The following is a 56,687-nucleotide window of genomic DNA, read 5'->3' on the forward strand; positions in this document are numbered from 1 at the left end:
GCCAGCGGTTGGCGGCCTATTTCGGGGACCAGCAGGCGCCGCAAAGGTGTGGCCATTGCTCGGTCTGTCGCGGGCAGGTTGCGCAACTTCCTGAGCCACCGGCGCTGGCACCGCTCAACGACGTCGCCCTCGACGCCCGCTGCGCCGAATTCAGTCAGCGTTTTACGCAGCTGAAGGGCGGTGCGCCCAGCGCCGAATGCCTGACGCGTTTTCTCTGCGGCATCAGCGTGCCGGTGTTCACCAAGCTCAAGGCGCGCCAGATCCCAGGCTTCGCCTCGCTGGAGGCTTATCCCTACGCCGAGGTTCGCGCGCGGCTGACGCGTTAGCCATTGGCGAAGAGCCTTAGCGCGCGGTCAGGCCGATCAGCCGGTCGGCGACGCCCTTGGTCTGGCGTGAGGTGCCGGCGGTTAGGTTGCTCGAGTTCTCCAGTGCGTCGAGCAGCCCGGTCAGCGAGCCGACACCAGCCGATTGCGTCTCGATGTGTTGCGCCACCGCGCGAATCTCGCTGGCCAGACGGTCGATGTCGGTGCCGATTTCCTCGGCGTTCTTGCCGGTGATCTCGGCCAGCTTACGTACCTCGTCGGCCACCACCGCAAAACCGCGGCCCATATCACCGGCGCGCGCCGCCTCGATCGCCGCATTGAGCGCTAACAGGTTGGTCTGCCCGGCGATCTGCTGGATTGTCTGCACCACCGACTGGATGCGCTGACTGGACTGCGCCAAGTCGCGGGCGCTGCTGACCACCTCGTCGGCCTGGTGGACCATCTGTTTGACCGAGCTGCCGGCCTGTTCAATGACGGTGCCCTGCTGATTGATGTTCAGCGTCAGGTCGTCCATCGACCCGTGCAGCTCGTTGGCGCACTGGCTCAGCTGCTCGGACATCGAGTGCCGTTCATGATCAGCCTGGGACAGCACCTGGCCAAGGTCGGCCAGGCCGCGGAACACCGGCCGGATGTGCTCATCCAGCCCGCTGACGTCCACGGCGCTGCTGTAATCCTGGCGCTTGAACTGCTCGATCTGCTTGACCACCACCTGGCTGAGGCCGGTTAGCTTCTTGATCTGTCGGCGCAGGAAGAACGCTTTGAACTCACCGTGATAAGCGATGAAGTTGTCGGTGTACTCGTCGTGAAATTCGTCCTTGCCGTTGGTGCGAAAGAAAAACACAGCGGTCAGCGTCTGATTGAGGTTGAGGCCGAGAATCTCGCCGAAGGTCGAGTAACCGGCCACCGGTACGTCATCGAACACCGGGTCCATGCCGCCCAGTGCCTGCTCGTTGTTCAGCCGGCGCAAGATGCAGTCGTTGAGGATGCCCACCAACGGCTTGCCGGGCTTGTTCTGCATGAATCGTTGATAGTCGCGGCGGGTGGTTTCGGCCAGCGGCGTGCGCTTGACCATGATCAGCTCCTCGCCGGGCGCGACGTCGCAGAAAAGGTGGACGCGTTCGTTGGTGAAGTCGATCTGCGAGATCGAGCGGACGAACACTTCCTCGCCGACGCGAATGGCGAAGGAGTAGTCCGAGAGCCGCTGCTCCAGCTCCTGCGGCGCGCATTTGAGCGCCTCGCACAGCGCCTGGACCATGGTGCGGATGTTGCCGCGAGCGTCGACCACCTGGCTGATGTAGCGGTCTTCCAGGGAAGCGCTGAGTACGCTCAGGCTGAGTGGCGTCGGTTCGAAGTTCTGGCTCTTGAACACGCCGAAGCGTACGTCCCGCGCGCACTTGAGAAAGACGATCAGCGCGTGGTTCTGGTAGCTGCGTTTGCCGTCGTGCAGCTGGGTCTTCTGAAAATCCAGCTTGCCACCGGCCGAGCCGCCGACGAACAGGCAGGGGAAGCGACCGGACTCGTACAGCGCTTCCATGAAGAAGGACTCCGAAGCGGACAGGCCGTCAAAGAAGATATTCGCCAAGGTGTCGCGGTAATCAATCTTCATCGACACCTGCACCCGCTTGATCGACGCCGTGAGGCGCGCGATGCGCTCGCCCATCGACAGCCGCTGACCCTGGCCACGGATGTCCTCGCACTCCAGCGGCACACGGACGATCTCGGCAGCGGCGATGACGCTGGCGTCGAACAGCTGCAACACCACCCGATCCCATTGCGCGCCGGTCGCACAATAAAGCCGCTGGCCTTCGCTCGACAGCTCGCCCGCGGTAGTGCACAGGCTGACCGTTGCCTGCGGAAAACGCTGCGCCACCTGCCTGGCGACCTCATCCAGATTCACATGCGGCGAGACGAAGCCGGCAATGTAGGTCGGGTTGAAGCGCAGGGCGGCGAGTTGCTGTCCGAGCTGCGGAGCCGAGCAGAGCAGGCTCGCCGTGCCCGTGGATTGCGTATGGCCTGGCTTGAATCGGGAGAGCGAAATCATGAGCGTTACTCGCGCTGAGGAAGGAGGCGGGAAACTCGGCCGCTGCCGCACTGATCGGTGTGGGCCATCGGAGGCTGTCTGTTGTTATCGGCGGCAGTGCCGCGAGCCGCATGGCCGTTCGGTGCCGATAAAGTCATCCACTTTATCGGCACCTGTATCGAAGATCGCCATGCCACTTTGGTCTTCATCCAAAAGTACTGGGTCAGGCGGCTAGTCAGGGTCTGCGGCGTACCAGCGGTGAATGTTGTGCAAAAAACGACCAGCGGCCTGCTGGGTCGCGGCCTTCGGCCGATAGCACTGACAAGCCCTTTTGGAGCGAAGCCATGTCTCGCTTTCTCACCGATCTCGGATTCCGCTGGAAAATAACCCTGCCCATTGGCGCATTGGCCCTGTTGCTGATTCTGATGGGTGTCTTTGGCATGCGCGGCATCGAACGTGTCGCCGAGTCCACCGAACGGCTGGCGGACCGACGTCTGCCTGCTATAAGCCTCTTGCTCAACGCCGACCGTGACCTGTATCAGGCATTTCTTGCCGAGCGCAGCCTGCTCGACAGCGATGCCGGAGACCATGTGCAGTCGCTGCGTGACAGCCATGCGGAAAACGTCAAGCAGGCCTACGATCGGGTCCAGAAGTACGCCGCCATGCAGCCTGGCGCCGAAGCGATGGCGCTGGTCGAACAGTTCAATCGCGGATTTCAGCAGTGGTCTGAAGTCTCCCAGCGCGTGCTCAATCAGATTGATCTGGACCCACACGCGGCGAGTGCGCTGAGTTTCGGCGACAGCGAGGCGCGCTTCGATGCGATGCGTGACGCCATCGACAAGCTGGGCGATCTTGAGGATGCCGCTGCGAACAGCGAAGGCAAGGCGGCCGTCGCAGAAGGGTCGGCGACGGCTAAACAGCAGGGTGCGGTGCTGGCCGTGGGCTTGCTCGGGTGCGTGCTACTGGTGCTCGGCCTGCCGCTGGTGGTGCTGCGGCCGATGCGTCGCCTGCTGGAGCGCGTGCAGCAGATTGCCGAAGGCGATGGCGACCTGCGGGTACGGCTCGAGGTTCGTTCGGCCGACGAACTCGGGCAGTTGGGTAATGCCTTCAACCGCTTCCTCGACAAGTTGCAGCCGCTGATTGCGGAAGTTGGACGGGTGACCGGTGAGGTCGACGCCGCCGCGCGCGACATGGCGAGAATGGCGGCCACCAATGACCAGCTGATCAGCAGCGAGCACGCTGCTGTCGATCAGGTCAGCACGGCTGCGACACAGATGAGCGCCGCCGTCCACGAGGTTGCGCAGAATGCGCAGGGTGCCTCCGACGCGGCCCTTGCAGCACAGACCCAGTCTCGCCAGGGCGCCGTCGTAGTCAGCGACACGGTTCAGTCGATCCGCCAGCTTGCCCAGGAAGTGGAAAGCACTTCGCAGACCATCGAGGCGCTGGCCGAAGAAACCAACAGCATTGGCGCGGTACTGGAAGTGATTCGTGGCATCGCCGAGCAGACCAATCTGCTGGCGCTGAACGCCGCCATCGAGGCGGCCAGGGCCGGTGAGCAAGGTCGCGGCTTCGCCGTGGTGGCCGATGAGGTGCGCGCGCTGGCCGGGCGCACTCAAGACTCGACCAAGGACATTCAGGTGCGTATCGAGCGCTTGCAGGGTGGTGTCGCGAAGGCGGTGCTGGCCATGCAAAGCGGTAGCGGCAAGGCGCGCGACAGCGTCGAGCGGGCAGCCGGGGTCGATCAGGTCCTGGCTGAGACGACTCACTCGGTGCAGCGTATCAACGACATGGCCGCGCAGATCGCTACAGCCTGCGAGGAGCAAAGCAGCGTTACCGAGGAAATTGCGCGCAACATCAGTGATATTCGCGATCTCTCCAACGACGCAGCGGCGAATTCGGCGAGCAGCATGCAAGCCAGTCAGCAGCTTTCAGCGCTGTCGCAGACACTGGCGACGCTGGTCGGCCGTTTTCAGGTTTGACGCCGGGCGCTCAACAGGCGGCGAGCGCGCCCCCTAGCAACTTGCCGACGCCCGCGTCGGCCGGCAACAGCAGCAGGCTGATCAGAAAGACCAGCAGCAGGCCAAGGGCATACAACAGGTTGAGCCAACGCCGTCGTCGCCGTCGCCGTCGATGTGTCGGTGCCTGGTGGCGGGCCGTTTGGCCGTCAGGCTGGGCGTGGTTCTGATGCATCGTTGTCTCGATGGAGCGGCGTCATGCGCCGCGGCCGTTCAGGGCGGCAGAGTAGATCGCAAATAGAGTCATAATGCCACTACTACGAGGGGCCGCTGATCGACGGCGCTACGCTGACCTGTTGCGCGGCCGTGCTGTTACAAACGGAAAAGCTCTTCTCGTTCGATCCTCCGGTGTTTGAGGGCATGTCGACCATACTCAACCGTCGATCTGCCGAATCGCCTTGCCCGGAGACCTCGCCAATGCCTACGCGCCGCCAGATGCTTCATCGATCCGCCCTGTTAGCCACGCTCGCCGCGCTCGGGCCGTTGCTGCCGTCACTGGCGAGGGCGGCAGAGCCGCTGCGGATGCGCAAGATCCCGGCATCAGGCGAGATGTTGCCGGTGATCGGGCTGGGTACGTCGATCACGCACAATGTGAGCCTGGATAGTGCAGAGATGCAGCAGCTGCTCGAAGTGCTGCGAGTATTGGTGGATGGTGGTGCCCAGCTGATCGACACCGCGCCCAGCTACGGCAACGCTGACCGCGTGGTGGGCGAGCTGGTGCAGCGGCATGGGGCGCGTGAGCAGGTCTTCCTGGCGACAAAGGTATCCTCCACCGGCCGTGACCGCGGCATGGCTCAGATCGAAGAGAGCTTCAAGGCACTGCAGACCGACACCATCGATCTGATCCAGGTGCACAACCTGCAGGACACCAGCACCCAGCTCGGCCTGCTGCGCGAGCTCAAGGAAGAGGGCCGAATTCGCTACATCGGGGTGACGCATTACGTCGAATCCGCCCATGATCGCCTGCTCGAAGTTCTCAAGCAGGAGCCCGTCGACTTCGTGCAGTTCAACTATTCGGTCAGCGAGCGCAACGCCGAAAAGCAGCTGCTGCCGTATTGCGCCGATGAGGGTATCGCCACGCTGATCAATCGACCTTTCACCCGCGGCAATCTGCTTTCACGGGTCAAGGACAAACCCCTTCCCGACTGGGCTTCCGAGATCGATGCCAGCTCGTGGGCGCAGCTGCTGCTCAAGTTCATTCTGGCTGAACCGGCGGTGACGGCGGTGATTCCTGCCACGTCCAACCCGCGGTACATGGCTGACAACATACTGGCCGGACAGGGGCGCTTGCCGGATGCGCGCCAGCGGAAATTGATCGTCGACGCCTTCCGTTGACGCGTCTGTACGCCAACTTCGCGGAGGCTGAAGGGTGATCACAGTCGCCACGCGGGCCGCCGCGCTGGTCAACGCCCGGCCCGGCGAATTGCGCGCGGCCCTCGCCGGCTTCGGGCTGTTCTTCTGCCTGTTCTCCGGCTACTTCATGCTGCGCCCGATTCGCGAGTCGATGGGCATCCAGGGCGGCGTCGAGAATCTGCAGTGGCTGTTCACTGCGACCTTCTTCGCCATGCTGCTGGCAGTCCCGCTGTTCGCCTGGCTCAACTCGCGCGTGGCGCGCATTCACTATATCGACTGGGTATACGGCTTCTTCTGCGTCAACCTGCTGCTGTTTGCCGGGTTGTTCTACTTGCTGCGTGACAGCATCTGGCTGGCGCGGGTGTTCTACGTGTGGATTTCGGTCTACAACCTGTTCGTGGTGTCAGTGGCCTGGAGCCTGATGGCCGATGTGTTCGACGCGCCGCAGGCACGGCGCCTGTTTGCCTTCATCGCCGCTGGCGCCAGTGTCGGTGGGCTGGTCGGGCCTGCCATGAGCGCCTTGCTGGTGGGCGTACTTGGCCAGTTTGGGCTGATGCTGTTGGCAGCGCTGCTGCTGGCGGCTGCGGTGGCGATCAAGCACTACCTGATGGATTGGCGCGAGGTATTGGGCGCGGGCAGGCCCGGCGCAGAGCATGCCGAAAGCCCCCGGCGACCGGTCGCCGGCAATCCGTTCAGCGGCCTCACTCGTGCGCTGGGCTCGGGATATCTGCTGGGTATCGCGGCCTTCGTACTGCTCCTGACCACCGCCAGCACCTTCCTCTATTTCGAGCAGGCCCGGCTGGTGGCCGAACTCTTCCCTGATCGGGCGGAGCAGGTGAGGGTCTTCGGCGCCATTGATTTCGTGGTGCAGGCCGGTGCGCTCCTGTCACAGCTGTTCATCACCGGGCGTATCGCTCAGCGGCTTGGCGTGAGGGTGTTGCTGACGGCGGTGCCGGTGCTCGTTTGCCTGGGCTTCGTCGGGCTGGCCCTGGCTCCGACGTTCGCGGTGTTGGCCGCGGTGATGATCGTGCGGCGCATCGGTGAGTACGCCTTCGTCCGCCCGGGACGTGAAATGCTCTTCGCCCCGCTGGATGCCGAAAGCAAGTACAAGGCGAAGAACTTCATCGATACCGTCGTCTATCGCGGCGGCGATGCCATGAGCGGCTGGGCCAAGAGCCTGCTCGACAGCCTCGGCCAGGGTGCCTGGCTGGTGGCCCTCTTAGGTGCGTTCTGCGCGGGGATATGGGGCGTGGTGGGCTGGTTCCTCGGGGCTCGCGCCGATCAGGCCAGCCGGTCTTCGGAGCGCGATTAGGCGAAGCATGTGGGACCGCGGAATTGCTGGCAAAATGCCAACAATCTCACACTGACAGAATGTCACCATGCGCGCCAAACCACTGCTCCTGCTTATCGCCTCCCTTGCCATAACTGGCTGCAGCATCAAGCAAACCGTCACCCCAGCCAGTCTGTCCGCTGAACTGGCGCCGGAAATCTGCACCATTCCTGCGCCTGGCTTGCGCGCAGGCTTCAACACCACATACCAGCAACTGCTTCGCGACAAGGGCTTCAGAACCCGGCAGCTGTCACCCGGGAGCAGCCCGGCTCGCTGCCCTCTCAGCACGACCTACACCGGTACATGGCGATGGGATCTGCTGCTGTACATGAACCACGCCGACATCCGGGTCTACGAGAAGGGCCGCCAGGTAGGGCAGGCCGAGTACGACGCACGCTGGGGAGGTGGTCGTCCCGACAAGTTCATCAGTGCAGAAAACAAGATTGCCGAACTGACGGATCAGCTCTTCCCTCAAGGGGCAAGAGGCCTGGGCACGGTCGCTCCGCAGGCCGCTGTAACCGCGCCGCTGAGCAAGGAGGTCTATCGCCAGGACCAGCTGCAGCGGCTGCAGGGCGAAGGGCTGCCCTATGAAGAATATCAGCGGCGCTACCGCCAAATGATGCAGGACTAGCGTCTGACGCCGTCGGCGCGAGGCGATGCCCAGCGCGCGCACCGCTTCACTGACCTGGGTCAGCCGAGGTCAATCAACGTCTGGCGACAATTCATACAGACGAAGCCGCTGAACCTCGGCGGTGCAGGCGCCTCGAACCTTAGTAGGTACGTCATCAATCAGGAGTAGTCGTATGCAAGTTCAAGTCAACAGCCACCACATCCCCGGCAGTGTCGAGCTGCATGAATGGGTTGGTTCGACAGTAGAGGAGCGGCTGGAGCGGTTTGACGATTTCCTCACCCGCATCGAAGTTCACCTCAGCGACGAGAACGCACAAAAGGCCGGCGCCGATGACAAGCGCTGCCAGATCGAAGCCCGTCCCAAGGGTCATCAGGCCGTATCGGTCACGCACAAGGCCGAGTCGGTTCAGCTCGCGGTCGATGGTGCGGCTGAGAAAATGCGTCATGCCCTTGAACATCTGATGGGCAAACTGGATACCAAGGTGCTCTCCGGTGGCGAGCTCAATGATCCGTTGCTCGACGAGCAACCACAGGCGGTCAAGGACGCCATGCTCGAGGAAGAGTTTCTCGAGAAACAAGACGCGCTCGATAAGTAAGATCGCAGGCCCCGGTGCTCAACCGGGGCTGTCACTAACGCTCAGGCATTGAGCGAGACATCAATCTTTTCCCGCCACTCGGAACCCGCCCCAGCCGGTGCGTTTCGAATGCGCATTCCATCTATCCGGTAATTCCCCATGCAAATCATCCTGGTGCGTCACGGGCGGCCCGATCATGGCGGTGCGTCCTGGAGCACCCCGGCCGGCATGAAGACCTGGGTCGAGCGCTACAACGCCGCAAACGTCGTCGGCCACGAGCGACCGGATACCCTGAGGCAGCTGGCCGCCTCCGCTGACATGGTGGTCTGCAGCTCGTTGCTGCGTTGTGTGGAATCTCGCGATCACCTGCATTGCGAATGCACGACAGAACCTGATCCGCTGTTCAAGGAGGCGCACCTTCCGCATCCCGAATGGACCTTTCCATTGATGCCTTCGCGTTTCTGGCGTCTCACGTTTCGAGCGGCATGGTTCCTGGGTTTCGCCAGCAATACCGAACCGGTCAGTGAGTCACGACGGCGCGCAAGCGCAGCCGCTGACAAGCTCATCGAGCTGGCGGAAACCCACGGCAACGTATTGCTGATGGGCCACAAGATCATGAATGCACTGATCGCCACCGAGTTGCGCAGGCGCGGCTGGAAAGGACCGGCGATGCCGCTGCTGTCCGGCTATTGGCACCCGAGTCGTTACCGAAAGCCCTCGTGATTGCTCTTGTACCGAGTGGATAGCGAGTTGCCTGCGCGTCCGGTCAGTACCTGACTCCATTGCAAAAAGACAGCTATTCCCCCTCCAGCGGACCGCCCTGGTTTGCAAGCTGAAACGTTTCAGCTAACGTGTCGTGAGGTGCATAACAAAAAGGAACCTTCATGACTCGTTTGCCACTCTTCTGCGGCCTGACCTTTTGCCTGGTGAATCCGGCAATCGCTTGGGAGCAGGTAATGATCGATCCAGAAACTCCCGCCAAAAACTGGCAAGTGACCAGTGAAGAGCTCGGCATCAAGGCCGAGAAGCCATTCAAGGTCAGCATGCGCACGCTTCACGGTGGTCGTCAGGAAGGCGTCAGCCTGATCGAGATCGACAACGGTGCGATGCGGATGACGGTGATTCCGACCCGCGGGATGAATGTCCTCGAAGCAGTAGCCGGCGATGTGCGCCTGGGCTGGGATTCCCCGGTGGACGAAGTGGTCAACCCGGCCTTTATAGAGCTCAATGGCCGCGAAGGGCTGGGCTGGCTGGAAGGGTTCAACGAGCTGGTAACCCGCTGCGGGTACGAGTGGGTCGGCCATCCTGGAAAAGACAATGGCGAGCTGCTCACTCTGCATGGCCGCGCCGCCAACATCCCGGCTTCGCGCGTGGTGCTGGAGATCGACGAGAAGCCGCCCTACGCCATCCGCCTGCGTGGCGAGTTGAAGGAAAAAGCATTCAAGAAGGTCGATTTCGCCATCCTGACCGAGTTGAGTACCGAGCCCGGCCGTCACGGTTTTTCGCTCCATGACACCCTGACCAATCAGGGTGACTACGCTCATGAGTACCAGGCGCTGTACCACACCAACTTCGGCACGCCTTTACTGGAGGAGGGGGCTCGCTTCGTGGCGCCGGTCAAGCAGGTGTCGCCGTTCAACGCCAAGGCCGGGAAGGAGCTGGCTGATTGGCAGGCCTACCGCGGCCCGACCGCAGACTATGACGAGACCGTCTACAATGTCGTGCCTTTCGCTGACGAGGAAGGGGAGACGCTGACCATGTTGCACAACCGGAATGCCGAACGCGGCGTGACCGTTGGATTCAATACACGTGAGCTGCCGGTTTTCTCGCTTTGGAAAAACACCGATACCGAAAAGCAGGGCTACGTGACCGGCCTTGAGCCCGGCACCAGTTATTCCTACAACCGTGCATACCAGCGACCGCTGGGGTTGGTGCCAACCATCGAGCCGGGCGAGCAGAAGCATTTCCGTGTCAGCTACGAGTTGCTGTTGGACAAGGCAGCCGTGGCGGATGCGCGCTCCCGAATCGAAGCGATCCAGGGCGACCGCAAGACCGAGGTCAGGCAAGAGCCTCTGGTTGATCTGGATAAGAAGGGCTAATGAATGTTCAGCGCTGGACGCTGTGGGAAGGCGCGGTCGCGCTCACGCACCTCCCATCCCGGAGCGTCCATGTGCAGCCATAGCGAAAGGCTTACAACAGGTCGCGTCGATCGGCGATTTTACTCCTCAACCGAATTGCTTAATCTGCACCCACTCTGAAGCGCAGGACGCGCTCAGGATCAGGAAGATCGACCATCGCCAGGACGGCACTCGAAGGGACTTCGGATAAGGTCAGAAAGAACCCGCTTCGGCGGGTTTTTGCTTTTCCGGAGATTAATATCCGGCCGATAACAGCTGCTTCAGCCAGCGCGGGTCTTAGTTTTGATCAGCCGCGCACTACACGTCTGTCCTCGACCCGCTGCGCTCAAATCACTATATAGCAGACACAAAAAAGCCCCGCCGGAGCGGGGCTTTTCTTAATCAGGCGTCTTAGGAGACTTGAACCTGATCAGCCTGCATTCCCTTCTGGCCTTTAGTAGCCATGAAAGAAACAGCTTGGCCTTCGCTCAGGCTTTTAAAACCTGCGCTTTCGATCGAACGATAATGAACGAACAGGTCTTCGCTGCCGTCGGTCGGCGTAATGAAGCCGAAACCTTTTTCATCGTTGAACCACTTAACTGTGCCATTTTGACGAGTAGACATGAGTATCTCCCAGGTGTTTTAAGGCTGCAGCGCTGAACCGTTCGGCGCCGAGACTGAGAAGCGAGAAGCAAAACGAACCGAGGAGATGAAACAGAGAAACATCATGCCGGGTGTCGAAGTGTTAATTGCGAAGCAGTGGTCACGAATATACGCAGATAAAAATATAAGTACAGCTTTTGTTTTATTTAGATTGATATTCGGCTGATTAACTGAAGCGAATTTCCAGTGTAATAGCTAATTTTCAGTTAATTTTTCTGGCCTCCTTTCAGGAGAAATAAGTCCGATATTAATCCTTAGATATTTAGGTCTTTGTGCATATATATGCGCCGGCCGCCGTCTGGCTTTCGCATTATCAAAATAATCGCAAAACTGCTTCACGAGTAATGAGCGTCGTGTCCAAAGCGCCTTTGTTGTAGATGAAGCGGTAGAGAGGTCGCGCTGTAGCCGCGATCGCCGACCCTGCCTGCGATCACGCCTTCCGAACTCGTCCCTGCGGTCTGCAAACCTTTCTTTTCGCATTAGACGATCTGCATCATTTCCTGGATCTTTTGAATCCATTCGATTCCTTCAGATGGGCAACATAGCTTCATCGGCCGGTACACACCGCCGGCCGGACAAGCGTTCTACCTATCGAGGAAATGATCATGAGCACACTGAATCGCGCACTGACTCTTGCCGCCCTAACGCTGGCCACCGCCGTCACAGCACAAGCCGCTGGAGCTGTCGACTCCCGCTCTGCTGCAACCCTAGGCAGCGAACGCTCCGAAAGCTATGTCACGACGAAGGACGGTGTCAGCCTCTACTACAAGGACTGGGGCCCGCGTGATGGCCAGGTCGTTACCTTCAGCCACGGTTGGCCACTAAATGCCGATAGCTGGGAGTCGCAGATGATGTTCCTGGCGTCGAAAGGCTATCGCGTCGTCGCTCATGACCGCCGCGGCCATGGCCGCTCCAGCCAGCCGTGGGAAGGCAACGACATGGACCATTACGCCGACGACCTTGCGGCTGTCCTCGAAGCACTGGACCTGAAGGATGCGACCCTTGTCGGCTTCTCGACCGGCGGCGGCGAGGTGGCGCGCTATATCGGTCGCCATGGCACGGAGCGTGTGAAGAAAGCAGTGCTGGTCGCTTCGGTGCCGCCGCTGATGCTTAAGACCGAGAGCAACCCCGACGGCGTGCCGCAGGAGGTGTTCGACGGCCTCCGCCAGGCTTCGCTGGACAACCGTTCGCAGCTGTATCTGGATATCGCATCCGGCCCCTTCTTTGGCTACAACCGTCCAGGTGCAACGCCGTCACAGGGGCTGATCCAGTCCTTCTGGGTGCAGGGCATGCAGGCAGGCCACAAGAACACCTACGATTCGATCGCCGCGTTTTCGGCTACCGATTTCCGCGAAGACCTGAAGAAATTCGATGTGCCCACGCTGGTGATTCATGGCGACGACGATCAGATCGTGCCGATTGATACCTCCGCCCGTGCCTCGGCGGCCATCGTCAAAGGTGCCGAGCTCATCGTGTATCCAGGCGCGCCCCACGGCCTGGCGGACACCCACAAGAACCGCCTTAACCAGGACCTGCTGGATTTCCTCAGAAAGTGATGATGTCAAGGCCAGCTCCGCGATGCGGAGCTGGTCGCTGCCGCGGGCGCCCGTGATGGGCGGTCGGGGTTGCAATACTGCTGAGCGTAGCGGGACAGCGGAACGACAGGTTTGTTTCAGCTATAGCGAAAGGCTTACAAGAATCCCAGACTTTGGCTCTTTTGTACCGGCATTCGGATGCTTAATCTATGCCCATCTCTGAAGCGCAGGACGCGCTCAGGATCAAGGAAGATCGACCATCGCCAGGAGGGCACCCGGAAGGATTCGGAATGGTCAGGAAAAACCCGCTTCGGCGGGTTTTTTGTTGCTTGAGAAAAAAGTGCCTGCCTCCAGCACTCCCGCCGTGGCTATCGCTCACCTGTGCGGTTGCTGCCCACCGCCACGATCTGTTCGATAAGCCACTGCAACGCTGCATCTCGCTCGCGCTGGGCGACACTGACGATGTCCAGCTGAAAGGTGCCGAGATCGAACGGCAAATCGAAAAGCTGCAAGGGCAGCAATCCTGCGAAATGCCGGGCGAGGCCCGTCGGAAGCACAGCGGCAAGGTCGCTGCTGGCCACGATATGGGCCGCTTGCAGGTAGTTCGGTGTCGTGTAGACGACGTCTCGCTTAAGGTCGTGATCTTCCAGCCATTGATCCACCATGCCGCGGGTCTGCCCGCCATGAACCCACAGATGGCGCAGCCGCAGGAACCCCGGCAGATCTAGTTCACCCTCGATCAATGGATGGTGTTGGCGTAGCGCCACCTGCAGCGTTTCACTGGCCCAGCGGCGGCTGTGGAAGCGGGTCGGCACATCAAGGAACCGTCCGACCGCCAGATCGATCTCCCCGTTATCCAACGCTTCGGCGGGCAGGGAGGGCGTCAGGTGCTGGATCGCCAGCTGGATGCCCGGCGCCACCTTCGCCAGATGCGCCATCAGCGCGGGCATGCAGATCAGCTCTACATAGTCGGTCACGGCGATGACGAAGCGCTGCCGGCTGGTCGCTGGATCGAAGAAATCACCGGCATTGAGCGTGTGTTCGATCTGCAGCAAGGCATCGCGAATCGGCGCTTCGAGGCTCAGCGCGCGGGGCGTCGGTTGCATGGCCCGGCCGACCCGCACCAGCAGTGGATCATCGAGCAATTCACGCAACCGATTGAGCGCATTACTGACCGCCGGTTGGCTGAGTGACAGGCGCTCGGCGGCGCGTGAAACGTTGCGCTCTCGCAGCAAGGCGTCTAGCACGCGGAGCAGGTTAAGATCGAAGCTGTAGATATTCATCGGATGAATTTGAAACATCACAAGACTAAATTTCAAAAATAGTAGCGTCTTCGTCTATCGTTGGTCTCCAGTTTTTTCTGCCTTGCGACGAGGACTGCTGCAATGAGCCAAGACCGCTTCGATATCCAGACCGCCGCCGTGATCGGTGCCGGCACCATGGGCCGCGGGATCGTCATGAGCCTGGCCAACGCCGGCGTGCAGGTGCTGTGGCTGGACAACAACCCCGAGATGCTGGAGCAGGCGCTGGGCGTGGTGGCCGACACCTACGCGCACAACGTGCGCCAGGGTCGCATCGACGAGTCTCAGGCGCAGGCACGCCGTGCCTGCATCACCAAAGCGGCTGATTACCAGGCGCTGGCCGATGTGGATCTGGTGATCGAGGCGGTCTACGAGAATCTCGAGCTCAAGCAGAACATCTTTCGCGAGCTGGACGGCATCGTGAAGCCGAGCGGCATTCTTGCCAGCAACACCTCGGCGCTGGATATAGACGCCATCGCTGCAGTCACCAATCGCCCCGAACAGGTCGTAGGCCTGCACTTCTTCAGCCCGGCGCACATCATGAAGCTGCTGGAGATCGTCCGCGGCGCGAAGACTTCCAAAGCGGTGCTCGAAGCATCCACCGCGCTCGGCAAGCGCATGGGCAAGGTCAGTGTGGTCGCCGGCAACTGCCCGGGCTTCATCGGCAACCGCATGCTCGCCACCTATGTGCGCGAGGCGCGGATGATGCTGCTCGAAGGCGCCTATCCGCATCAGGTGGACGCCGCGCTGCAGGGCTTCGGTTTTGCCATGGGCCCGTTCCGCATGTACGACGTGGTCGGCATCGACCTGGAGTGGCGCGCCCGTGAACTGTCCGGCAAGGGCAAGGATGAGCCTGAGGTGCAGGTCGACAATCGTCTCTGCGAGCTGGGCCGCTTCGGCCAGAAATCGCGCATGGGCTACTACCGCTACGCCGAGGGCAGTCGCCAGGCCGAGCACGATCCTGAGGTCGACGCGCTGGTGCAGCGTGAGTCCGAGCGGCTCGGCTATGAGCGTCGCGAGATTGGCAGTGAGGAAATCCTCGAGCGCTGCCTGCTGGCACTCGTCAACGAGGGTGCGAAGATCCTGCAGGAAGGCATGGCCGAGTCCAGTACCGACATCGACACCGTCTGTCTCAATGGCTACGGCTTCCCGGCTGAAGTCGGCGGGCCGATGACCTGGGCCGATCGTCAGGGGCTTCCGGCCATTCGTGATCGCCTGAATGCCTTGGCCGAGCAGCACGGCGAGCACTGGAAGCCTGCCGAGCTGATCGACAGCCTGGCCACTCTTGGCGGCCGCTTCGCCGACCACAAGAAGGAGGCTTGAGCATGGAATACAAGGCTCCCCTGCGTGACATGCGCTTCGTCCTGCACGAGCTGTTCGACGCCACCGGCCATTGCGAGCTGCTCGGCAACGGCCTGGACCGCGAGCTGATCGACGGCGTTCTGGAAGAAGCGGCGCGCTACACCGGCGGCGAGATCGCGCCGCTCAATCGCAACAGCGACGAAGAGGGCGTGACCCTGGAAAACGGTGAGGTCCGCACACCGCAGGGTTTCGTCGAGGCCTACAAACAGTACGTCGACAACGGCTGGGCGAGCATGACCGGGCCAACCGAGTACGGTGGTCAGGGCTTTCCGCAATTGGTGGCCTGCAATTTCCACGAAATGCTGATGGGCGCGTCCCTGTCTTTCCGCATCTACTCGGGCCTCACCGAGGGCGCGGTGCTGGCGCTGTACAAGCACGGCAGCGACGAGCTGAAAAATGCCTATCTGGAGAAGCTGGTCAGCGGTAGCTGGAGCGGCACCATGTGCCTCACCGAACCGCAGGCCGGCACCGATCTGGCGCTGCTGCGCACCAAGGCCGAACCTCAGGCGGATGGCAGCTACAAGGTCAGCGGCAGCAAGATCTTCATCTCCGGCGGCGAGCACGACATGAGCGAGAACATCGTGCATCTGGTGCTGGCGCGCCTGCCCGATGCGCCGGCCGGCGTGAAGGGCATCAGCCTGCTGCTGGTGCCCAAGCTCATCGCCAAGGCTGACGGCACACCGGGCGAGCGCAACTCGCTGTCGTGCGGCGCCGTCGAGCACAAGATGGGCATCAAGGGTGCGGCCACCTGCGTGATGAACTTCGATGGCGCCACCGGCTGGGTCGTCGGCGAGCCCAACCAGGGCCTGGCCTGCATGTTCACCATGATGAACGACGCGCGTTTCCAGGTCGGTCTGCAAGGCCTGGGCATTGCCGAGCAGGCGTATCAGGGATCGCTTGCCTATGCCCGCGAACGTCTGCAATCGCGCGGACTGGCTGGCGCGCAGCACCCGGACAAAGTGGCTGACCCGATCATCGTGCATCCGGACGTGCGGCGCATGCTGCTGACGCAGAAAACTCTGGTCGAGGGCAGCCGCATGCTGGCCGCCTATTGCGCCCGGCAGCTGGACCTCGAACACGGCCATCCCGAGCCGAGTTATCGCAAGGCGGCGAGCAAGCGGGCGGCGCTGCTGATCCCCATCGTCAAGGCGTTCTTCACCGATATGGGCCAGGAAGTCGCCAGCCTCGGCGTACAGGTCTACGGTGGCCACGGCTACATCCGCGAGTGGGGCATGGAGCAGTTGATGCGCGACAGCCGAATCACCCAGCTCTACGAGGGCACCAATGGCATTCAGGCGCTGGACTACATCCGGCGCAAGCTGCTCGGCGATGGCGGCGCGGAGTTGTCGGCGTTGCAGGCGGAGTTCAGTGAGGTCTGTGATCGGCAGATCGACCGGCCGGCACTGCACGACGTGGCCAGCAAGGTGCAGGCACGTATCGGCGAATGGCGCGAGCTGAGTGCCGAGATCATTGCGGCGAGCGGGCGCGATCCGCAGGAGATCGGCGCGGTGTCGGTGGATTTCCTCCAGTACTCCGCCTATGTCTTATTGTCCGGGCTGTGGCTGCAGGCCGCGGTGCGCGCGCAGGATGCGTTGGAGCAGGGTACTGGTGAAGAGGCGTTCTATCAGGCCAAACTGGCCAGTGCGGACTTCTATCTGCGTCGTGTACTGCCGCGGGCCAGTGCGCATCGGGAAGCGATTCAAGGTGGGGCCGAATGTTTGATGGCGCTGCCGGAGACGGATTTTGCGTTTTGAGTGAGGCTGACCCGCGCGGGGCGCGCAGTAGATCAAAGTCGGTTTACTAGCGATGCCTAGTTTTGTCCGAGGCCATTCCTTGCTCCCTTCACCCCTAAGCCGGGCGCCCAACCCTCTCGCCAGTGGGGAGAAGGATTGACGAGTGACGGTAGGACGCGGTGTTGGGCTACAACACAGAACTACCCCTCTCCCTCCGGGAGAGGGGTAGGGTGAGGGCGCTTTTCGATAGGCCGTTACCGAAGCCGAATAAAAACAGTCAGGAGGCAGCATGCATCCGTTCAGCTTTGCCACAACCGCGCAATTGATCTGTGAGCCCGGCTCTTCTCGCCGTTTGGCTAGCCTCTGCAAGGAGCGCGGGGCGCGTTCCGTATTGGTCGTCACCGATCCGGGTATTACCCGTTTCGGCTTGCTCAATGAGGTCTTGCCTGGCTTCGAAAGCGAGGGCCTGTCGGTTGCCGTCTACGATCAGGTCATCGCCGATCCGCCGGAACACATCGTCATGACGGCGGTGGAGCAGGCCCGGGCGGTGGGAGCCGATCTCATCATCGGCTTTGGTGGCGGCAGCTCCATGGACGTCGCCAAGCTGGTGGCGTTGCTGGCGCATCCGGCCTGTGCGCAATCACTGCAGGACATCTACGGTGTCGGCAATGCCAAGGGCCAGCGCCTGCCGCTGATTCAGGTGCCGACCACCGCCGGCACTGGCTCGGAAGTCACGCAGATCGCCATCATCACAACTGGCGAAACCACCAAGATGGGCGTGGTCTCGACTCTGCTGCTGCCCGATCTGGCGCTGCTCGATGCCGATCTCACCCTCGGTTTGCCACCTGCAGTCACCGCAGCCACCGGCATCGATGCCATGGTGCACGCCATCGAGGCCTACACCAGTGCGTTGAAGAAAAACCCCATGTCCGACCTGCTGGCCCGCGAGGCGCTGCGCCTGCTGGCGGCCAACCTCGACGAGGCGGTGCACAACGGCAGCAATCGAGAGGCGCGCCAGGCCATGCTGCTCGGCGCGTGCCTGGCCGGGCAGGCGTTCGCCAATGCGCCGGTGGCTGCGGTGCATGCCTTGGCCTATCCGCTGGGTGGCAATTTTCATATCCCGCACGGGCTGTCGAACGCGCTGGTGTTGCCGCAGGTGCTGCGCTTCAACGTCAGCGCGGCGACCACGCATTACGGCGAGCTGGCGCCGATCATCCTCGGCGACCGGCTGCGCACGGACGACCCATCGACCTACGCCGAACAGCTGATCGAGGAATTCGAGCAGATGAGCGCGCGCGTTGGCCTGCCGACGCGGCTGCGCGATGCTGGCGTGCCGGAGGAGATGCTGCCGCAGCTGGCCAAGGAGGCGATGCTGCAGCAGCGCCTGCTGGTCAACAACCCGCGCGAAGTCACCGAAGCCGATGCGCTGGCGATCTATCGCGCTGCCTATTGATTCTGTCGGCACACGCCATTGACTGCGGTGTGCCGGTTTGCTGAACAGGGTTTTACGTATGGCCGAACAACCGCAGCACCTGCGCGCCGACTACCGTCACTTCCAGCCGATCACCACACGCTGGCATGACAACGACATCTACGGTCACGTGAACAACGTCGTCTATTACAGCTATTTCGACAGCGCGGTGAATGCCTATCTGATCGAGCGTGGCGGGCTGGATATCCACGAAGGGGAGGTGGTCGGCTTCGTAGTCAGCTCGTCCTGTGACTACTTCGCGTCCATCGCCTTTCCGGATGCGCTGGACGTCGGCATGCGGGTGCGAAAACTGGGTAACAGTTCAGTGCAATACGAGCTGGCGATTTTCAAGCAGGGTGAGGACGAAGCCTGCGCAGCGGGGCGCTTCGTGCATGTCTTCGTCGATCGGGCGAGCAATCGGCCCACGCCGATCCCGGAAGGGCTACGCACGGCGCTGCAATCGCTGTTAGTGGCCGAATAAATTCGGCCCTACGCGTGATTTGCAACTCAGGGGAAGCGTATGCCTGCGCCGCGAGCATTTGTCGCCAGGTCTCTGCAGTTATGGCAGCGACCGGCGAGCGGTCTTGGATCGATTGCGTTCGATATTGGGTGTGTACGCTGTCATGAGCGAATGACGAATAGGGCGCGGCATGACTGGAACGCATCGCGCTAGCAGCAGCGGGCGAATGAATTCGCCCCTACAGGCTCAGTCGCGGTGCCTGTGCTTATGCTTGTGATGACCCTTGGCTTTGCCCGGATGCCCGTAGTAGCGGCGGTCATCACGGTAGCGGCGATCATTGCGATAGTCCTCATCGTCGCCGTAGGCATTGCCGATGGCGCCGCCAGCTCCGCCTCCGACCGCAGCACCAATGAGACCACCCCTGCTGCCGCCGACGCGCTGGCCAATCACGTTGCCGCCTGCTGCGCCAAGGCCGCCACCGATGGCCGCTTCGGTACGGCTGCGCTTGTCGGCGCCGACCATACCGCCTGCAGCCCCACCAACACCGGCTCCGATCGTAGCGCCGGTCGAGCCGCCAAGGTGTTCACCCACTACCGAACCGAGCGCGCCGCCCAGTGCGCCGCCGACGGCGGCTTCGGTATTGCTCGCCTGGGCGAATCCGCCGCAGGTGAGGCCAAGGGAGAGAAGCAGCAGCTGCAGTGACTTCATGGGCACCTCGGTACAGAGCCGGCTTAGCGGCGAATTGTCGCCATTGACCGGCATGTCCCGCAGTGGGTTCCGCTTGCCGCCATGCGGTGGCTGAAAACTGGAGGCCGTTCACATATTACATGTGGCTCAGCTGAAATCGGTCAGAGCAGGCTCTCTCGACGCCATTGCTCCAGCGCCTGAGTCAGCGTCAGTACCTCGCCTGGCCGGCTCAGGGCGTAGCCCGGCAAGCGGCCAATGGACGCCTGGAATTCGGGGTTCTGCAAAACTCGCAGCAAGGCTGCCATGGCAGGCAGTTCGAGGCTGTCCTCTCGGCATAGCAGGCAATAATGTTCCCGAGCCATGGGGATGAAGTCGAGACCGAACTGACGGGCCGCCGCCTCGACCCCGAACCCCACATCAGCCATGCCGCTGGCAACGTAGGCTGCTACAGCCGCATGCGTGAACTCCTCGTTATGGAAGCCGTTGATCGCTGAACTATCCAGCTTGTCGCGCTGAAGCAGGTCCTCGAGCAACATGCGAGTGCCCGAACCCTGCTCGCGATTGACGAAGCGCAGATTGGCGGCACCCAAGCCCTTCAGACCCTCGATGCCGTGCGGATTGCCCGGAGCGAGCATCAAGCCCTGAGTGCGCACGACGAAGGTGATCACGCGCTGGTCTGGACGCAGCCATGGCTGGATCCTATCCATGCTCAGGCTTCCGAGCGGCCCGGCAGGCACATGCAGGCCGGCCACCTCGCAATCACGACGGTGCAGGGCGACGATCGCCTCATTGCCACGGCGAAACTGGACCTCCCACTGCCAGCCCGGGTCACGTTCCAGCCATTCGCGCAATGCGGCTACAGCAAACCCGTGGCTGGCATGGATGCGCAGGCCGGGGTTGCTTGCCTGCAGCACCCGGTTCAGCTCCAGCTCCAGCTCGCTTGCCAGGTTGTCCAGCTGAGGCGACAGGCGCGCTTTGATGCGCTGGTCGGCCCACAGCAGTTTCTCCCCCAGCGGCGCCAGCCGCGCCCCCTTGCCCCGCTCCAGATCGATCAGCGGGCTCCCGAAGAACGCCTGCCACTTGCCCAGCAGGTTCCAGGCATGGCGATAGGAATAGCCGACGCGAGCGGCGGCTTCGGTCAGTTTGCCGGTGTCGTGCACGGCCTGCAGCAGCGCCAGGCCCTGTGGGTCCAGGGTGCTGCCGTCGGGCTGATGAAAGCGCCAGCGCGGCTGGATCTCGATTCTAATCATATGATATGGGCTTCATATTTGTTCAGGGTTATTGCCGTGATAATTTGCGGCAACTGGCACTCATGTGCCTGAGTATAAGAACTTTACTTCATATGTGGCGAGCCTTCTTGGTTATGCCTGGGACAAGTAGCCCATCAACCGTGATGTGTGGCGCTTGTCTCCTGACAGTACCGGTACTAGCCGCCGGCTGGAGCTTCGAACATGGCCCTTCTTCCCCAGCGCTTCCCCCCTGAGCAGTGTCTGGCCGTCGCCCGAGAGGTGCTGGCTGCCCACCGCGACCAGCCCGGTGCACTGCTACCCATCCTCCATGACATTCAGGATCGCCTCGGCGCGGTGCCGCCGGAGCTTCTGCCGGTCATCGCCGAGGACCTTTGTCTGTCGCGCGCCGAGGTGCACGGGGTGGTCAGCTTTTATCACGATTTTCGCGCCACTCCGCCGGGTCGACATGTGCTCAAGCTGTGCCAGGCAGAGGCCTGCCAGTCGATGGGCGTCAAGGCGCTGACCGCCGAGCTGGAGCAAAAGCTGGGCCTGCCGCTTGGTGAAACCCTTGCGGACGGCAGCCTGAGCTTCGAGGCAGTGTATTGCCTGGGTAACTGCGCCTGCGCGCCCAACGCGATGCTCAATGGCGAGTTGCATGGTCGCGTCGATGCTCAAGAGCTGCTGGCGCTGCTGGCCGAACAGGAGATGCGCGCATGACAGGGCCAATCACCGTCTATGTGCCGCGTGACGTCACAGCCCTAAGCCTTGGCGCTGACAAGGTAGCCAAGGCGCTCGTTACGGAGGCTGCCGCGCGCGGCATCGAGTTGAATCTGGTACGCAATGGCTCGCGTGGGCTGTTCTGGCTCGAGCCGCTGGTCGAAGTGGCCACCGATGCCGGGCGTGTCGCCTACGGACCGGTCAAGGCAAAGGACGTGTCCGGCCTGTTCGACGCCGGCTTCCTCGAAGGCAAGGCGCATCCGCTGGGCCATGGCCTGACCGAGGAGATCGAGTACCTCAAGCGCCAGGAGCGCCTGACCTTCGCCCGTGCAGGGATCACCGACCCGCTGTCGCTGGACGACTACATCGCTCACGACGGTTATCGCGGTCTCAGGCGCGCCCTGGGCCTGACGCCCGAAGCGATCGTCGCCGAAGTCACCGAGTCCGGCCTGCGCGGGCGCGGCGGTGCAGCGTTTCCGACGGGCATCAAATGGCGCACCGTGCTCGGCTGCGAGGCCGCGCAGAAGTACATCGTGTGCAACGCGGACGAAGGCGATTCGGGCACCTTTTCCGACCGCATGGTGATGGAAGACGACCCCTTCGTGCTGATCGAGGGCATGACCATCGCAGGCCTCGCCGTCGGCGCGACCATGGGCTACATCTACCTGCGCTCGGAATACCCGCATGCCGAGGCCGTTCTCAACGCAGCCATCGCCAGCGCCAACGCAGCCGGCTACCTGGGTGGCGACCTGCTCGGCAGCGGTCACGCGTTCCATCTGGAGCTGCGCCGTGGCGCGGGCGCCTATATCTGTGGCGAGGAAACCGCGCTGCTCGAGAGCATCGAGGGCAGGCGCGGCACCGTGCGGCCGAAGCCCCCGCTGCCGGCCATCGAGGGGCTGTTCGGCAAACCGACGGTTATCAACAACGTCATCTCGCTGGCCTCGGTGCCCATCATCCTCGATAAGGGCGGCGCCTATTACAAGGATTACGGCATGGGCCGCTCGCTCGGCACCTTGCCGATCCAGCTGACCGGCAACATCGCCCGCGGCGGCCTTGTCGAGAAGGCTTTCGGTATCACGCTGCGCGAACTGCTCTATGAATACGGCGGCGGTTCGGCCAGTGGCCGTCCGATCCGTGCAGTGCAGGTCGGCGGCCCCCTCGGCGCCTATCTGCCGGAGTCGCAGTTCGACACCCCGCTGGACTACGAGGCCTTCGCCGCGCTCGGCGCGGTGCTTGGTCACGGTGGCATCGTGGTGTTCGACGACACCGTGGATATGGCCGATATGGCGCGCTACGCCATGGAGTTCTGCGCGGTCGAGTCCTGCGGCAAATGCACACCCTGCCGGATCGGTTCTACCCGTGGCGAGGAGCTGCTCGACCAGATCATCGTCGCACGCTCCGAAGGGCCGCAGCCGGGCCAAATCGAACTGCTCAAGAGTCTGTGCGACACCATGCTCGGTGCCTCGCTGTGCGCCCTCGGTGGCATGACACCCTACCCGGTGTTGAGCGCACTCAATCATTTTCCCGAGGATTTCGGCGACTCCGCCGAAGCCCGCTGATCCGGAGGCACAACATGGCCCTGTATCGTGAACTCGACTATGGCACCCCCGCCCGCACCGGCGCTCCGGTAACGGTGGAAATCGACGGCACGGCGATCAGCGTGCCCGCGGGCACTTCGGTGATGCGCGCCGCTCAGGAAGCCGGTATTTCTGTGCCCAAGCTGTGCGCCAGCGATAGCCTGGAGCCGTTCGGCTCGTGCCGCCTGTGCACGGTGGAGATCGAAGGCCGGCGCGGCTTTCCTGCTTCCTGCACTACTCCGGTCGAGCCAGGCATGAAGGTACGCACCCAGAGCCCCAAGCTCGCAGAACTGCGCCGCGGCACCATGGAGCTGTACATTTCCGACCACCCGTTGGACTGCCTGACATGCTCGGCGAACGGCAACTGCGAACTTCAGGACATGGCTGGAGTGGTCGGCCTGCGCGAGGTGCGCTACGACCCGGTGAAGACCCACCTGGCCGAGGCCAAGGATGAATCCAACCCCTATTTCACCTATGACCCGGCCAAGTGCATCGTCTGCAACCGTTGCGTGCGTGCCTGCGAAGAGGTGCAAGGCACCTTCGCCCTGACTATCGATGGCCGTGGTTTCGACTCGCGGGTCGCAGCCAGCCAGGCCGAGGACTTCCTCGACTCCGAATGCGTGTCATGTGGCGCCTGCGTGAACGCCTGCCCGACCGCCACCCTGACCGAAAAGTCGCTGATTGAAATGGGCCAGGCCGAGCGCAGCGTTACCACTACCTGCGCCTACTGCGGCGTAGGCTGCTCGTTCAAGGCCGAGGTCAAGGGCAACGAAGTAGTGCGCATGGTGCCGAACAAGGATGGCCACGCCAACCATGGCCACTCCTGCGTGAAGGGCCGCTTCGCCTGGGGTTACGCCACCCACCCCGACCGTATCAAGACGCCGATGATCCGCGACAGTATCAACGAGCCCTGGCGGCCGGTGAGCTGGGACGAGGCGATTGGCTACGCCGCCCGGCGCTTCAAGGAAATCCAGGCGCAGTACGGCCAGAATTCGGTGGGCGGGCTGACGTCCTCGCGTTGCACCAATGAGGAAACCTATCTGGTTCAGAAGTTGGTACGCGCCGCCTTCGGCAACAACAACGTCGACACCTGTGCGAGGGTTTGCCATTCGCCCACCGGCTACGGCCTGAAGGTTACGCTTGGCGAATCCGCCGGTACTCAGGACTTCGACTCGGTGTTGTCGGCCGACGTGGTGCTGGTGATCGGCGCCAACCCCACCGACGGGCACCCCGTCTTCGGTTCACAACTCAAGCGTCGGCTGCGCGAGGGCGCCCGGCTGATCGTTGCCGACCCACGCGGCATCGATCTGGTACGCGGTCCGCACGTCAAGGCCGACCACCATCTGCAACTGCGCCCTGGCAGCAATGTCGCCCTGCTCAATAGCCTGGCGCACGTGATCGTCACGGAGAACCTGGTGGACGAGGCCTTCGTCGCCGAGCGCTGCGAAGCCGAGGCATTCGAACAGTGGCGCGCATTTGTCGGTGAGCAGCGCAACAGCCCCGAAACCATGCAGGAGCTGACCGGCGTGCCGGCCGCCACAGTGCGCGCCGCGGCGCGTCTGTACGCCACCGGCGGCAATGCCGCGATTTACTACGGCCTCGGTGTCACCGAGCACAGCCAGGGTTCGTCGACCGTCATGGCAATCGCCAACCTGGCCATGGCCACCGGCAATATCGGCAGACCGGGCGTGGGCGTGAACCCGTTGCGCGGGCAGAACAACGTGCAAGGTTCCTGTGACATGGGCTCTTTCCCGCACGAGCTGCCGGGTTATCGTCACGTTTCCGATCCGGTGGCGCGGCCACAGTTCGAAGACGCCTGGGGCGTCAAGCTGCTCGACGAGCCGGGCTTGCGCATTCCGAACATGCTGGCGGCGGCGCACGCAGGGACTTTCAAAGGGCTGTATATCCAGGGCGAGGACCCGGCGCAGTCGGATCCCGATACCCAGCACGTCACCGATGCGCTCAAGGCCATGGAATGTGTTGTGGTGCAGGACCTGTTCCTCAACGAAACCGCCAAGTTTGCCCACGTGTTCCTGCCTGGCGCCTCCTTCCTTGAGAAGAACGGCACCTTCACCAACGCCGAGCGGCGCATCTCGCCGGTGCGCAAGGTGATGCCGGCGCTGGCGGGCAAGGAAGACTGGGAAGTGACGGTGGCGCTGTCCAACGCCCTCGGCTATCCAATGAATTACACCCATCCGTCGCAGATCATGGACGAGATCGCCAGCCTGACCCCGACATTCACCGGCGTCAGCTACGCCAAGCTCGATCGCATGGGCAGCATTCAGTGGCCATGCAACGACGAGGCGCCGGAAGGCACGCCGATCATGCATGAGGACGCATTCGTGCGCGGCAAGGGGCGCTTCGTGATCACCGAGTTCATCGCCACCGACGAGCGCACCTCGCGCAAGCGTCCGCTGGTGCTGACCACCGGCCGGATTCTGTCGCAGTACAACGTGGGTGCGCAGACTCGACGTACTGCCAACAAGGCCTGGCACGCCGAGGATATTCTCGAGCTGCACCCAGTGGACGCCGAGGACCGTGGCATCGAGAACGGAGACTGGGTCGGCATCAACAGCCGTGCGGGCGAGACGGTGATGCGCGCCAAGGTCACCCAGCGCATGCAGCCCGGCGTGGTGTACACCACCTTCCACCACCCGGAATCCGGTGCCAACGTGATCACCACTGACAACTCGGACTGGGCGACCAATTGCCCCGAGTACAAGGTCACCGCCGTGCAGGTGCGCAAGGTCGAGGTGCCCTCGAAGTGGCAGCAGGAATTCGATGCCTTCACCCGTGAGCAGGTGAACCTGCTGCCCGTGGTGCAGCTGTGAGTCTTATCGCAGCGACAGCCGCACGCGGGGCGCACCATGCGTCCCCGTGCCGCGCCTCGCACCCTGCCGGTGCGGTTTTCAGCTCAATCAGCGGAGCACGTTCATGGGAATGAATGCCACGCAACTGATCAAGATGGCGAACCAGATCGGTGCCTTCTTTGCTTCCCAGCCCGACCCCAGGCATGCACGATCGGATTTCGCGCAGCACCTCAAGCGCCAGTGGGACCCGCAGATGCGCATGGCGCTCTACGCTCACCTGGATGCCACTGCCGGGAAAGGGCTGAATCCATTCGTACTGGAGGCGATGAGTGGACTACGCGAGCAGATCGAACCGAAGGTACAGGCCTGAATCGAATACCCTTACAGCTCGACTGCAAGGAAATCACCGATATGCCTCGTCCTGCGCCTCTTACTGCCGCCGCGTCCATCGCAAGCTTAACGCCGGATGCATATACCTATACCGAGCTGGATGGCGCCGAGGCCACGGGCTCCGCGGTACTGGCCGAAGAGTGCGCCCTGGCCATCTCCTATAACGGCATCAGCCATGCGGTGATGATGGTATCGCCCAGTGCCCTGGAGGACTTCGTTGTTGGCTTCAGCCTGAGCGGTGAGGTGGTCGTCGGTATCGACGACATACATGACATCCAGCTCAACCGTCGCGACGAGGCGTTCAGCGCCGAGGTGCAGATCGGCAATAGGGCGTTCTGGGCGCTCAAGGAGCAGCGCCGTAATCTGGCCGGCACCAGCGGCTGTGGGCTCTGCGGCGTAGAGGCCATCGACCAGGCGTTGCCGCAACTGACCGCGCTGACGCCGGGCTCGTTGCCGCCGGCCGCGCATCTGCACGGCTTGCGTGAGCGAATAAACGACGCGCAGCGCCTGGCGCGTCAGAGCGGCGCGCTGCATGCCGCGCTGTTCGTCGACGAGCAGGGTGAAATCGTGCTGTGCCGCGAAGACATCGGCCGGCACAACGCGTTGGACAAGCTGATTGGCGCGCTGAGTCGTGAAGATCGTGACGGGCGCCAGGGCTTTGCCGTTGTTACCAGCCGATGCAGCCTGGAGCTCATCCACAAGGCCGTGCGTGCGCGGTTGTCGACTCTGGTCAGCCTCTCGGCGCCGACCGACCTTTGCGTGCGCTGGGCGCGCCAGCACCACCTCAATCTGATCCACCTGCCGCACCACAACGCACCGCGGGTCTATAGCCCCGGCGCGGGCACGCGATAGCCGTCACTGCCCGCGCTATTCCGGGTCCTCGGGCGAGCGCGCCAGCATATTGCGCACTCGCGTCGCCAGATGGTCGATGGCGAACGGCTTGCTGATCATGTCCATGTCGGTATCGAGAAAGCCGCTGCTGGCGGCCTGCTCGGCATAACCGGTCATGAACAGGACGCGCAGGCCCGGGCGGTGCTGGCGGGCAATATCGGCAAGCTGGCGCCCGTTCATTCCCGGCAGCCCGACATCCGAAACCAGCAAGTCGATGCGCGCGCCGCTTTGCAGAATCTTCACCGCAGCGTTGGCCTCTGCCGCTTCCAGCGCTGCATAGCCGAGCATGCCGAGGACATCGACCACCAGCATGCGCACGGCTGGATCATCTTCGACCACCAGCACGGTTTCGCCTTCAAGGGCCTGAGGCGTCTGGTCCAGCGACTTGGCGCTCTCGATGGCTGCGGCCGCGTCATGATGGGCGGGAAGATAGAGGGTGACCTCGGTGCCTTTGTCGGGCTCGCTGCAGATATGTACGTGGCCGCCCGCCTGCCGCGCGAAGCCATAGATCATCGACAGCCCCAGGCCGGTGCCCTGGCCGATGGGTTTGGTGGTGAAGAACGGCTCGAAGGCGGCGGCCAACACCTTGGGCGTCATGCCACAGCCGCTGTCGAGCACGCTGAGGCTGACATAACGCCCTGGCGGCAGCTCGCCGACTTCGGACTGGCTCACCAGCCGCACGTTGGCGGTGGTGATGTAGAGGCTGCCACCCTTGGGCATGGCATCCCTTGCGTTGATGACCAGATTGAGCAGGGCGCTTTCCAGCTGATTCTCATCACTATTGGCCGGCCAGAGCTCGTGTTCAAGCTGAGCGTCCACGAGGATGTGGCTGCCAAGGGTGCGTACCATGAGGTCGCGCATGGACTCGACCAGTGCGTTGAGGTCGACACGTTTGAGGTTCAGCGGCTGACGCCGGGCAAAGGCCAACAGCCGGTGAGTCAGCGCCGCGGCGCGGTTGGCCGAGGTCGTGGCAGCATCAATGAAACGTTGGGTTTCGGCATGTCGGCCGGACGCGTTGTAGCGCTGGATCAGATCCAGGCCGCCGATGATTCCGGTGAGCATGTTGTTGAAATCGTGGGCGATGCCGCCGGTGAGCTGGCCCACCGCTTCCATCTTCTGGGCCTGGCGAAGGGCCTCCTGCGCCTGCTCGCGGCTGGCCATTTCCTTGAGCAACCGCTCGTAGACCTCAGCCAGTGCATTGGTACGTTCCTGAACGCGGCTTTCCAGGGTTTCATTGAGTTCGCGCAGCGCCTGTTCGGCCTGCCAGCGTTCGGTGACATCCTGCGCCAGCACGAAGAAGCCCAGCACTTCGCCGTGCTCATCGCGGCGTGGCAGGTAATGCATCAGCGACTGGCGCGGGCGCCCATCTTTGTGCGGCAGGTGCGCTTCGAAGACCACGTCCTCGCCGGCCAGCGTCCGGGCGATTTCGTTCGCGCGCACGCTGATGGCTCGCTCGCCGACCACCTCGACCAGGCTTTTGCCGTAGAGCCAGGCGGGCGAATGGCCGAACCATTCTTCGTAGTAGCGGTTGTTGTAACGGTAGCGCTGATCCTTGTCGACGTAGCCGATCAGCACCGGCAGCGCGTCGACGATCATCTTCATTTCGCTTTCCCGGCGGCGCAGCGCTTCTTCTTCGCTATGACGCAGGCACAGGAGTTGCCCACCAATCGACGCGCCATCGCGGACCGGGCTCAGCGACAGGTCGACCCAAACGCTTTCGCCTGTCTCGACGTCGTCAACAAAATATTGATGGTGCAGTTGGATGGCGTCGCCCTGCGCTGCGATTGCGCGCGCATCGATCAGCTCGGGCCAGGCCTTGGCCCAGGTTTCCGCGGCCGGCTGGCCCAGTGCGGAGGGGTGCTGACGGCCGATCAGTTCGGCGTGGGCATCGTTGTATAGCTGCATGCCGGCCTCGCCCCAGAGCACGCACATGGGCAGTGGAGCATCCAGCAAGGTGTCGAGCAGAACCCGCAGTGCGACGGGCCAACCATCAACCGGTCCCAGCGCTGTTGCGCCCCAGTCATGGTCCCTGATGCGCCGGCCCATCTCACTACGGTCATGCGGCCAGAGCCCTGGATCTACAGCCATAAGTCATCCATCAAGGCGCGGCGGTCGAATCCACGACCTCGCGCGTGGCGGCATTCATTTGCCCGGTGCGGTTCGGCGCATGCCTGGCCGCCCTGTATACGTCATGCGTGCGAGTGACCGGATGACACCGGGCCCGCAGGGGATGAAGTTAAGCACGACAGCGGGGTTTCGTTCAGGCCGCATGGCCCTGAAGACTGCGAATCAGGTCCAGATAATCATCTACCGCGGCGAACTCTTCAGTGTTTTTCTGCCCGCGACGGCTGTCCGGCTCGCTGATCGCCAGTAAATGGGCGACGCCGAATGCGCGGGCGCTGCGCAGGACCGGCAGGCTGTCGTCAATGAACAGAGCCCTGGCTGGGTCGAAGTCCAGATCTGCCTTCAGGGCATACCAGAACTGCGCCTGCTCCTTGGGGAAACCGTAATCGTGCGAGCTGATGAGACGGTCGAACCAGGGCGCCAGCTCGATGCGTTCGAGCTTGAGCGACAGAGAGTCGCGGTGGGCGTTGGTGATCAGCACCACCTGCTTGCCTGACTGGCGCAACGCGGCGAGGAACTCGTCAGCTGCTGGGCGCAAGGCGATCAGCTCGGCGATCTCGCGCTTCATCTCGCGGATCGGCAGGTTCAGTTCGCGGGTCCAGTAATCCAGGCAGTACCAGGTGAGCTTGCCTTCATGGGCATGAAACAGCGGCGCCAGTTCCAGCTCGGCCATGGCTGGGCTGATGCCATGCACCTCGGCGTAACGCTGGGGTAATAATTCGAGCCAGAAGTGGTTATCGAAATGCAGATCCAGCAGCGTGCCATCCATGTCCAGCAGGACGGTGTCGATCTCGGACCAGGGCAGGGAAGCGATCATGGCGGGCTCATCGTTCGGTGGTGGGGCAATGGTGCGACAGCCGTCGGTTCGATGCAAAGCGTTCACGGTCAGTGCAAAAAGCCGGGTTATGATTACGGTTCGCGTTTCAAGGAACCCCCCATGCGCCAGAAACCTACCGTGCTTGCCCGTGAGATCGTCGCCACTAGCCGCCTGTTCCGCGTCGAGGAGCTGCAGCTGCGGTTTTCCAACGGCGTCGAGCGTACCTACGAACGACTGGTCGGCAAGGGCGTCGGCTATGGCGCGGTGATGATCGTCGCGCTGGAAGCCGACGGGCGCGCGCTGTTGATCGAGGAATACTGCGGCGGTACCGATACCTATGAGCTGTCGCTGCCCAAAGGGCTGATCGAGCCGGGCGAAGACGTCCTCGACGCCGCCAACCGTGAACTGAAAGAAGAAGCCGGCTTTGGCGCCCGTAGCCTCGAGCTGCTGACCGAGCTGTCGCTCTCTCCCGGCTACATGAGCCAGAAGATCCAGGTGGTGCTGGCGCGCGATCTCTACCCCGAGCAGTTACCCGGCGACGAACCCGAGCCGATGCGCGTCGACCGGGTCGATCTGCGCGAACTCTCCAGCCTCGTCCAGAACCCGCAGTTCAGCGAGGGGCGTGCCCTGGCGGCGTTATACCTGGCGCGTGATCTGCTGATCCAGCGTGGGGAGTTCGTATTGTGAGTCATCCTTATCTGGCACCCGTCATCGAGCTGGTGCGCAACGCCGGTGAAGTCATCCTTCCGCATTGGCGCACCGATGTGCAGGTTCACGAAAAGGCCGATTCATCGCCGGTGACGGCTGCCGACATGGCCGCACATCACCTGTTGCTCGACGGCCTTCGCGCGCTGGACGCAGCCATTCCGGTGCTTTCAGAAGAAGACTGCGATCTCGCCTTGGCCGAGCGCGCCGGCTGGACACGCTGGTGGCTGGTCGACCCGCTGGACGGCACCAAGGAATTCATCGCCGGCAGCGAGGAGTTCACCGTCAACGTGGCGCTGATCGAACAGGGGCGTGTGCTCTTCGGCGTCGTGGGCATTCCGGCCAATGGCCGTTGCTATTACGGCGGCGTGGATTTCGGCGCCTGGCGCGCTGAAGCGGACGGTGCCGCGCGACCGCTGCAGGTTCGGCACGAGGTCGCCGAAGGGTTTACGGTGGTCGCCAGCCGCCGGCACTCGAGCCCGGCGCAGGAGCGGTTGCTCGATGGGCTGCGTCAGCGCTTCGGAGAATTGGTGCTGGCCAATGTCGGCAGTTCTTTGAAGCTATGTCTGTTGGCCGAAGGCGCCGCTGACTGTTATCCACGGCTGGCGCCAACCTCGCAATGGGATACCGCCGCGGCGCAGGGCGTGCTCGAGGGGGCTGGCGGCGAGGTACTCGATATCGGCGGGGCGATGCTGACCTACGAGGCGCGCGAAAGCTACCTCAACCCATCCTTCCTGGCGTTGCCCCGCAATGTCGAATGGCGCGCCGAACTGATAGAACTGGCGAGCCGCTAGACGCAGGATGAGCGCGAGCCGGACCGACTGACCGGTCCTGTTTGCGGCCATGCTAGGATCTCGCACCGTGGCCAAGCCAGGCGCTTGAGCCGGACCGCTGGAGCTTCGCTGTGTCGAAAACCCCAACCGGGATACGCCAATGGATCTGGCGCGCCTTCGTTCAGACTGCCCTGGTACCCATGGTGCTAGTGGAGGTGGTGCTGATCGCCTCCTACCTGCTGTCCAACAGCGCCATCCGTGACGCCCAGATCGAGCATCTGCGTGAGACGGCGCTGGCCGAACTCCAGGCTGCGGCACAACTCGAGACGCGGATCATCGACGAGCAGTTGCAGCAGGTGGCGCGCTCGACGCGGCTGCTGCGCAACTTCACGGCACGCGCACTGGCCGACGATGGTCCCGTCGCTCCGCCGGCCTTGAGCCTGACCGACGACGGCGTGCGCTATAGCCCCGCGAATGATGGTGGCGCAGCCAGCTTCTACTCGGGAGCGACTCCACCCGAGCGTCAGGATCTGCAAAAGGTGGCCAGGCTGCATCGCCTCAACCCGCTGATGATGGAGCTGCATGCGGGCAATTCGCTGATCGCCAGCCTCTATTTCAACAGCTGGGACAGTTACAACCACATCTATCCCTGGTTCGATACTTCGCAGCAGTATCCCTCGGACATGAACATCCCCGACTACAACTTCTACTACCTGGCCAACGCCTGGCAAAACCCCGCACGCAAAGTGGTCTGGACCGATGTCTACCTCGATCCGGCCGGGCATGGCTGGATGATGTCGGCCGTCGCGCCGGTGTACCGCGGCGACTTTCTCGAAGGCGTTGCAGGTGTGGACGTCACCGTGGGCGGCATGCTCAAGCAGATCGGCACGCTTCGCGTGCCCTGGAATGGCTATGCGGTGCTGGTCAGCCGCGATCTGAGCATCATGGCGTTACCTGAGGCAGGTGAGCGCGAGTTCGGGCTCGACGAGTTGACCGAACACTCCTACGACGAGGCCGTACGCCGGGAAATATTCAAGTCAGAGGATTTCCGCCTCGATCGCCGCGGGCAGACCCGAGAGCTGGCCCGGGCCTTGGTCGCCCAAAACGATGGAGTGATGCGCCTGGAGCTTGGCGGCGAGCAACGGCTGGTCGCGTGGACAACCGTGCGGCAGACCGGCTGGCACCTGCTGGCGGTGGTCGACGAAGCCGAAGTCTTCAGCCAGACCAACGCCCTGGCCAATCGCTTTCAGCAGATCGGCTATCTTTTGATCGGCGGCCTGGTGCTGTTCTATCTGCTGTTTTTCGCCTACATGTGGCTGCGCGCGCGCCGGCTCAGCGAGTCATTGCTGACGCCCATCGCGGAAATCTCCCGGATGATGGGGCAGATCGGGCAGGGCAGGTGGCGGCCGCAGCAGGTCGATTCCGACATCCGTGAACTCGATGACCTGGCGCAGCACACCCAGGCGATTGGTGGGCAGCTGGAGCACAGCGAGTCTCAGCGCAATCAGGCTCAGGAGCGGCTCGAGCTGGTCCTCGAGAGCGCGACGGACAGTCTCTGGGAGTTCGACATGCGCAGCGACACGCTGCAGTTGCGCGGTCGCCTGCCGGCGCGCTTCGGACTGCCTTCTGCGCAGCTCAGCGAGGCGCAATTCCTCCAGCGCATCCATCCGCAGGACCTTCCCCACGTAAAGGCCGAGCTGGAGCGCATGCACCGTGGCCACACCCTGCATTACGAAAACGAGTTCCGTTTTGTCGATGCGCTCGGTGATTATCACTGGCTGCTCAGCCGCGGCCGCGTTCTCGAGCGTGATCCGCAGACCGGCCAGGCCTCACTGATCGCCGGCACCCATGTGGACATCGATGCGATCAAGCGTGGCGAGGAGAATCTGCGGCTGGCCACCCAGCAAGCTCAGGCCGCCAACCAGGCCAAGACCCATTTGATATCCAGCATCAGCCATGAACTGCGCACGCCGCTCAATGCGATTCTCGGGTTCGCCCAACTGATGCGTATGGATTGCTCGCCGGATGCCGATCCCGAAGCCGCCGACTATCTCGATGAAATTCTGCTGGCGAGCCGCCATTTGAACCAGCTGTTAGGCGACATTCTCGACTGGTCCAGCCTGCAGGCTGAGCGACCCCGGTTGACGCTCGAGCGGGTCGAGGTCACGGCGCTGATGCGTGAGTGCGCGGAACTGGTTGCGCTTGAGATTAAACGCCACGGATTGCAATTGGCGTTCGACGTGCCGCCGGGCCCCATCGAGGTGCTGGCCGAGCCACGACGCCTGCGCCAGGTCCTGCTCAACCTGCTGTCCAATGCCATCAAGTACAACAGCCCGGCCGGGCGGATCCGGCTCAGCATCGAAACGGTCGTTGGGCAGGTGCGATTACAGGTCGAAGACACCGGGCTGGGTATCGATGAAGATCTGCAGGCGCAGATGTTCGAGCCGTTTCAGCGGCTCGGGCGTGAGAGTTCGAATATCCAGGGCGCCGGCATCGGTCTGTCGCTCTGCCTGGAGTACGCCAAGCTGATGGGCGGCAGTATCGGCGTCAAGAGCGCGCCGGGAGCCGGCAGCCGCTTCTGGATCGCCTTGTCTCTGCTCGACCCGAAACGCTTGCCGCGGCCTCACGAGCGGCCTCGGATCGTCTATGTAGAGGATGATCCGGCCAGCCAGTTACTGGTGCGCAAGGCCCTGGCCGAACTGGGCGAGGTCATCGTGATTGGCAATGGTCGACAGGCGCTCGAGCAAGTGCTGGATGATCCGCCAGAGCTCTTGCTGCTCGACCTCAACCTGCCGGAGCTGGGTGGTGAGCGGTTGCTGCACCTGTTGCGACAGTCGCCGGAAACCCGGCGGCTACCGGTTCTGGTGCTCAGCGCCGCCAGTGCGCAGCGTGACGAGATCGACTGCCAGGGCTGGTTGAGTAAACCGCTCGATCTGGAGGCGCTGCGACGGCGGGTACGTGAATGCCTGCAGGCGCTGGACGTCAGTCCGAACTGATCCGCATCAGTCGGCGCGTTCGCCACACAGATCAAGGGCGAACCAATGCTCGACCTCGGTCTGCGACAGGCCCGCGCCGAGCAAGGCGAACAGTTTGCCCAGCGCCGCTTCACGGGTCATGCCGCCGCCCGAAATCAGGCCGGTCGCGGCCAGCTTGCCGCCTGCGGCGTACATATCGAAGTCGACATGGCCTTGCGGACACTGACTGATGGCGGCCAGCACGACCCCGCGTTGATGGGCCGCCGACAAGGCATCCAGCAGCTGCGCATCATCGGACGGGCCGGTGCCGCTGCCATAGCACTCCAGCAACAGGCCCTGCACGCCGCCTTCGAGTACGGCATTCAGTTGCGCGGCGGTGATGCCCGGGTACAGTGGCAACACCGCGAGGGGGACGGGCCGGCGCGTCTGCCGGAAATCGAGTGAGCCGGGTGCTGGCACATGCTGACCCGCGCGGACCCGTGGCATCACGCCGAACGCATCAAGGCTCGCCGTACCCAATTTACTGGCCCGCACGCCTTGCATGAGTCTGCCGCTGAAATACAGATGCACGCCGGTGTCGACGCCAGCCGACAGCCTTTGCAAAGCGCCGAACAGATTGTCCCAGGCATCACTACCGGATACGCCCGCGGGCAGCATCGAACCGGTCAGCACCACCGGGACTTCCAGCCCGAGCAACAGGAAGCTCAAGGCTGCAGCACTGTAAGCCAGGGTGTCAGTGCCGTGCAGCACCAGCACGCTGTCGCAGCCGTCCTGCTCCACGCCTTCGCGAATGGCTGCGACCATCGCCAGCCAGTTGTGCTGATTCATATTGGCGCTGTCGATCGGCGGCAGCAGCTCGCGGAATTGCCACTCGGGCAGCTGCAGCGAGGACTGCTGTGCCTGCTGTTCACGCAGGCGTTCGGCAAAGCCTGAGGCGGGCATCAGGCCTTCGCTGCTCTGCTGCATGCCAATGGTGCCGCCGGTGTACAGCACCAGGATCTTTCTGGAAGCCGGCATGGGGATCTCCTCTATGAAACAGGGGCCTTGTCAGGCCGTGGGAACGTCGGCGTGCGGTCATGCATCGCCACGTTTCACACGGCCTGACAGGCCCCTGTCATGCAACGTCTTTGCCAATCGTTAGCGTGGCGCTACCGGGCTTGCGTTGATCGTTGCAGCGGAAGTCGCTTCGCTACCCTTGGCAGGCCAGACGCTCGGATCCAGATCCAGATCGGCGAACTGCTTGGGGTCGAATACCGGCGATTCGACACCGGCTCTGCGCTGGTTGTCGTAATCGCGCATCAGGCGCAGGCCGACCTTGAACAGCAACGCCAGGGCAATCAGGTTGCAGATGGCCAGGAGACCCATGGTGACGTCGGCGAAGCCGAATACCGTGCCCAGATCCTGGACCGAACCCCACATCACCAGTCCGATGACCATCACCCGGTAGAGCAGGACCGGCCAGCGCTTGCCGGTGAAGAAGCTCAGTGCGTTCTCGCCCAGGTAGTAGTTGTAGATCAGTGTGGTGAACACGAACAGCAGCAGAGCGACGCTGATGAACACCCGGCCCCATTCGCCGACAACGGCGGCAACGGCGGTCTGGGTCAGCACGACGCCGGCCATGTCGCTGCCCGGCTCGAACACACCGGAGAGGATGATGATCAGCGCGGTGCAGCTGCACAGCACGATGGTGTCGATGAACACGCTCAGCGACTGCACGATGCCTTGCGCTACCGGATGCTTGACCTCGGCGACTGCCGCCACGTTCGGCGCGCTACCCAGGCCGGCCTCGTTGGAGAACAGACCGCGCTTGACGCCCATGATAATCGCCGCACCGATGCCGCCGGCAAAGGCCGGTTCGAGACCGAATGCGCTGCGCAAGATGGTGCCGAAGGCTTCAGGAATAGCGCTGGCGTTGCTGCCGATGACGAAGACGGCCATGCCGATGTAGGCGAAGGCCATGATCGGTACCAGTACGTCGGCGAACTTGGCGATGCGCTTGATGCCGCCAAAGATGATCAGGCCGATCACGACCATCAGTACGATGCCGCTGACGAAGGTCGGTACGCCAAAGGTGTCGTTCATCGAGCTGGCGACGGTGTAGGACTGCACGGCGTTGAAGCCGAAGCCGAAGGTCACCAGCAGCAACAGCGAAACCACGATGCCCAGCCAGCGCTGGCCGAGGCCGTGCTGGATGTAGAACGCCGGGCCGCCGCGGTAGCCGCCATCGGCTTCACGACGCTTGTACAGCTGAGCCAGGGAGCATTCGAAATAGCTGGTGGCCATGCCGACCAGCGCGACGATCCACATCCAGAAAATCGCGCCCGGGCCGCCGAGCATGATGGCGACCGAGACACCGGCGATGTTGCCGGCGCCGACGCGGCCGGCGACGCTGAGCATCAGCGCCTGGAACGAACTGAGCTGGCCTGGTTGACGTTTGAAGGCTTCGCCGAAGATGCGAAACATGCTGCCGAAATAGCGAAACTGGACGAATCGCGAGGCGATGGTGAAGTACAGGCCGAGGCCTATCAGCATCACGATGAGCAACTTGCTCCAGATGAGATCGTTGAGAAGATCGAGCATGGCGGAGGGTCTCTCTTGTTGTTTTGACGAATGGGGGGTGACGCAGGGCGGGAATGGTTGGCCAGAGGCGATATGCCATGCAATTGCGCGGGTCGCGGCGATCTGGCGCGAGTTGATGCTAGAATCGCGCCGCTCGCATCACAGGGATCGACCATGCAAGACCACCTCGGCGCCAATCTCAAGCTGCTCTGCAGCCATTACCGTTCGATTGCCGAGGTCTGCCGCAAGCTCTCGATCAACCGGGCGCAGTTCAACAAGTACCTTAACGGCCAGAGCCGCCCGACCGCACACAACCTCAAGCGCATCTGCGACTTCTTCGGGGTCGAGGGTTACGAGTTGAGCCTGCCCGGTGAGCAATTCGCCCAGTTGATCGGCCTGCGGCGACACGACCAGGAGCGCATCGCGGCCAGCGATCCGCTGCTCGAGCTGTTCCAGCCGATGCGCGACAACGCCAACAGCCTGGCCCGTTATTGCGGGTACTACTTCGAATACGCCAATTGCATGTCAGTGCCGGGGCAGATCCTGCTGTCATTGGTGCACTTGCGTGAAGACCGCGGCAGCTATGTCTTCGAGCGACAGGAACGTCAGGAGCAGTCGCGCCCCGACAATCCCAAGCAGGAAGACGGCGTGGTGCGCTGCCGCTATCTGGGCGCCGCCTTCTACCTGCAGGATCGGCTGTTTCTCATCGACTACGAGTCACTGACCGGCAACGAGATGAGCCAGACCATCCTGATTCCGAGCTTCAAGAGCCGCATCAGCCGCCTCAATGGCCTGAAGACCGGCGTTTCCAGCGGCGACCGGCGTACCCCGGCGTGCACGCGTGTGGTGTGGGAGTATCTGGGGACCGAAATAAACCGGGTCAATGCGTATCGGCAGGTGATGCTCTACGCCCTCGATGACACGCGCATTGATCCCGAAATCCGCGATCGCCTGGCGGCGGCGTCCATGCGTGATGGGCTGTTCGAGATCGAATGATCCAACTCGTCGTGCGGGTCGGACGGCTGTTGCTGCATTGCTAGGCGCAGAAGAGAGGCGGGAGATGTGTGGCGGATTTCGTCTCGATGGCGACGTGTGCGCCATCGAGCGTTTCAGGCGGATCAGCAGAGTTCTGGGTGTTTGGTGCAGGTGCCGTAGCCCTCGGTCTTCATCTCGTCCAGCGCCTTCTGCAGACGGGTGACGACTTCATCGGGGGTGTCCAGATTCAATGCCAGGTACAGCGGCGCGGAGTTGAATACCAGCACTGTGTTCAGGCCGGCGACGCCTTCCTGCTTGGCGTAGTAGCGCCAGACCGGATCGGAGGTCGCCCAGAGGTCGATCTTGCCGGTGAGCAGTTTCTGCAGGTTTTCCTGATCGCGTAGCGAGTTGACGGGAGTCAGGCCCTGCGCTTCGACACGCTGGCTGACTGCGCTGCTCTTGTAGGCGCCGATGGTGTAGCCCTTGGCCTGTTCCAGGCTGGTCAGCTTCAGGCTGGAACCTGGAGCCGAGAGCAGTACGCTTTCGTACTGTGCGATCGGGCCGACCCACTTGAACAGCGGCCGGCGTTCGTCGGTCATGGAAGTCGAGAAGAGGCCGTGGTTCGGCAGGTCCAGCGTTGACTGGTAGATGCGATCCCAAGGGAAACGCAGCGTCATCGAATAAGCAATGTCGGCGCGCTTGAACATCTCGCGCACAGTAGTCGCGCTGATGCCCTGGATATGTTCCTCGCGGGCGAAGTTCTTGCCACCTTCGGCCATGTTGAAGGGCGGGAAGTTTTCGGTCTGCAAGACCAGTTCGTAGCCTTTCGGAAGCTCCGCATGAGCGAGCGGCGCGCCGGTGATCGAGCTGAACAACAGGGTGATGGCGAGTAGTTTGCGCATGGGGCCTCCGAGGAATCGGCGGATTCTACGCACCGCGCACAAATCAGGACTTGTGCCGTATCACGGTTTTGCAGTGCCGATCAGCGCACGGTTTCGGCATCGCGGCACTCGCCCGGAAGGCGAGGCTGCAACTTTCAGCCCATCAGGCGCTCTCAGGCCGTTGGCCTCGCTGCGTCCCAGGTCGGCGTCATTGGCAATGCAAGAGTTCAAGCTTGCTCTGCAGGCGGCGCCGGGTTCCCAGGCGCCGCCTCATCAGCTCTACTTCGTAGTGGCGCTGTTGTAGATGTCGCGGTCCAGTTCGTTCTCGCTGCGCCCGACCAGTGTCGTGGTCATCAGGTCACCGGCCACGTTGACGGTCGTGCGCGCCATGTCGAGGATGCGATCGATCCCGGCGATCAGCGCGACGCCTTCGAGCGGCAGGCCGGCTGCGGTCAGGACGAGCCCGAGCATGATCAAACCGGCCCCCGGGATGCCTGCGGTGCCGATCGAGGCGAGGGTCGCGGTGAGGATGATCATCAGGTACTGGCCTGCGCTGAGGTCGATGCCGAATGCCTGGGCGATGAACAGCGCCAGCACGCCTTGGTAGATCGCGGTGCCGTCCATATTGATCGTCGCACCGACTGGCAGCACGAACCCCGCCACGCCTTCTGAGATGCCCAGGTTCTTGCGCGCACACTCGATGGAGACGGGCAGGGTGCCCGCACTGCTCGAGGTGCTGAAAGCCACTGCCAGCGCCGGTGCGATGCCCTGGAGGAATCGCAGTGGGCTCAACCGCCCGACCAGACCCAGCGAGCCGCCATAGACGAGCAATACATGGGCAATGCTGGCCAGGTAGATCACACCGATGACGCCAGCCAGGGGTAGCAGCACATCCGCACCGTGGCTGCCAACCACGCCGGCAGTCAGCGCAAAAACGCCGATTGGCGCTACTCGCATCACCAGATCGGTGAGTTTGTAGAAGGTCTCGGCCAGCCCATCGAACAGCCGCACCGCCGGCGCGGCGCGCTCCCCCACCAGATTCATGCTCACACCCATTGCGATGGCAAACACGATGATCTGCAGAATATTGCCTTCGGCGAATGCGGTGACCGGGTTGCTGGGTACCAGTCCGACCAGGATGCTCACCAGGGAGGGTGCCTCTTTGGCCTCGGTTGCCGTGCTGGCCACCATGTTCATGCCCTCTCCAGGACTGAAGAGCGCGCCGAACAGCAGACCGATACTGACCGCGAAGGCGGTGGTTATCAGGTAGATGAGGATGGTCTTGATGCTGATACGCCCGAGCTTGGCGCTGTCCTGCATCGAGGTAATGCCCGCGACCAGCGAGACGAACACCAGCGGCACGATGAGCATCTTGATTGCGTTGAGAAACAGCGTGCCTATTGGCGCCAGGACCAGCGCGTCCTCCTTGAACAGCACGCCGGTGGCAATGCCGAGTGCCAGGCCAATGAGTATCTGCTGCCACAAGGCAAGCTTGCCGAGCAGGCGAAAGGGTGTACGCAGGGTGGTGCTCTGATTCATGGGGGTACCTTTTTTGTTGTTATGAAATAGAGGCCGTCGATTGCGGCCCTGATGCAATCGCGCCCGACGAATCGGGCGCTTTGACGCGGCGTCAGGCCTTCAGTGGCACCAGTCGTGGCGCGATCATGTTTTCCGGCCGCAGGATGTCGTCGAGGGTGGCGTCGTCCAGCAGGCGTTCTTCACGCACCAGTTCCAGCACCCCGCGGCCGCTAAGCAACGCCTGGCCGGCGATGCGCGTGGCGTTCTCGTAGCCGATGTAGGGGTTGAGCGCGGTGATCAGGCCGATGGAGTTCTCCATCAGTTGGCGGCAGCGGTCCTCGTTGGCGGTGATGCCGACGATGCAGTGCTCGCGCAGCATGTCCATGGCGCGCTGCAGCAGGCGGATCGAATCGAACAGCTTGAAGGCGATCAGCGGCTCCATGACGTTGAGCTGCAGTTGCCCGGCTTCGGCGGCCATGGTCAGCGCCAAGTCGTTGCCAATCACTTCGAAGGCCACCTGATTGACCGCCTCGGGAATCACCGGATTGACCTTGCCCGGCATGATCGAGCTGCCGGGTTGACGCGCTGGCAGGTTGATCTCGTTGATGCCGGTGCGCGGCCCGCTGGAAAGCAGGCGAAGGTCGTTGCAGATCTTCGAAAGCTTCACCGCCAGGCGCTTTAGCATGCTGGAGAAGGTGACGAAGGCGCCCATGTCGGAGGTGGCTTCGATCAGGTCAGCGGCGGGTTTCAGCGGGTGGCCGCTGATGGTCGCCAGGCGCTGCACGGCCAGGGCCTGGTAGTTGGGATCGGCATTGATGCCAGTGCCGATGGCGGTGCCACCGAGGTTGACCTCGACCAGCAACTGCGGCGCGATCAGGCGCAGGTGTTCGAGGTCTTCGCCTAGGGTGGTGGCGAAGGCGCGGAATTCCTGGCCGAGGGTCATCGGCACCGCGTCCTGCAGCTGGGTGCGACCCATCTTGAGGATGTGCGCGAACTCGGCGGATTTACCGGCGAAGGCCTGCACTAGGCTGTCCAGGCTGGCGAGTAGGGTGTCGTGGCCGAGCAGAAGGCCCAGACGAATGGCCGTGGGATAGGCGTCGTTGGTGGACTGCGCCATGTTCACGTCGTTGTTCGGGTGCAGGTGGCGGTACTCGCCCTTGGGGTGGCCCATGTATTGCAGCGCCAGGTTGGCGATCACCTCGTTGGCGTTCATGTTGGTCGAAGTGCCGGCGCCGCCCTGAATCATGTCCACGACGAATTGGTCGTGATGCTCGCCGCGAACAAGATGGGCACAGGCCTGGCTGATCGCCATGTGCTTGGCGTCGCTCAGATGCCCAAGCTCGCGATTGGCGTCCGCTGCCGCCTGTTTGACCATGGCAAGCGCTACTACCAGTTTCGGAAAATGCGACAGCGGCACGCCGGAGAGGTGGAAATTGCGTACGGCGCGCAGGGTCTGGATGCCGTAATAGGCGTCAGCGGGTACTTCAAGGGGGCCAAGCAGATCTTTTTCGAGGCGGAACGATGCAGCGGAGGACATGAGGGTTCTCATCCGAGAGAAAAGCGGCACCTGCCGCGAGGGCCGCTAACATATGGCTTGAGGGCATTTCTCGGCCAATGCCGTTAAACGCTGGGTCATGCGTGATCGGCATAACGGGGATGTGACGCCGTTTCGCTGGCAAGCGTTATTGGGCTGCCTCACCAACCGTCACAACGTCCGTCAGGAGTCGGCATGAACATCGAAACCAAGTGGCTGGAAGATCTCGTCGCGCTCGCCGCTACCCGCAGCTTTTCCCAGGCGGCCGAGCGGCGCTTCGTGACTCAGCCTGCGTTCAGCCGGCGTATCCGCAGCCTGGAAAACTGCCTCGGCCTGACCCTGGTGAACCGCGCCAAGACACCGGTCGAGCTGACCGAGGCTGGCCAGCTGTTCCTGGTTACGGCGCGCAACATGATCGACCAGATCGGCGAGGTGGTGCATTACCTGCACAATCTCGAGGGCCAGCGCGGTGAGGTGTTGCAGATTGCCGCCGCGCATTCACTGGCGCTGGGTTTCTTTCCCGAGTGGCTAGCGCGCTTGCGCCAGGACGGCGTGCCGGTGAACAGCCGGCTGGTGGCAACCAACGTCGGCGAGGCGGTGCATTCGCTGCGTGAGGGCACTTGCGACCTGATCCTTGCCTACTACGACCCGGACGCGGCTCTGCAGATGGACCCCGAGCTGTTCCCGTCCTTGTCGCTGGGGCGTACCGAGATCGTTCCGGTCTGTGGAGTCGACGCGGCTGGAGAACCGTTGTTCAACCCGGACAGCGGTCAGACCGTCCCTTTGCTGGCCTATAGCGCCGGCGCTTCGCTGGGTCGGTCGGTGAATCTGCTGTTACGCCAGCGCGGCCTGCGATCTTCGACGGTGTACGAAACGGCCATGGCCGACAGCCTCAAAAGCATGGCGATGCAGCGGCTTGGTCTGGCGTGGGTGCCCCGGCTGAGCGTGACTGCCGAGCTGGAACGGGGCGAGCTGGTGGTTTGTGGTGGCGAGCACTGGCGCGTGCCGCTGGAAATTCGCCTGTACCGCTGCGCACTGGTGCGCAAGGCGCCGGTCCGCCTGCTTTGGCGCAAGCTGGAGACGGGAGCGGGGCAGGGTGTAGAGGGGTTATTGGTGGAGTGAGCCGCCGTCCGCTGGCAGCGTTATGGTTAAGGCGACTACGCAGCTTGCTGTCGGCCCGGTTGCACCGATCGCCAGCAAGCTGGGCTCCTACAGGCTGGCGCCATTGCGGTGCGGGCCTAGCGCGTTGCTACATGCTCATCACGATCCGGCCTTCGATGGTGCCAGCGCGCATCTGGTCGAAGATCTGGTTGATGTCGTCCAGCTTGCCGCTGTGGATGGTCGCCTTGACCAGGCCTTCGGCGGCGAAATCCAGCGCTTCTTGCAGGTCCGCGCGAGTACCGACGATGGAGCCGGTGATGCTGATTGCCTTGAGCACCACATCGAAGATCGGCGTCGGGAAATCACCCGGTGGCAGTCCCACCAGAGCAACCGTGCCGTGCCGCCGGGCCATGCCGATGGCCTGACCGAAGGCGCTGTTGGATACGGCCGTCACCAGCACCCCGTGGGCGCCGCCAATGTCGCGCTGGATGACCTCGACAGGGTCTTCGGTGCGCGCATTGATGGTCAGGCTGGCGCCAAGCTTCTTCGCCAGCTCCAGCTTGGCGTCGTCGACGTCCACTGCTGCGACGTGCAGGCCCATGGCCTTGGCGTACTGCACGGCCACATGGCCCAGTCCGCCGACACCCGAAATCACGACCCACTGGCCTGGACGGGCGTTTGTCACCTTGAGACCCTTGTAGACCGTCACGCCGGCGCAAAGGATGGGGGCGATTTCATCGAATGCCACTTCTTTGGGCAGGATGCCGACGTAGTTGGGGTCCGCTAGGACGTATTCGGCGTAGCCGCCGTTGACTGAATAGCCCGTGTTCTGCTGCTCGGTGCAGAGCGTCTCCCAGCCCGTGAGGCAGTGTTCGCAACAGCCGCAGGCGCTGTACAGCCAGGGCACGCCGACGCGGTCGCCTTCCTTGACGCGGCTGACGCCGCTGCCCACAGCGGCAACGTAACCGACGCCTTCATGTCCGGGAATGAAGGGCAGCGGAGGACGCACGGGCCAGTCGCCCTCCACGGCATGCAGGTCGGTATGACAAACGCCGCAGGCCTCGATCTTCACCAGTATCTGGCCGGGGCCGGGCAGCGGGACTTTCACTTCCTCGATACGCAGCGGTTCACCGTAAGCGTGCGCCACGGCGGCTTTCATCGTCTGGTTCATGAGCGTCTCCTGTGCGTCGGAACTGGCAGTCTCTATGTCTGATCCAAGCGGACATTGACCTCGGGCAAGGTTAGCGGTCATTCACGGCTTTGCCAGACGCGTGGTCACAGGTGCCGGCGGCTTGGGCCTTGCGATATACTGCGCGGCCTTTCGGTCGGACCGTTTCCGACCCTGTACCTGCACGGCCGCGCTGTTTTCAGCGCGGCCGTTGTTCCTGATGCGCCTTCTGGCGCCGAAGCGAGGCACAACGATGACCGCACTGGTAGGCGTGATCATGGGCTCCAAGTCCGACTGGTCCACCTTGAGCCACACCGCAGACATGCTGGAGAAGCTCGGCATTCCGCACGAAGTCACCGTGGTGTCCGCGCACCGCACCCCCGACCTGCTGTTTCAGTATGCAGAGCAGGCCGAATCACGCGGGATTCGCGTGATCATTGCTGGCGCAGGTGGCGCAGCGCATCTGCCGGGCATGTGCGCGGCCAAGACGCATCTGCCGGTGCTGGGTGTGCCGGTGCAGTCCTCGATGCTCTCGGGTGTCGATTCGCTGCTGTCGATCGTGCAGATGCCAGCTGGCGTGCCGGTGGCGACGCTGGCCATCGGCAAGGCTGGGGCGATCAATGCCGCGCTGCTGTCGGCCAGCATCATTGGCCACGAATTCCCCGAATATCACGCCGCGCTGAAGAAATTCCGCGACGAACAGACCCAGACCGTGCTCGATAACCCGGATCCGAGGAACGCGTAATGAAGATCGGCGTGATCGGTGGCGGCCAGCTGGGCCGCATGCTCGCCCTGGCAGGGACCCCGCTGGGCATGAACTTCGCTTTTCTCGATCCAGCCCCGGACGCCTGCGCCGCGGCGTTGGGTGAGCATCTGTGCGCCGACTACGGCGATAGAGACCACCTGCGCCAGCTCGCTGATGAAGTGGATCTGGTGACCTTCGAGTTCGAAAGCGTGCCGGCCGAGACCGTGGCGTTTCTCTCGCAGTTCGTTCCGGTATTCCCCAGCGCCGAGGCGCTGCGCATCGCGCGCGATCGCTGGTTCGAGAAGTCCATGTTCAAGGACCTCGGTATTCCCACGCCGGCCTTTGCCGATATCCAGTCCCAGGCCGATCTCGATGCTGCCGCGGCCGGCATCGGTCTTCCAGCCGTGCTCAAGACACGCACCCTCGGCTACGACGGTAAGGGACAGAAGGTTCTGCGCAAGCAATCCGACGTTACCGCCGCTTTCGCCGAGCTGGGCAGCGTGCCCTGCGTCCTCGAAGGTTTCGTGCCCTTCACCGGTGAAGTGTCGTTGATCGCCGTGCGCGGTCGCGACGGCGAGACCTGCTTCTACCCGCTGGTCCATAACACCCATGAAGACGGCATCCTCCGGTTGTCTGTGGCCAGCAGCAATCATCCCTTGCAGTCGTTGGCCGAAGACTATGCCGGGCGCGTGCTGACACAGCTCGATTACGTTGGGGTGCTGGCTTTCGAGTTCTTCGAGGTCGACGGCGGCCTCAAGGCCAACGAGATCGCGCCACGCGTGCACAATTCCGGGCACTGGACCATCGAAGGCGCCGAGTGCAGCCAGTTCGAGAATCACCTGCGTGCCGTCAGCGGTCTGCCGTTGGGCTCGACGTACAAGCTCGGTGAAAGCGCCATGCTCAACTTCATCGGTGAAGTTCCAGCTGTGGCGAAGGTCATCGCCGTGGAAGACTGCCACTTGCATCACTACGGCAAGGCGTTCAAGGTCGGGCGCAAGGTCGGTCACGCCACCTTGCGCTGCCCGGACCGTGCCACGCTGGACCGGCAGATCACCGCTGTCGAGTCGCTGATCGCCCGGGATTGAGGGCCCGGCCGTCTGGCTTGTTTCATCCGGCGGCGAACTGGATGAGCTGCCTCAGGTCCGAGGATACGTGACGCATATTTTCGGACCTGAAGGAGACTGCCAATGGGCATCATCGGAACAATCATCATCGGCCTCATCGTGGGTCTCATCGCGCGCTTCCTGAAGCCTGGCAACGACAGCATGGGCTGGATCATGACCATCCTGCTGGGTATCGGCGGTTCGCTGCTGGCCACCTACGGCGGTCAGGCACTTGGCCTTTATCAGGCTGGCGAAGGTGCGGGCTTTATCGGCGCAGTTGTCGGTGCGATCATCCTGCTGGTCATCTACGGCATGGTTACGAGCCGTAAACACTGATCCGCCCGGGGCCGCGCCCTGCGGCCCCGTTCTTTCACCGCTTGGTTGCCATGCGCCAGATAGTTCTTTCCCTCCTGCTCATCATCCATTGTGTGGCCTACGCGGCTCCCACCGAGCTTGATTGGCTCGAACTGATGCCTGCTGAAGACCGCAAGGCTCTGGAGGAAATGCCCGAGATCGAACATGACTCGCCCGAAACCGTCGGTTTCAGCGACCAGGGCGGGCTCAAGCAAGGCGCCGGGCTGCCGGAGGTCATGTACTCGGCCAAGACGGTGCCGGCTCTGGACGGTAAACAGATTCGCCTCGGCGGTTATCCGGTTCCGCTGGAAACCGACAATCAGGGCCGCAGTACCGAATTCTTTCTGGTGCCCTATCCCGGTGCCTGCATCCACGTTCCGCCGCCACCTCCCAATCAAATCGTCATGGTTCGCTATCCGGCCGGCATCATGCTGGACGACATTTACGCACCGCTGTGGGTGGATGGGACGCTCAAGATCGAACCGGTCAATAACGATCTGGCGGAAGCGGCGTATGCCATTTCCGCCGCTGAAGTAACGCTGGTGGACGAAAGCGATAGCGATGACCGCCGCTTCCATGCGACTTGATCCGTCCCAGCGCCAGGCCTTTCGAGAGTTGGCAGCGCATACCGAAGGGATCGATCTGCCGGTTTATCAGGCATTTGAAAAAGATCCGCTGGAGCCGATCATCGGGCTTGGCCCGGCCGACGCCCCGATCGCCTTTTTCGGCCGTGATCCGGGGCGCGAGGAGGTTCGCTACGGCGAGCCCTTTATCGGCAGCGGTGGCCAACTGGTGCGGCGTGCGCTTTATCGGCATCTGTATGGCAAAGACCTGCCGGACTTCGAGGCCGGGCGTGCAGTAGGCGAAGGTTATTTCTGGATCAACACGGTGCCCTACAAGCCGGTCGGCAATCGCGCCTGGTCGATGCCGATCAAGCGACGCTACCACCCGCTGATGCGCCAGCTGTTGATCGAAAACTGGCAGGGGCGGGATATCGTCACGCTGGGTCGTGAGGCCTTTCTCTGGTTCGGCATCGATGGGTCGCGGGACGATCGGCGGCGACTCGAGGCGTTCTGGCAGCGAGACGACCGTTTCTCGACGTATTGCGACATCGAACTGGCTACGGAGCCGGGTGGTTCGCGCCAGTTCCGACTTCATCCGCTGCCGCATCCTTCACCGCGCAACATGATCTGGTTCAAGCGCTTTGCGGCGCTACTCGATTCACGCTTGCAACAGCTGCTCGGCGGACACCTTCATACATCGGCACCGTGACGGCGCATGAAGCCCAGGTCGAGGCGGTCCTTCCAGCTACCCAGTAGGCTTCCCTCGGCTGCCAGCCCAGCCCAGCTCAGCATTGCGCCGCCGCGTCCATCAGCCAGCAGGGCGAGGGTGTGTGCCTGAGGGTGATAACGCCGTAGCGGCTGGCCGATGGTTGCCTGGCAGAGGTTGGTCGCCAGTACCCGCGCCTGACGCACCGCATGCACGCCATTACGCGCCACACCGGGCATGCTCGCGCAGTCGCCGCTGGCAAACACATGGGGGTGCGAGCGGCTTTGCAGCGACGGTGAAACCTCGACGAAACCCTGCCCGTCCAGCCGCAGCCCCGACTCGCGCAACCATTCCAGCGGGTTGGGCCCGGTTGCGACTATCAGTCGTCGGCCTCGCCAACAGATATCCCCATCGCTGATCAGCGTGTTGCCCTCCACCCGCTGGATCGGTGTATGTTCCTGTACGATTACGCCAGCGCGGTCGAGATGCCGCAGGGCTAGACGGCGTAGGCGTGGGGCATGTCCGGCGAGCAATTCACCAGCGGTGAGCAGGCTGACGGCCGGTACGCGTCCGAACATTGCCAGCGCCAGTTCGACGCCGGCAGCTCCGCCGCCGAGCACGGCGACCGGCTCAGGCGCTTCCTCCCATTGCTGCCAACGGCGGAGGAAATCGGCGAAGGGCTTCACCGCCAGCATTTCCATGCCATCTCCGGTTTGATCCGGCTTCCAGGGTAACGAGCCAAGGTTGAGCGAAAGCCAGGTGCTGCGCAGGCTGACGCCAGTAGCCAGCAGCAGTTCAGGCGTTTCCGGTTGCAGTGCGACGATGGTGCCCTGAACGAACTCCACCTCAGCGGCAGCGCAGAGGCTGGGGAGCGCCACGCGGCACTGGCGCGCCTGATAACGTTCGGCGACAAGGCCGGGCATCATCCCGGAATACCAGGCATTGGGTTCGGCCGACACCAGGCCGATGCGGCCCATGGGACGATCACGGACAGCCCAGTGGCGCAGCACGCCTAGGTGACTATGCCCGGCCCCGGCGAGCAATAGATCGAAATCAGTATTCATGGTGCATCAGTGACCGGCTGATGCGAGGCAAGGCGAACGTGAACGAGATACGAAACGGCAGGGCTGCATCCATGGCAAGCATCCTTCAAGCGTGACGATCCACCTCCGGACGGCACATCAGACGGACGCGCCGCGCTTCGACAAGGTGTTGTGGGCAGTATAGACGCTGCCCCAGCGCCAGCTCCGGCCGCTCGCATGTTTCACCGAACTGCCATTGCCAATTGGGGGCTGCGTGATCAGCCCCGCTGCTAGAGCGGCTCGACGCCGATGGAGACGCTGAGTGTATGGTTCGCGCCGGGCTCCAGACGAACCACGTCATCCATCACGTTCGCCGTTTCGATGCAGAGCATCCGCTGCCAGGCGTCGTCCGCGAATTGCGACAGTCGCTGCGCTTTATCGATCCAGGGATTCCAGAGCACGGCGGACCGAGAGCCACGGGTTTCGAGAGTGATGCGTCGGTTGGCACCCACATCGCGCAAGGTCAGCATCGATGGCAAATCCAGATAGATGCGGTCGGTTTCGCCCGAGAAGTGCAGATCACCCTCCTGCCTCCGCTGTTCCCAGCCCTCCAGCGTCTCGATGTAAGTCTGACCATCAAGACCCTCCACCGATACCTGATGGATGTCGCTGATCGCGAAATAGCTGTGCAGCGCCTGTGACAACGTCAACGGCGTATCGCCGCCGTTGTGGCTGGCCAGCGACAGATGCAGCCGCTGATCGAGTCGGATGGTGAAGGTGGGTTCGACGGCATGTGGCCAATCGGCCAGGCCGGCTGGGTTTGAACAGACGAATTCCAGTGTTGCACCGTCGACGTCGCTATAGGCGTCCTTCAGCGTCCAGTCGATGCTTCGCACCAGGCCATGAGCGGGTGGCTGGCTGCCTTGGTAGGCATCCTGTATCGCTTGCGGATTGCGGGTCAGATCGCCAAACCATGGCCAGCAGACAGGAACGCCGCCACGCACCGGTTGGCCGCGGACGAACTCGGCCTGCTCACTCAGCCAGATGATCGGCAGGCCTGGCCCGCGCGTATAGCTGAGCACCTGTGCGCCCTGCTCGGCGACCACCAGCTCGGCGTCGTCGTGACGGATGCGCCAGCAGGCAAGTTGGTCCATTTCGATGCGCTGGATATCGACGGGCATTGGCGGTCTCTTGGTCGTGGTTGAGTAGTGCGTCTGACTACGCAGGCGCGGCAGGATTCCGAGGTCCGGCCTGCCGGTGGAAAAGTCGCAGGCGTAAAAAAGGGCCGGCATGGCGCGGCCCTCTTTTGCTGCATGGTGACTAGCGACCCTGACAGGCGTCGACGCGCAACCAGCGTTCCAGCAACTTGAACCCCTGCATGAGCACGAAGGCGATGATCAGGTAGATCAGGCCCGCGGTGAGGAACATTTCCTCGTGCATGTAGGTGCGGGCTGCGATCTTGCGTGCCATGCCGGTCAGTTCCAGCAGGGTGATGGTGCTCGCCAGGGCGCTGGCCTTGAGCATCAGGATGACTTCGTTGCTGTAGGCCGGCAACCCGATCCGCGTGGCGCGCGGCAGGATGATGTGTCGCAGCGCCTGGGTGCGTGACATGCCCAGCGCGCGCGCGGCCTCCACCTCACCGGATGGAACGTTCTGGATCGCACCACGCAGGATTTCGGCAATGTACGCAGCGGTGTGCAGGGTCATGGTGATGATCGCGCACCAGTAGGGGTCGCGCAGGAAGGGCCACATCCAGCTTTGCCTGACCGCTTCGAACTGCGCCATGCCGTAATAGACGAGGAACAGCTGGACCAGCAGGGGTGTGCCGCGGAAAAAGAAGATGTAGCCATACGGCAGCGCACGCACCGCAAGCAGGCGTGAGGACCGTGCAATGCCCAGCGGCAGCGCAAGGATCAGTCCTGCAACCACTGAAACGCCGACCAGTTGCAGTGTCAGCCAGGCACCCTCGAGAAAGTCGGGCAGCCACTTGATGAACAATTCCCAGCTCATGCGGCGCTCCTGACGAAGCCGCGACCGGCGCGTTTTTCAAGAAAGTACATGCAGGTCATCGCGATCACGGTCAGGCCCAGATAGATGAAGGCCGCGACGACGAAGAAGGTGAAGGGCTCCTTGCTGGCGGTCACGGCGATCTGCGAGCTGCGCATGATCTCTTCCAGGCCAATCACCGAGACCAGCGCGGTGTCTTTCATCAGAATCATGAACAGGTTGCCGAGGCCGGGCAGGGCCAGGCGCCACATTTGCGGAAGAATCAGCTTGAGAAAGATCCGCCGCTTGCCGAGCCCCAATGCAAGGCCGGCCTCGCGATGGCCCTTGGGAATGGCCAGCAGCGCACCGCGAAATACCTCGGTGGCGTAGGCGCCAAAACATATGCCGAGGGCGATGGTACCGGCGACGAAGGGGCTGAGCGCAAGGTTGGCGATGCCGAAGATTTCGCCGATCCCGCGCACCAGGCCAATGGTGCCGAAATAGATCAGCAGCACCCAGAGCAACTCGGGGACGCCGCGAACGATGGTCGAATAGGTGCCGCCAATCCAGCGCAGGGTGGAGAACGGCGAGGTTTTGGCGAGCGCACCCAGCAGACCGAGGACCAAGCCCAGGGCCAGGGCTGCGACAGCCAGTTGAATGGTCATCCAGGTGCCGGCGATCAGTGCCGGACCGAATCCATGAAGGTCGGGAATCATAAGGGCTCAAACATCAAAGCCCGGCCTACCATTATTGGCGGCCGGGCTTTGATTCAGACGGATCAGTAAATATTGAACGGGAAGTACTTTGCGTTCAGCTTCTCGTAGGTGCCATCAGCTCGAATTTCAGCCAGGGCCTTGTTCAGCTTCTCGCGCAGATCGTCGTTGCCTTTGCGCACGGCGATGGCGATCTTGTCGTTGTCGAACACCGGCTCGCCCTTGAACTCGAAGTTCTTGCCAGCATCGCTCTTGAGCCATTCCCACTGTACGAAGGAGTCGGCGAGGATGCCGTCAACGCGGCCCGAGGCCAGGTCAAGGTAGGCATTTTCCTGGGTGTCGTAGAGCTTGATGTCGACGACGTCGTCCATGTTGTCTTCGAGCCAGGTGCCGGCGATGGTTGCACGCTGCGCGCCGATGGTCTTGCCTTTCAGGTAGCTCTCATCGGCCTTGAAGTCCACCGATTTGGGCGCAACGAACTGCAGCTTGTTGGTGTAGTAGTGGTCGGTGAAGTCGACGGCGTTCTTGCGTTCTTCGGTAACCGACATCGAGGCGGCGAGGAAGTCGAATTTGCCGGCATTCAGAGCAGGGATGATGCCATCCCAGTCGGAGGTTACCACTTCGCACTCGACTTCCATCTTGGCGCAGAGCGCGTGCGCGATGTCGAGGTCGAAGCCCACGACCTGGCCGCTGGCGTCGATCAGGTTGAAGGGTGGGTAGGCACCTTCGGTACCGATGCGCAGCTTGTCAGCGGCAAAGGCGTTGGCGCCGAGCATCAGAGTGGCGGCGGCAGTCAGCAGAATCTTCTTATAGCTTTTCATGCGGTGTGTTGCTCCATTAGCGATGGCTGGACATGAACTGTTTACAGCGTGCCGATTGGGGGTTGTCGAACACCTGCTCCGGCTTTCCCTGCTCTTCGACCAAGCCCTGGTGGAGAAAGACCACCTCACTGGAAACCTGCTTGGCGAAGTTCATTTCATGAGTGACCAGCAGCATGGTGCGACCCTCATCGGCCAGCGACCTGATCACCGTAAGCACTTCTTGTACCATTTCCGGGTCGAGCGCCGAGGTCGGCTCGTCGAACAGGATCACCTTGGGCTGCATGGCCAGGGTGCGAGCAATCGCAGCGCGCTGTTGCTGGCCGCCGGATAGCTGGTTCGGATAAACGTGGCGCTTGTCGGCGATTCCGACCTTGGCCAGCAATGCCTCGGCCGTTTCGATGGCTTCGGCCTTGCTCTGGCCCAGCACCCGGCGAGGCGCCTCGATGATGTTGTCGAGTACGCTCATGTGCGGCCAGAGATTGAAATTCTGGAACACAAAGCCGAGCTTGCTGCGCATCAGGTTAATCTGCTTGGCATCGGCGGCGACCAGATCGCCGTCTTTGGCGCGCTTTAGGCGCAGTTGCTCGCCAGCCACGAGAATCTCGCCCTCGTTGGGGTTCTCCAGCAGGTTGATGCAGCGCAGAAATGTGGATTTTCCGGACCCGGAAGAGCCGAGGATGGAAATCACGTCACCATCGCGAGCGGTCAGCGAGATGCCTTTGAGAACTTCCAGATCGCCGTAGCGCTTGTGCAGATTGCGGATTTCCAGTGCGGGTATGGCCTCGGCCATTGAGCTTCCTCTTCTCGGAACAGGGGGCTGTTCCTGCTCCGTTTCTATGTAAATTGCGCTCCGGCCAACTGCTCGCCGTCCTGGCGAGGCGCAAACCTAGCATGGGCGGGGGCATGCGCCAAGCGCGACAGGGCAGCGAGCGCCGTGACCGCCCGGTCACGCGGCGCCGGCGGACCGACGCCTTTATCTATATAGATGAAAAAGCCATGCTTCGCGCAGAACCGGGTTGAGTAGAGCACGACAGGCGGCCTCGGAGGCCGCCTACTCTCAGGACGGATTGGTCTTGGGCAGCTCCGGATCGTCAGAGAGCATTTCGTCGTGCTCGGCCATTTTCCATGGCAGGCTGCCTGGCGAGATGTGAAGGAAGTGCAGGTATTTTTCGAACTGGTCGAGGATATCGCTGATGATGTCGGCCTGATCGTAACCATAGATGTCGTAATGCTGCCCGCCACGGCGTAGGAAGACTTCGGCACGGTAGTACTGCTCTTCGGACTCAGGCCCCTCGACAAGGGCGAATGCCGGCATCGCGTAACCAACGGCGCGGATTTCGTAAATGAAATCCACCTGATCATCTTTGATAACTTCCAGATAAAGCCGCGAGTGAGCTTCGTCGGTATGGACCTCCGCGCTCCACTCCTGGCCGCTGAGTTCACGCTGCACGCGCCGCATGGCTTTGAGCACGGTACTGCTCATAAAGCCATCGACGTCTTGCCGACTGGGGAAACTGACCATGCCGGCAAGGCGCTTCTTCCACAGCCCTGGACCGGCGTTGCTCGCCAGTCGGCTGCCCTGCATGTGGCTCTGCAAACTGGTCTCATGGTGACCTTCGATCACCAGCGCGCGCCACATGCCCAGCGCGGCAATCATCATGATGATCGCGAAGGGCAGGGCGCTGGCGATGGTCATGGTCTGCAGGGCGCTAAGCCCGCCAGCCAGGAGTAGGGCGGACGCCACAATCCCCTCGATGCTGGCCCAGAAGACACGCTGCCACGCCGGGGTGTGAAGCGCGCCGCCGGCGGCCAGCGAGTCGATGACCAGGGAACCGGAGTCCGACGAGGTGACGAAAAAGGTGATGATCAGCACCACCGCCAGGAACGAGGCGATGGACGTCATCGGTAGCAGTTCGAACAGCTTGAACAGCGCGATGGCGTTGTCCGCCTGCACATCCGTGATCAGCGAGGTGTAGCCCTCGACCATGATCAGGTGCAACGCGGTATCACCGAATATCGAGAACCAGAGAAAGGTGAAGATGGTAGGCACGAACATTACGCCGAACACGAATTGGCGGATGGTTCTACCGCGGCTGATCTTGGCGATGAACAGGCCGACAAAGGGTGACCAGGCAATGGTCCAGCCAAAGATGAACAGCGTCCAATTGCCGATCCAGTCGCTTCGTGAATAGGCCTGCAGATTGAAAGTGCGTTCGATGATGTTGTTCAGGTAGCTGCCGGTGTTCTGCAGAAAGGTTTCGAGAATGAAGATGGTCGGTCCGACCAGGAACACGAAAACCATCAGTCCGATGGCGAGGACCATGTTCAGCAGCGAGAGGTTTTTCACGCCCTTGTCGAGGCCGGCGACAACCGAACAGATCGCCAGACCGGTAATGATAGCGATAGCGATGATCTGCACATTGATGCTGATAGGAATCGAAGGCCAGAGGTAGTTGATGCCTGCGTTGATCTGGGTAACCGAAAGGCCCAGCGTGGTGGCGATGCCGAACAGCGTGCCAAGAATCGCGAACACATCCACCACATGGCCGATCGGGCCGTAGATCCGTTCACCGATGATTGGATATAGCGCCGAGCGCATGGACAGCGGCAAGCCGTGGCGGAATGAGAAGTAGGCCAGTACCAGGCCCGTCAGGCCGTAAATGGCCCAGATATGGAAACCCCAATGGAAGAACGCAATCTGCATCGCCTGCTTGGCTGCATCAACGGTCTCCGCGGCGCCTGCTGGTGGGGAAGCGTAGTGAAGCACCGGTTCGGCGACGCCGAAGAAGAGCAGGGCGATGCCGTAGCCCGCCGAAAAGAGCATGGCGAACCAGGCCGGGAAGCTGTATTGCGGCTCGGCATGGTCGGGCCCCAGTTTGATATTGCCCCAGGGCGTCATCGCGATGCCGACGATGAACACCAGAAAAAAAGCTACCGACAGCATGTAGAACCAGCCGAAGTTGGTCGTGATGAACGCCAGCGTCGAGCTGAACACATCGCCTGCCAACTCCGGATTGCTGATGGTGCCGACTACCAGCAGCAGCGTGACAACCACGGCGGGGATGAATACAGGGAAGAGGATGACGGCCTTCGGTAGCTTCTTTTCTGCTTCCATATATCGTTCTGCTCTCTGGTTGGCGAGTGGGACGGAAAACGCGTCGGCTCCCGAAGTGAAAGTGCTATCAGAAGGGTAGACGGCGATTCGCCACGGAATACTCACCAGAAATTGCCATCATGCTGATCCAGGTGCAGTCATGGGCAGTGTCGGACCGCCGTGTGAGAGCATTATCGGCGCGCCTTGAGCGCGTCGGGCAATGGGCTCAGTACGCCGGCTCGAGCTGATGGCGACGCAGGATCATCGGCACTGTGCCGTCGGCGATGGCCTGGTCCAGCGCCTGCTCGAAGGCCAGAAACTGCGCCTTGCTCACCGTCTTGCGAGATAGCCCAATGCCGTAAGTGATCGGGCCCATTTCGCCAGCCTCGCGAATGCCCGTGAGGCCTTCGTCATCAATCAGGTGCCAGGCGACATCCTGATTGAGCACGGCCAGGCCTTCCTTGCCGAAGCGGCCGGACTGCAGCATGCGCAGCAGCCTGCGGTTGTCTGCGGTCAGGTGCAGGCGGACGTCGGCCACCGACTTGAGACGCTCGGACAACACGTAGGAAGTCCCGGAAGGGCCGTAGACGCCAACCAGTCGTCCAGCCAGATCGCCAGGCTGGTTGAAGACGAAGCTGCTGTCGGTGCGAGCAAAGACGCTGTAGCGGGTCGTGACCAGCATCCGGCTGATGTGGAATATCTTTTCACGTCGCGGCGAGCGCACCAGCGTGAAGATTCCGTCCGCCTCGCCCTGCTCGGCCATTTGCAACGCCCGGCGCCAGGGGTACAGCGTGATGGTGCATTCCTGCTGTAGCCGCGCGCATACTGCCTTCATCACCTCCACGAGCGGGCCGCCCGCATTGACCCCGACGCTTGGTGGCGTGTCAGGGCTGGCATCGGCGGGATAGGTGAAGGGGGGAAAATCTTCGGTCACGAAGTGCCATTGGCCTGGATCGGCCTGAACGGCAGACGACAGCAACCAGATCACCAAAATCGGGAGAACCCTATGCACTGCTTGCTCCTTGGGTATGGTCGGCATTCCTTGGCGGTACTACGCAGCGGGACGCCGCCCTGATCGGCTGCGTCTGGCTGCTAAGAGCCTAGTCGAGAATTAAGTCAGAGCGACTGAATCGAACTACGAGTTGGCGCGCCGGCTACCAGGCGCGCTGGACAAAAGGCGAAGCCAGCCGGGTTTCCAGCTCAACGTAAAAGACAGGAACATGGCGGAGGCGCTCGTCAGCAGCACCCAGAGCAGCGTTCC

Annotated in this window: 51 protein-coding genes (2 of these 51 running past the window's edge); 28 read left to right on the forward strand and 23 right to left on the reverse strand. The window is 62.5% G+C overall.

Annotation, left to right across the window (positions count from 1 at the left end; translation table 11 throughout):
• Positions 1-326, forward strand: partial view of a RecQ family ATP-dependent DNA helicase gene (locus NA619_RS08160; protein ID WP_255961303.1) — the 3' end only. 1,600 nt of this gene lie to the left of the window's left edge; the window shows 326 of its 1,926 coding nt (coding positions 1,601-1,926); the start codon falls outside the window, past its left edge; the stop codon is at positions 324-326.
• Between the two features lie 16 nt (positions 327-342).
• On the opposite strand, the gene NA619_RS08165 is transcribed toward NA619_RS08160, so the two are convergent.
• Positions 343-2,364 carry an FIST N-terminal domain-containing protein gene (locus NA619_RS08165; protein ID WP_255961305.1) on the reverse strand — a complete coding sequence of 674 codons (2,022 nt, stop codon included), beginning with the start codon at positions 2,362-2,364 and terminating at the stop codon, positions 343-345.
• 323 nt (positions 2,365-2,687) lie between these two features.
• Between NA619_RS08165 and NA619_RS08170 the strand changes: the two genes are divergently transcribed.
• Positions 2,688-4,322 carry a methyl-accepting chemotaxis protein gene (locus NA619_RS08170; protein ID WP_255961306.1) on the forward strand — a complete coding sequence of 545 codons (1,635 nt, stop codon included), beginning with the start codon at positions 2,688-2,690 and terminating at the stop codon, positions 4,320-4,322.
• Positions 4,323-4,332: 10 nt separating this feature from the next.
• On the opposite strand, the gene NA619_RS08175 is transcribed toward NA619_RS08170, so the two are convergent.
• The gene (locus tag NA619_RS08175; protein ID WP_255961310.1) at positions 4,333-4,533 is read right to left on the reverse strand and encodes a hypothetical protein; all 201 of its coding nucleotides are present in this window, start codon (positions 4,531-4,533) and stop codon (positions 4,333-4,335) included.
• 242 nt (positions 4,534-4,775) lie between these two features.
• Here NA619_RS08175 and NA619_RS08180 point away from each other — a divergent pair, with 242 nt between their 5' ends.
• From NA619_RS08180 to NA619_RS08205, 6 genes are all read left to right on the forward strand, one after another.
• Positions 4,776-5,693, forward strand: coding sequence for an aldo/keto reductase (locus tag NA619_RS08180; protein WP_255961311.1), 918 nt, complete (start codon positions 4,776-4,778; stop codon positions 5,691-5,693).
• A 34-nt stretch (positions 5,694-5,727) separates the two neighbouring features.
• The gene (locus tag NA619_RS08185) at positions 5,728-7,023 is read left to right on the forward strand and encodes an NTP/NDP exchange transporter (protein WP_423836813.1); all 1,296 of its coding nucleotides are present in this window, start codon (positions 5,728-5,730) and stop codon (positions 7,021-7,023) included.
• 67 nt (positions 7,024-7,090) lie between these two features.
• Positions 7,091-7,672 carry an Sbal_3080 family lipoprotein gene (locus NA619_RS08190; RefSeq protein WP_255961313.1) on the forward strand — a complete coding sequence of 194 codons (582 nt, stop codon included), beginning with the start codon at positions 7,091-7,093 and terminating at the stop codon, positions 7,670-7,672.
• A 172-nt stretch (positions 7,673-7,844) separates the two neighbouring features.
• Entirely contained in the window at positions 7,845-8,267 is a 423-nt protein-coding gene (locus tag NA619_RS08195) for an HPF/RaiA family ribosome-associated protein (protein WP_255961314.1), read from the forward strand.
• A 138-nt stretch (positions 8,268-8,405) separates the two neighbouring features.
• Positions 8,406-8,969 carry a histidine phosphatase family protein gene (locus tag NA619_RS08200; protein ID WP_255961315.1) on the forward strand — a complete coding sequence of 188 codons (564 nt, stop codon included), beginning with the start codon at positions 8,406-8,408 and terminating at the stop codon, positions 8,967-8,969.
• A gap of 161 nt (positions 8,970-9,130) precedes the next feature.
• Positions 9,131-10,345 (forward strand): aldose 1-epimerase family protein, encoded by a 1,215-nt coding sequence (locus NA619_RS08205; protein ID WP_255961317.1) that lies wholly within the window; start codon positions 9,131-9,133, stop codon positions 10,343-10,345.
• A gap of 429 nt (positions 10,346-10,774) precedes the next feature.
• On the opposite strand, the gene NA619_RS08210 is transcribed toward NA619_RS08205, so the two are convergent.
• Positions 10,775-10,987 (reverse strand): cold-shock protein, encoded by a 213-nt coding sequence (locus tag NA619_RS08210; protein WP_003281102.1) that lies wholly within the window; start codon positions 10,985-10,987, stop codon positions 10,775-10,777.
• 644 nt (positions 10,988-11,631) lie between these two features.
• Here NA619_RS08210 and NA619_RS08215 point away from each other — a divergent pair.
• Complete coding sequence (locus NA619_RS08215) at positions 11,632-12,582, forward strand: alpha/beta fold hydrolase (protein WP_255961319.1); 951 nt, start codon at positions 11,632-11,634, stop codon at positions 12,580-12,582.
• 347 nt (positions 12,583-12,929) lie between these two features.
• Here NA619_RS08215 and NA619_RS08220 read toward each other — a convergent pair whose 3' ends face one another.
• Positions 12,930-13,844, reverse strand: coding sequence for a LysR family transcriptional regulator (locus NA619_RS08220; protein WP_255961320.1), 915 nt, complete (start codon positions 13,842-13,844; stop codon positions 12,930-12,932).
• 102 nt (positions 13,845-13,946) lie between these two features.
• On the opposite strand from NA619_RS08220, the gene NA619_RS08225 reads away from it, so the two are divergent.
• The 4 genes from NA619_RS08225 to NA619_RS08240 all read left to right on the forward strand — a co-directional run bounded on the left by NA619_RS08225 (position 13,947) and on the right by NA619_RS08240 (position 18,909).
• Positions 13,947-15,185, forward strand: a complete 1,239-nt coding sequence (locus NA619_RS08225; protein ID WP_255961321.1) for a 3-hydroxyacyl-CoA dehydrogenase — start codon at positions 13,947-13,949, stop codon at positions 15,183-15,185.
• 2 nt (positions 15,186-15,187) lie between these two features.
• Positions 15,188-16,978 carry an acyl-CoA dehydrogenase C-terminal domain-containing protein gene (locus tag NA619_RS08230; protein WP_255961322.1) on the forward strand — a complete coding sequence of 597 codons (1,791 nt, stop codon included), beginning with the start codon at positions 15,188-15,190 and terminating at the stop codon, positions 16,976-16,978.
• 268 nt (positions 16,979-17,246) lie between these two features.
• Positions 17,247-18,410 (forward strand): iron-containing alcohol dehydrogenase, encoded by a 1,164-nt coding sequence (locus tag NA619_RS08235; protein WP_255961324.1) that lies wholly within the window; start codon positions 17,247-17,249, stop codon positions 18,408-18,410.
• Between the two features lie 58 nt (positions 18,411-18,468).
• A complete protein-coding gene (locus tag NA619_RS08240; RefSeq protein WP_255961326.1) occupies positions 18,469-18,909 on the forward strand; it encodes an acyl-CoA thioesterase in 441 nt (146 codons plus the stop codon).
• Between the two features lie 225 nt (positions 18,910-19,134).
• Here NA619_RS08240 and NA619_RS08245 read toward each other — a convergent pair whose 3' ends face one another.
• On the reverse strand, positions 19,135-19,596 hold the full coding sequence (locus NA619_RS08245) for a YMGG-like glycine zipper-containing protein (protein ID WP_255961328.1): 462 nt from the start codon (positions 19,594-19,596) through the stop codon (positions 19,135-19,137).
• A 140-nt stretch (positions 19,597-19,736) separates the two neighbouring features.
• On the reverse strand, positions 19,737-20,825 hold the full coding sequence (locus NA619_RS08250; protein ID WP_255961330.1) for a substrate-binding domain-containing protein: 1,089 nt from the start codon (positions 20,823-20,825) through the stop codon (positions 19,737-19,739).
• 201 nt (positions 20,826-21,026) lie between these two features.
• Here NA619_RS08250 and NA619_RS08255 point away from each other — a divergent pair, with 201 nt between their 5' ends.
• From NA619_RS08255 to fdhD, 5 genes are all read left to right on the forward strand, one after another.
• The gene (locus tag NA619_RS08255; RefSeq protein ID WP_255961332.1) at positions 21,027-21,521 is read left to right on the forward strand and encodes a formate dehydrogenase subunit gamma; all 495 of its coding nucleotides are present in this window, start codon (positions 21,027-21,029) and stop codon (positions 21,519-21,521) included.
• Complete coding sequence (locus tag NA619_RS08260) at positions 21,518-23,080, forward strand: formate dehydrogenase beta subunit (protein ID WP_255961334.1); 1,563 nt, start codon at positions 21,518-21,520, stop codon at positions 23,078-23,080. The genes NA619_RS08255 and NA619_RS08260 overlap by 4 nt, the downstream gene beginning before the upstream one ends.
• A gap of 14 nt (positions 23,081-23,094) precedes the next feature.
• Positions 23,095-25,929, forward strand: a complete 2,835-nt coding sequence (gene fdhF, locus NA619_RS08265; RefSeq protein WP_255961335.1) for a formate dehydrogenase subunit alpha — start codon at positions 23,095-23,097, stop codon at positions 25,927-25,929.
• Between the two features lie 103 nt (positions 25,930-26,032).
• Complete coding sequence (locus tag NA619_RS08270) at positions 26,033-26,278, forward strand: formate dehydrogenase subunit delta (RefSeq protein ID WP_255961339.1); 246 nt, start codon at positions 26,033-26,035, stop codon at positions 26,276-26,278.
• Positions 26,279-26,319: 41 nt separating this feature from the next.
• Entirely contained in the window at positions 26,320-27,150 is an 831-nt protein-coding gene (fdhD, locus tag NA619_RS08275) for a formate dehydrogenase accessory sulfurtransferase FdhD (RefSeq protein WP_255961341.1), read from the forward strand.
• A 15-nt stretch (positions 27,151-27,165) separates the two neighbouring features.
• Here fdhD and NA619_RS08280 read toward each other — a convergent pair whose 3' ends face one another.
• Together NA619_RS08280 and yrfG are read right to left on the reverse strand one after the other, a co-directional pair.
• Complete coding sequence (locus NA619_RS08280; RefSeq protein WP_255961343.1) at positions 27,166-29,277, reverse strand: PAS domain-containing protein; 2,112 nt, start codon at positions 29,275-29,277, stop codon at positions 27,166-27,168.
• Positions 29,278-29,449: 172 nt separating this feature from the next.
• A complete protein-coding gene (gene yrfG / locus NA619_RS08285; protein WP_255961344.1) occupies positions 29,450-30,130 on the reverse strand; it encodes a GMP/IMP nucleotidase in 681 nt (226 codons plus the stop codon).
• A 120-nt stretch (positions 30,131-30,250) separates the two neighbouring features.
• Between yrfG and nudE the strand changes: the two genes are divergently transcribed.
• The 3 genes from nudE to NA619_RS08300 all read left to right on the forward strand — a co-directional run bounded on the left by nudE (position 30,251) and on the right by NA619_RS08300 (position 34,604).
• On the forward strand, positions 30,251-30,817 hold the full coding sequence (nudE, locus tag NA619_RS08290) for an ADP compounds hydrolase NudE (protein WP_255961346.1): 567 nt from the start codon (positions 30,251-30,253) through the stop codon (positions 30,815-30,817).
• The gene (gene cysQ, locus NA619_RS08295) at positions 30,814-31,629 is read left to right on the forward strand and encodes a 3'(2'),5'-bisphosphate nucleotidase CysQ (RefSeq protein ID WP_255961347.1); all 816 of its coding nucleotides are present in this window, start codon (positions 30,814-30,816) and stop codon (positions 31,627-31,629) included. Before nudE ends, cysQ begins: the two co-directional genes overlap by 4 nt.
• A gap of 179 nt (positions 31,630-31,808) precedes the next feature.
• Positions 31,809-34,604, forward strand: coding sequence for an ATP-binding protein (locus NA619_RS08300; protein ID WP_255961487.1), 2,796 nt, complete (start codon positions 31,809-31,811; stop codon positions 34,602-34,604).
• Between the two features lie 6 nt (positions 34,605-34,610).
• Here NA619_RS08300 and NA619_RS08305 read toward each other — a convergent pair whose 3' ends face one another.
• Positions 34,611-35,600 carry an asparaginase gene (locus NA619_RS08305; protein WP_255961348.1) on the reverse strand — a complete coding sequence of 330 codons (990 nt, stop codon included), beginning with the start codon at positions 35,598-35,600 and terminating at the stop codon, positions 34,611-34,613.
• A gap of 120 nt (positions 35,601-35,720) precedes the next feature.
• A complete protein-coding gene (locus NA619_RS08310; protein ID WP_255961349.1) occupies positions 35,721-37,163 on the reverse strand; it encodes an alanine/glycine:cation symporter family protein in 1,443 nt (480 codons plus the stop codon).
• 153 nt (positions 37,164-37,316) lie between these two features.
• Between NA619_RS08310 and NA619_RS08315 the strand changes: the two genes are divergently transcribed.
• Positions 37,317-38,138, forward strand: coding sequence for a helix-turn-helix domain-containing protein (locus tag NA619_RS08315; protein ID WP_255961350.1), 822 nt, complete (start codon positions 37,317-37,319; stop codon positions 38,136-38,138).
• Positions 38,139-38,260: 122 nt separating this feature from the next.
• Here NA619_RS08315 and NA619_RS08320 read toward each other — a convergent pair whose 3' ends face one another.
• From NA619_RS08320 to NA619_RS08330, 3 genes are all read right to left on the reverse strand, one after another.
• The gene (locus NA619_RS08320) at positions 38,261-39,019 is read right to left on the reverse strand and encodes a substrate-binding periplasmic protein (protein WP_255961351.1); all 759 of its coding nucleotides are present in this window, start codon (positions 39,017-39,019) and stop codon (positions 38,261-38,263) included.
• A gap of 258 nt (positions 39,020-39,277) precedes the next feature.
• Complete coding sequence (locus NA619_RS08325; protein ID WP_255961352.1) at positions 39,278-40,537, reverse strand: dicarboxylate/amino acid:cation symporter; 1,260 nt, start codon at positions 40,535-40,537, stop codon at positions 39,278-39,280.
• Between the two features lie 91 nt (positions 40,538-40,628).
• Positions 40,629-42,053, reverse strand: coding sequence for an aspartate ammonia-lyase (locus NA619_RS08330; RefSeq protein WP_255961353.1), 1,425 nt, complete (start codon positions 42,051-42,053; stop codon positions 40,629-40,631).
• A 192-nt stretch (positions 42,054-42,245) separates the two neighbouring features.
• Here NA619_RS08330 and NA619_RS08335 point away from each other — a divergent pair, with 192 nt between their 5' ends.
• Positions 42,246-43,172, forward strand: a complete 927-nt coding sequence (locus NA619_RS08335) for a LysR substrate-binding domain-containing protein (RefSeq protein WP_255961354.1) — start codon at positions 42,246-42,248, stop codon at positions 43,170-43,172.
• Between the two features lie 127 nt (positions 43,173-43,299).
• On the opposite strand, the gene adhP is transcribed toward NA619_RS08335, so the two are convergent.
• Complete coding sequence (gene adhP, locus NA619_RS08340) at positions 43,300-44,322, reverse strand: alcohol dehydrogenase AdhP (RefSeq protein ID WP_255961355.1); 1,023 nt, start codon at positions 44,320-44,322, stop codon at positions 43,300-43,302.
• Between the two features lie 250 nt (positions 44,323-44,572).
• On the opposite strand from adhP, the gene purE reads away from it, so the two are divergent.
• From purE to NA619_RS08365, 5 genes are all read left to right on the forward strand, one after another.
• Positions 44,573-45,064 carry a 5-(carboxyamino)imidazole ribonucleotide mutase gene (gene purE / locus NA619_RS08345; protein WP_255961356.1) on the forward strand — a complete coding sequence of 164 codons (492 nt, stop codon included), beginning with the start codon at positions 44,573-44,575 and terminating at the stop codon, positions 45,062-45,064.
• A complete protein-coding gene (locus NA619_RS08350) occupies positions 45,064-46,149 on the forward strand; it encodes a 5-(carboxyamino)imidazole ribonucleotide synthase (protein ID WP_255961357.1) in 1,086 nt (361 codons plus the stop codon). Before purE ends, NA619_RS08350 begins: the two co-directional genes overlap by 1 nt.
• A 102-nt stretch (positions 46,150-46,251) precedes the next feature.
• Positions 46,252-46,503 (forward strand): GlsB/YeaQ/YmgE family stress response membrane protein, encoded by a 252-nt coding sequence (locus tag NA619_RS08355; protein WP_138406381.1) that lies wholly within the window; start codon positions 46,252-46,254, stop codon positions 46,501-46,503.
• Positions 46,504-46,553: 50 nt separating this feature from the next.
• Positions 46,554-47,108: a DUF3299 domain-containing protein gene (locus NA619_RS08360; protein ID WP_255961358.1), complete on the forward strand. Its 555-nt coding sequence runs from the start codon at positions 46,554-46,556 to the stop codon at positions 47,106-47,108.
• The gene (locus NA619_RS08365) at positions 47,098-47,793 is read left to right on the forward strand and encodes a uracil-DNA glycosylase family protein (protein ID WP_255961488.1); all 696 of its coding nucleotides are present in this window, start codon (positions 47,098-47,100) and stop codon (positions 47,791-47,793) included. Before NA619_RS08360 ends, NA619_RS08365 begins: the two co-directional genes overlap by 11 nt.
• Here NA619_RS08365 and NA619_RS08370 read toward each other — a convergent pair.
• The 9 genes from NA619_RS08370 to NA619_RS08410 form a co-directional block, all read right to left on the reverse strand.
• Complete coding sequence (locus NA619_RS08370) at positions 47,775-48,854, reverse strand: FAD-dependent oxidoreductase (protein WP_255961359.1); 1,080 nt, start codon at positions 48,852-48,854, stop codon at positions 47,775-47,777. The genes NA619_RS08365 and NA619_RS08370 overlap by 19 nt on opposite strands.
• Positions 48,855-49,102: 248 nt before the next feature.
• Entirely contained in the window at positions 49,103-49,993 is an 891-nt protein-coding gene (locus NA619_RS08375) for a D-hexose-6-phosphate mutarotase (protein WP_255961489.1), read from the reverse strand.
• A 139-nt stretch (positions 49,994-50,132) separates the two neighbouring features.
• Entirely contained in the window at positions 50,133-50,822 is a 690-nt protein-coding gene (locus NA619_RS08380) for an ABC transporter permease (RefSeq protein WP_255961360.1), read from the reverse strand.
• Complete coding sequence (locus NA619_RS08385) at positions 50,819-51,514, reverse strand: ABC transporter permease (RefSeq protein WP_255961361.1); 696 nt, start codon at positions 51,512-51,514, stop codon at positions 50,819-50,821. The genes NA619_RS08380 and NA619_RS08385 overlap by 4 nt, the downstream gene beginning before the upstream one ends.
• Positions 51,515-51,576: 62 nt before the next feature.
• Positions 51,577-52,332 (reverse strand): ABC transporter substrate-binding protein, encoded by a 756-nt coding sequence (locus NA619_RS08390; RefSeq protein ID WP_255961362.1) that lies wholly within the window; start codon positions 52,330-52,332, stop codon positions 51,577-51,579.
• Positions 52,333-52,348: 16 nt separating this feature from the next.
• Entirely contained in the window at positions 52,349-53,122 is a 774-nt protein-coding gene (locus NA619_RS08395; RefSeq protein ID WP_255961363.1) for an ABC transporter ATP-binding protein, read from the reverse strand.
• Between the two features lie 267 nt (positions 53,123-53,389).
• Positions 53,390-55,447, reverse strand: coding sequence for a BCCT family transporter (locus NA619_RS08400; RefSeq protein ID WP_255961364.1), 2,058 nt, complete (start codon positions 55,445-55,447; stop codon positions 53,390-53,392).
• Between the two features lie 205 nt (positions 55,448-55,652).
• Positions 55,653-56,438 carry a substrate-binding periplasmic protein gene (locus NA619_RS08405; protein ID WP_255961365.1) on the reverse strand — a complete coding sequence of 262 codons (786 nt, stop codon included), beginning with the start codon at positions 56,436-56,438 and terminating at the stop codon, positions 55,653-55,655.
• A gap of 123 nt (positions 56,439-56,561) precedes the next feature.
• Positions 56,562-56,687, reverse strand: the end of a protein-coding gene (locus NA619_RS08410; protein ID WP_255961366.1) for a DUF3325 family protein. 210 nt of this gene lie beyond the right edge of the window; 126 of the gene's 336 nt are visible here — the last part of the coding sequence; the start codon falls outside the window, past its right edge; its stop codon occupies positions 56,562-56,564.

This window comes from Stutzerimonas stutzeri (assembly GCF_024448895.1).
Taxonomy (GTDB): Bacteria; Pseudomonadota; Gammaproteobacteria; order Pseudomonadales; family Pseudomonadaceae; genus Stutzerimonas; species Stutzerimonas stutzeri_Q.

Bases quoted from the DNA above. Each gene is read 5' to 3' on its own strand.
- NA619_RS08235 (WP_255961324.1), top strand. From the start codon at position 17,247: ATGCATCCGTTCAGCTTTGCCACAACCGCGCAATTGATCTGTGAGCCC.
- NA619_RS08350 (WP_255961357.1), top strand. From the start codon at position 45,064: ATGAAGATCGGCGTGATCGGTGGCGGCCAGCTGGGCCGCATGCTCGCC.
- fdhF (WP_255961335.1), top strand. From the start codon at position 23,095: ATGGCCCTGTATCGTGAACTCGACTATGGCACCCCCGCCCGCACCGGC.
- NA619_RS08320 (WP_255961351.1), bottom strand. From the start codon at position 39,019: ATGCGCAAACTACTCGCCATCACCCTGTTGTTCAGCTCGATCACCGGC.
- NA619_RS08360 (WP_255961358.1), top strand. From the start codon at position 46,554: ATGCGCCAGATAGTTCTTTCCCTCCTGCTCATCATCCATTGTGTGGCC.
- purE (WP_255961356.1), top strand. From the start codon at position 44,573: ATGACCGCACTGGTAGGCGTGATCATGGGCTCCAAGTCCGACTGGTCC.
- nudE (WP_255961346.1), top strand. From the start codon at position 30,251: ATGCGCCAGAAACCTACCGTGCTTGCCCGTGAGATCGTCGCCACTAGC.
- NA619_RS08310 (WP_255961349.1), bottom strand. From the start codon at position 37,163: ATGCTCGATCTTCTCAACGATCTCATCTGGAGCAAGTTGCTCATCGTG.
- NA619_RS08245 (WP_255961328.1), bottom strand. From the start codon at position 19,596: ATGAAGTCACTGCAGCTGCTGCTTCTCTCCCTTGGCCTCACCTGCGGC.
- NA619_RS08305 (WP_255961348.1), bottom strand. From the start codon at position 35,600: ATGCCGGCTTCCAGAAAGATCCTGGTGCTGTACACCGGCGGCACCATT.
- NA619_RS08400 (WP_255961364.1), bottom strand. From the start codon at position 55,447: ATGGAAGCAGAAAAGAAGCTACCGAAGGCCGTCATCCTCTTCCCTGTA.
- NA619_RS08315 (WP_255961350.1), top strand. From the start codon at position 37,317: ATGCAAGACCACCTCGGCGCCAATCTCAAGCTGCTCTGCAGCCATTAC.
- NA619_RS08170 (WP_255961306.1), top strand. From the start codon at position 2,688: ATGTCTCGCTTTCTCACCGATCTCGGATTCCGCTGGAAAATAACCCTG.
- NA619_RS08180 (WP_255961311.1), top strand. From the start codon at position 4,776: ATGCCTACGCGCCGCCAGATGCTTCATCGATCCGCCCTGTTAGCCACG.
- NA619_RS08390 (WP_255961362.1), bottom strand. From the start codon at position 52,332: ATGAAAAGCTATAAGAAGATTCTGCTGACTGCCGCCGCCACTCTGATG.
- NA619_RS08210 (WP_003281102.1), bottom strand. From the start codon at position 10,987: ATGTCTACTCGTCAAAATGGCACAGTTAAGTGGTTCAACGATGAAAAA.
- fdhD (WP_255961341.1), top strand. From the start codon at position 26,320: ATGCCTCGTCCTGCGCCTCTTACTGCCGCCGCGTCCATCGCAAGCTTA.
- NA619_RS08175 (WP_255961310.1), bottom strand. From the start codon at position 4,533: ATGCATCAGAACCACGCCCAGCCTGACGGCCAAACGGCCCGCCACCAG.
- NA619_RS08225 (WP_255961321.1), top strand. From the start codon at position 13,947: ATGAGCCAAGACCGCTTCGATATCCAGACCGCCGCCGTGATCGGTGCC.
- NA619_RS08205 (WP_255961317.1), top strand. From the start codon at position 9,131: ATGACTCGTTTGCCACTCTTCTGCGGCCTGACCTTTTGCCTGGTGAAT.
- NA619_RS08190 (WP_255961313.1), top strand. From the start codon at position 7,091: ATGCGCGCCAAACCACTGCTCCTGCTTATCGCCTCCCTTGCCATAACT.
- NA619_RS08255 (WP_255961332.1), top strand. From the start codon at position 21,027: ATGGCCCTTCTTCCCCAGCGCTTCCCCCCTGAGCAGTGTCTGGCCGTC.
- NA619_RS08355 (WP_138406381.1), top strand. From the start codon at position 46,252: ATGGGCATCATCGGAACAATCATCATCGGCCTCATCGTGGGTCTCATC.
- NA619_RS08380 (WP_255961360.1), bottom strand. From the start codon at position 50,822: ATGAGCTGGGAATTGTTCATCAAGTGGCTGCCCGACTTTCTCGAGGGT.
- NA619_RS08240 (WP_255961326.1), top strand. From the start codon at position 18,469: ATGGCCGAACAACCGCAGCACCTGCGCGCCGACTACCGTCACTTCCAG.
- NA619_RS08370 (WP_255961359.1), bottom strand. From the start codon at position 48,854: ATGAATACTGATTTCGATCTATTGCTCGCCGGGGCCGGGCATAGTCAC.
- NA619_RS08385 (WP_255961361.1), bottom strand. From the start codon at position 51,514: ATGATTCCCGACCTTCATGGATTCGGTCCGGCACTGATCGCCGGCACC.
- NA619_RS08335 (WP_255961354.1), top strand. From the start codon at position 42,246: ATGAACATCGAAACCAAGTGGCTGGAAGATCTCGTCGCGCTCGCCGCT.
- NA619_RS08325 (WP_255961352.1), bottom strand. From the start codon at position 40,537: ATGAATCAGAGCACCACCCTGCGTACACCCTTTCGCCTGCTCGGCAAG.
- NA619_RS08260 (WP_255961334.1), top strand. From the start codon at position 21,518: ATGACAGGGCCAATCACCGTCTATGTGCCGCGTGACGTCACAGCCCTA.
- NA619_RS08365 (WP_255961488.1), top strand. From the start codon at position 47,098: ATGCGACTTGATCCGTCCCAGCGCCAGGCCTTTCGAGAGTTGGCAGCG.
- NA619_RS08395 (WP_255961363.1), bottom strand. From the start codon at position 53,122: ATGGCCGAGGCCATACCCGCACTGGAAATCCGCAATCTGCACAAGCGC.
- NA619_RS08230 (WP_255961322.1), top strand. From the start codon at position 15,188: ATGGAATACAAGGCTCCCCTGCGTGACATGCGCTTCGTCCTGCACGAG.
- NA619_RS08165 (WP_255961305.1), bottom strand. From the start codon at position 2,364: ATGATTTCGCTCTCCCGATTCAAGCCAGGCCATACGCAATCCACGGGC.
- NA619_RS08300 (WP_255961487.1), top strand. From the start codon at position 31,809: ATGGTGCTAGTGGAGGTGGTGCTGATCGCCTCCTACCTGCTGTCCAAC.
- NA619_RS08195 (WP_255961314.1), top strand. From the start codon at position 7,845: ATGCAAGTTCAAGTCAACAGCCACCACATCCCCGGCAGTGTCGAGCTG.
- NA619_RS08250 (WP_255961330.1), bottom strand. From the start codon at position 20,825: ATGATTAGAATCGAGATCCAGCCGCGCTGGCGCTTTCATCAGCCCGAC.
- NA619_RS08270 (WP_255961339.1), top strand. From the start codon at position 26,033: ATGGGAATGAATGCCACGCAACTGATCAAGATGGCGAACCAGATCGGT.
- NA619_RS08375 (WP_255961489.1), bottom strand. From the start codon at position 49,993: ATGCCCGTCGATATCCAGCGCATCGAAATGGACCAACTTGCCTGCTGG.
- yrfG (WP_255961344.1), bottom strand. From the start codon at position 30,130: ATGATCGCTTCCCTGCCCTGGTCCGAGATCGACACCGTCCTGCTGGAC.
- NA619_RS08280 (WP_255961343.1), bottom strand. From the start codon at position 29,277: ATGGCTGTAGATCCAGGGCTCTGGCCGCATGACCGTAGTGAGATGGGC.
- NA619_RS08215 (WP_255961319.1), top strand. From the start codon at position 11,632: ATGAGCACACTGAATCGCGCACTGACTCTTGCCGCCCTAACGCTGGCC.
- NA619_RS08200 (WP_255961315.1), top strand. From the start codon at position 8,406: ATGCAAATCATCCTGGTGCGTCACGGGCGGCCCGATCATGGCGGTGCG.
- NA619_RS08330 (WP_255961353.1), bottom strand. From the start codon at position 42,053: ATGTCCTCCGCTGCATCGTTCCGCCTCGAAAAAGATCTGCTTGGCCCC.
- adhP (WP_255961355.1), bottom strand. From the start codon at position 44,322: ATGAACCAGACGATGAAAGCCGCCGTGGCGCACGCTTACGGTGAACCG.
- NA619_RS08220 (WP_255961320.1), bottom strand. From the start codon at position 13,844: ATGAATATCTACAGCTTCGATCTTAACCTGCTCCGCGTGCTAGACGCC.